This window comes from Phaeobacter sp. 11ANDIMAR09, assembly GCF_001294455.1.
Taxonomy (GTDB): Bacteria; Pseudomonadota; Alphaproteobacteria; order Rhodobacterales; family Rhodobacteraceae; genus Pseudophaeobacter.
On sequence record NZ_LIKT01000025.1, the window covers coordinates 1 to 57,671 of the forward strand.

At 59.8% G+C, this 57,671-nt stretch carries 43 protein-coding genes; 24 read left to right on the forward strand and 19 right to left on the reverse strand.

Annotated features, from left to right (window positions below; genetic code table 11):
- Nucleotides 1-218: hypothetical protein (locus tag AN476_RS23255; protein ID WP_054463135.1), on the forward strand; the 218-nt coding region annotated here is incomplete at its 5' end.
- 566 nt (nt 219-784) lie between these two features.
- Here AN476_RS23255 and AN476_RS17805 read toward each other — a convergent pair.
- A complete protein-coding gene (locus tag AN476_RS17805; protein ID WP_054463136.1) occupies nt 785-3,070 on the reverse strand; it encodes an adenosylcobalamin-dependent ribonucleoside-diphosphate reductase in 2,286 nt (761 codons plus the stop codon).
- A gap of 346 nt (nt 3,071-3,416) precedes the next feature.
- On the opposite strand from AN476_RS17805, the gene AN476_RS17810 reads away from it, so the two are divergent.
- Nucleotides 3,417-3,848: a DUF1489 family protein gene (locus AN476_RS17810; RefSeq protein WP_054463137.1), complete on the forward strand. Its 432-nt coding sequence runs from the start codon at nt 3,417-3,419 to the stop codon at nt 3,846-3,848.
- A gap of 273 nt (nt 3,849-4,121) precedes the next feature.
- Here the strand turns inward: AN476_RS17810 and hisG are convergent, their stop codons facing one another.
- From hisG to AN476_RS17830, 4 genes are all read right to left on the reverse strand, one after another.
- Nucleotides 4,122-4,820: an ATP phosphoribosyltransferase gene (hisG, locus tag AN476_RS17815; protein ID WP_054463138.1), complete on the reverse strand. Its 699-nt coding sequence runs from the start codon at nt 4,818-4,820 to the stop codon at nt 4,122-4,124.
- Nucleotides 4,817-5,905, reverse strand: a complete 1,089-nt coding sequence (locus tag AN476_RS17820; protein WP_054463139.1) for an ATP phosphoribosyltransferase regulatory subunit — start codon at nt 5,903-5,905, stop codon at nt 4,817-4,819. The genes hisG and AN476_RS17820 overlap by 4 nt, the downstream gene beginning before the upstream one ends.
- A gap of 2 nt (nt 5,906-5,907) precedes the next feature.
- Complete coding sequence (gene hisS / locus AN476_RS17825) at nt 5,908-7,407, reverse strand: histidine--tRNA ligase (RefSeq protein WP_054463140.1); 1,500 nt, start codon at nt 7,405-7,407, stop codon at nt 5,908-5,910.
- Nucleotides 7,408-7,611: 204 nt separating this feature from the next.
- Nucleotides 7,612-8,436 carry a crotonase/enoyl-CoA hydratase family protein gene (locus AN476_RS17830; RefSeq protein ID WP_172684849.1) on the reverse strand — a complete coding sequence of 275 codons (825 nt, stop codon included), beginning with the start codon at nt 8,434-8,436 and terminating at the stop codon, nt 7,612-7,614.
- A 129-nt stretch (nt 8,437-8,565) separates the two neighbouring features.
- Between AN476_RS17830 and AN476_RS17835 the strand changes: the two genes are divergently transcribed.
- Nucleotides 8,566-8,760 carry a SlyX family protein gene (locus AN476_RS17835; RefSeq protein ID WP_054463179.1) on the forward strand — a complete coding sequence of 65 codons (195 nt, stop codon included), beginning with the start codon at nt 8,566-8,568 and terminating at the stop codon, nt 8,758-8,760.
- A 126-nt stretch (nt 8,761-8,886) separates the two neighbouring features.
- The gene (locus AN476_RS17840) at nt 8,887-9,513 is read left to right on the forward strand and encodes a hypothetical protein (RefSeq protein ID WP_054463141.1); all 627 of its coding nucleotides are present in this window, start codon (nt 8,887-8,889) and stop codon (nt 9,511-9,513) included.
- Between the two features lie 142 nt (nt 9,514-9,655).
- Here the strand turns inward: AN476_RS17840 and dnaE are convergent, their stop codons facing one another.
- Complete coding sequence (gene dnaE, locus AN476_RS17845) at nt 9,656-13,168, reverse strand: DNA polymerase III subunit alpha (protein WP_054463180.1); 3,513 nt, start codon at nt 13,166-13,168, stop codon at nt 9,656-9,658.
- 436 nt (nt 13,169-13,604) lie between these two features.
- Between dnaE and xdhA the strand changes: the two genes are divergently transcribed.
- From xdhA to AN476_RS17880, 7 genes are all read left to right on the forward strand, one after another.
- Nucleotides 13,605-14,966, forward strand: a complete 1,362-nt coding sequence (xdhA, locus tag AN476_RS17850) for a xanthine dehydrogenase small subunit (RefSeq protein ID WP_054463142.1) — start codon at nt 13,605-13,607, stop codon at nt 14,964-14,966.
- Nucleotides 14,963-17,320 carry a xanthine dehydrogenase molybdopterin binding subunit gene (gene xdhB, locus AN476_RS17855; protein WP_054463143.1) on the forward strand — a complete coding sequence of 786 codons (2,358 nt, stop codon included), beginning with the start codon at nt 14,963-14,965 and terminating at the stop codon, nt 17,318-17,320. Before xdhA ends, xdhB begins: the two co-directional genes overlap by 4 nt.
- A complete protein-coding gene (xdhC, locus tag AN476_RS17860) occupies nt 17,310-18,254 on the forward strand; it encodes a xanthine dehydrogenase accessory protein XdhC (RefSeq protein ID WP_054463144.1) in 945 nt (314 codons plus the stop codon). Before xdhB ends, xdhC begins: the two co-directional genes overlap by 11 nt.
- Complete coding sequence (locus tag AN476_RS17865; protein ID WP_054463145.1) at nt 18,251-19,768, forward strand: ABC transporter ATP-binding protein; 1,518 nt, start codon at nt 18,251-18,253, stop codon at nt 19,766-19,768. Before xdhC ends, AN476_RS17865 begins: the two co-directional genes overlap by 4 nt.
- Before the next feature lie 66 nt (nt 19,769-19,834).
- Complete coding sequence (locus AN476_RS17870) at nt 19,835-20,914, forward strand: ABC transporter permease (RefSeq protein WP_054463146.1); 1,080 nt, start codon at nt 19,835-19,837, stop codon at nt 20,912-20,914.
- Nucleotides 20,914-21,834 carry an ABC transporter permease gene (locus AN476_RS17875; protein WP_054463147.1) on the forward strand — a complete coding sequence of 307 codons (921 nt, stop codon included), beginning with the start codon at nt 20,914-20,916 and terminating at the stop codon, nt 21,832-21,834. The genes AN476_RS17870 and AN476_RS17875 overlap by 1 nt, the downstream gene beginning before the upstream one ends.
- 78 nt (nt 21,835-21,912) lie before the next feature.
- Nucleotides 21,913-22,986 (forward strand): BMP family ABC transporter substrate-binding protein, encoded by a 1,074-nt coding sequence (locus AN476_RS17880; protein ID WP_054463148.1) that lies wholly within the window; start codon nt 21,913-21,915, stop codon nt 22,984-22,986.
- A gap of 96 nt (nt 22,987-23,082) precedes the next feature.
- Here the strand turns inward: AN476_RS17880 and AN476_RS17885 are convergent, their stop codons facing one another.
- Together AN476_RS17885 and AN476_RS17890 are read right to left on the reverse strand one after the other, a co-directional pair.
- Nucleotides 23,083-24,318, reverse strand: a complete 1,236-nt coding sequence (locus tag AN476_RS17885) for an HlyD family secretion protein (RefSeq protein WP_054463149.1) — start codon at nt 24,316-24,318, stop codon at nt 23,083-23,085.
- 3 nt (nt 24,319-24,321) lie between these two features.
- A complete protein-coding gene (locus AN476_RS17890) occupies nt 24,322-24,756 on the reverse strand; it encodes a hypothetical protein (protein ID WP_371257366.1) in 435 nt (144 codons plus the stop codon).
- Between the two features lie 165 nt (nt 24,757-24,921).
- Between AN476_RS17890 and AN476_RS17895 the strand changes: the two genes are divergently transcribed.
- The 4 genes from AN476_RS17895 to AN476_RS17910 all read left to right on the forward strand — a co-directional run bounded on the left by AN476_RS17895 (nt 24,922) and on the right by AN476_RS17910 (nt 28,043).
- Nucleotides 24,922-25,869 carry an aldo/keto reductase gene (locus AN476_RS17895; RefSeq protein ID WP_054463151.1) on the forward strand — a complete coding sequence of 316 codons (948 nt, stop codon included), beginning with the start codon at nt 24,922-24,924 and terminating at the stop codon, nt 25,867-25,869.
- Nucleotides 25,866-26,945, forward strand: a complete 1,080-nt coding sequence (locus AN476_RS17900) for an FAD-binding oxidoreductase (protein ID WP_054463152.1) — start codon at nt 25,866-25,868, stop codon at nt 26,943-26,945. The genes AN476_RS17895 and AN476_RS17900 overlap by 4 nt, the downstream gene beginning before the upstream one ends.
- On the forward strand, nt 26,945-27,598 hold the full coding sequence (locus AN476_RS17905) for a DUF938 domain-containing protein (protein ID WP_054463153.1): 654 nt from the start codon (nt 26,945-26,947) through the stop codon (nt 27,596-27,598). Before AN476_RS17900 ends, AN476_RS17905 begins: the two co-directional genes overlap by 1 nt.
- A gap of 106 nt (nt 27,599-27,704) precedes the next feature.
- On the forward strand, nt 27,705-28,043 hold the full coding sequence (locus AN476_RS17910) for a carboxymuconolactone decarboxylase family protein (protein ID WP_054463154.1): 339 nt from the start codon (nt 27,705-27,707) through the stop codon (nt 28,041-28,043).
- A gap of 128 nt (nt 28,044-28,171) precedes the next feature.
- Here AN476_RS17910 and AN476_RS17915 read toward each other — a convergent pair whose 3' ends face one another.
- The 5 genes from AN476_RS17915 to AN476_RS17935 all read right to left on the reverse strand — a co-directional run bounded on the left by AN476_RS17915 (nt 28,172) and on the right by AN476_RS17935 (nt 35,740).
- Nucleotides 28,172-30,682 carry an FAD-dependent oxidoreductase gene (locus AN476_RS17915; protein WP_054463155.1) on the reverse strand — a complete coding sequence of 837 codons (2,511 nt, stop codon included), beginning with the start codon at nt 30,680-30,682 and terminating at the stop codon, nt 28,172-28,174.
- A 183-nt stretch (nt 30,683-30,865) separates the two neighbouring features.
- Nucleotides 30,866-31,207: a hypothetical protein gene (locus tag AN476_RS17920; RefSeq protein ID WP_054463156.1), complete on the reverse strand. Its 342-nt coding sequence runs from the start codon at nt 31,205-31,207 to the stop codon at nt 30,866-30,868.
- A 112-nt stretch (nt 31,208-31,319) separates the two neighbouring features.
- Nucleotides 31,320-32,729: an FAD-binding oxidoreductase gene (locus tag AN476_RS17925; RefSeq protein WP_054463157.1), complete on the reverse strand. Its 1,410-nt coding sequence runs from the start codon at nt 32,727-32,729 to the stop codon at nt 31,320-31,322.
- 194 nt (nt 32,730-32,923) lie between these two features.
- A complete protein-coding gene (gene ggt, locus AN476_RS17930; protein ID WP_054463158.1) occupies nt 32,924-34,714 on the reverse strand; it encodes a gamma-glutamyltransferase in 1,791 nt (596 codons plus the stop codon).
- A 39-nt stretch (nt 34,715-34,753) separates the two neighbouring features.
- A complete protein-coding gene (locus AN476_RS17935; protein ID WP_054463181.1) occupies nt 34,754-35,740 on the reverse strand; it encodes a D-glycerate dehydrogenase in 987 nt (328 codons plus the stop codon).
- Between the two features lie 244 nt (nt 35,741-35,984).
- Between AN476_RS17935 and AN476_RS17940 the strand changes: the two genes are divergently transcribed.
- On the forward strand, nt 35,985-36,452 hold the full coding sequence (locus AN476_RS17940) for an SH3 domain-containing protein (protein WP_253279931.1): 468 nt from the start codon (nt 35,985-35,987) through the stop codon (nt 36,450-36,452).
- Between the two features lie 49 nt (nt 36,453-36,501).
- On the opposite strand, the gene AN476_RS17945 is transcribed toward AN476_RS17940, so the two are convergent.
- Nucleotides 36,502-39,117 carry an AAA family ATPase gene (locus AN476_RS17945; protein ID WP_054463160.1) on the reverse strand — a complete coding sequence of 872 codons (2,616 nt, stop codon included), beginning with the start codon at nt 39,115-39,117 and terminating at the stop codon, nt 36,502-36,504.
- A complete protein-coding gene (locus AN476_RS17950; protein ID WP_054463161.1) occupies nt 39,114-40,265 on the reverse strand; it encodes a DNA repair exonuclease in 1,152 nt (383 codons plus the stop codon). The genes AN476_RS17945 and AN476_RS17950 overlap by 4 nt, the downstream gene beginning before the upstream one ends.
- 214 nt (nt 40,266-40,479) lie before the next feature.
- On the opposite strand from AN476_RS17950, the gene AN476_RS17955 reads away from it, so the two are divergent.
- From AN476_RS17955 to AN476_RS17970, 4 genes are all read left to right on the forward strand, one after another.
- Nucleotides 40,480-41,100 carry an FCD domain-containing protein gene (locus tag AN476_RS17955; RefSeq protein WP_371257367.1) on the forward strand — a complete coding sequence of 207 codons (621 nt, stop codon included), beginning with the start codon at nt 40,480-40,482 and terminating at the stop codon, nt 41,098-41,100.
- Between the two features lie 43 nt (nt 41,101-41,143).
- Nucleotides 41,144-42,163, forward strand: coding sequence for an ABC transporter substrate-binding protein (locus AN476_RS17960; RefSeq protein WP_054463163.1), 1,020 nt, complete (start codon nt 41,144-41,146; stop codon nt 42,161-42,163).
- A gap of 96 nt (nt 42,164-42,259) precedes the next feature.
- Nucleotides 42,260-43,027 carry an ABC transporter ATP-binding protein gene (locus tag AN476_RS17965; protein ID WP_054463164.1) on the forward strand — a complete coding sequence of 256 codons (768 nt, stop codon included), beginning with the start codon at nt 42,260-42,262 and terminating at the stop codon, nt 43,025-43,027.
- Nucleotides 43,020-43,847, forward strand: a complete 828-nt coding sequence (locus AN476_RS17970) for an ABC transporter permease (protein ID WP_157063799.1) — start codon at nt 43,020-43,022, stop codon at nt 43,845-43,847. Before AN476_RS17965 ends, AN476_RS17970 begins: the two co-directional genes overlap by 8 nt.
- Before the next feature lie 47 nt (nt 43,848-43,894).
- Here AN476_RS17970 and AN476_RS17975 read toward each other — a convergent pair whose 3' ends face one another.
- Complete coding sequence (locus tag AN476_RS17975) at nt 43,895-45,175, reverse strand: glycosyltransferase (protein WP_371257368.1); 1,281 nt, start codon at nt 45,173-45,175, stop codon at nt 43,895-43,897.
- Between AN476_RS17975 and AN476_RS23595 the strand changes: the two genes are divergently transcribed.
- Together AN476_RS23595 and AN476_RS17980 are read left to right on the forward strand one after the other, a co-directional pair.
- Nucleotides 45,113-45,268 carry a hypothetical protein gene (locus AN476_RS23595; protein WP_371257369.1) on the forward strand — a complete coding sequence of 52 codons (156 nt, stop codon included), beginning with the start codon at nt 45,113-45,115 and terminating at the stop codon, nt 45,266-45,268. The two genes, AN476_RS17975 and AN476_RS23595, sit on opposite strands and share 63 nt — an antisense overlap.
- A 336-nt stretch (nt 45,269-45,604) precedes the next feature.
- A complete protein-coding gene (locus AN476_RS17980) occupies nt 45,605-47,818 on the forward strand; it encodes an NADP-dependent isocitrate dehydrogenase (protein WP_054463167.1) in 2,214 nt (737 codons plus the stop codon).
- A 155-nt stretch (nt 47,819-47,973) separates the two neighbouring features.
- On the opposite strand, the gene AN476_RS17985 is transcribed toward AN476_RS17980, so the two are convergent.
- Both AN476_RS17985 and AN476_RS17990 read right to left on the reverse strand, forming a co-directional pair.
- Nucleotides 47,974-49,887 carry a methyl-accepting chemotaxis protein gene (locus AN476_RS17985; protein WP_054463168.1) on the reverse strand — a complete coding sequence of 638 codons (1,914 nt, stop codon included), beginning with the start codon at nt 49,885-49,887 and terminating at the stop codon, nt 47,974-47,976.
- A gap of 230 nt (nt 49,888-50,117) precedes the next feature.
- Nucleotides 50,118-51,596 carry a PLP-dependent aminotransferase family protein gene (locus AN476_RS17990; protein WP_054463169.1) on the reverse strand — a complete coding sequence of 493 codons (1,479 nt, stop codon included), beginning with the start codon at nt 51,594-51,596 and terminating at the stop codon, nt 50,118-50,120.
- 638 nt (nt 51,597-52,234) lie between these two features.
- Between AN476_RS17990 and AN476_RS17995 the strand changes: the two genes are divergently transcribed.
- Both AN476_RS17995 and AN476_RS18000 read left to right on the forward strand, forming a co-directional pair.
- Entirely contained in the window at nt 52,235-53,536 is a 1,302-nt protein-coding gene (locus AN476_RS17995) for an alpha/beta fold hydrolase (protein ID WP_054463170.1), read from the forward strand.
- A 317-nt stretch (nt 53,537-53,853) separates the two neighbouring features.
- On the forward strand, nt 53,854-54,219 hold the full coding sequence (locus AN476_RS18000; protein ID WP_157063800.1) for a hypothetical protein: 366 nt from the start codon (nt 53,854-53,856) through the stop codon (nt 54,217-54,219).
- Between the two features lie 285 nt (nt 54,220-54,504).
- Here AN476_RS18000 and AN476_RS18005 read toward each other — a convergent pair whose 3' ends face one another.
- Nucleotides 54,505-57,408, reverse strand: a complete 2,904-nt coding sequence (locus AN476_RS18005) for a DUF2339 domain-containing protein (protein WP_054463172.1) — start codon at nt 57,406-57,408, stop codon at nt 54,505-54,507.
- Nucleotides 57,409-57,671 lie beyond the last annotated feature (263 nt).

Consider the following 57,671-nt stretch of genomic DNA (forward strand, 5'->3'; position numbering starts at 1 on the left):
CTATCGGGCCTGGTTGGTCCATAATTCTGGATCAGTTTCTGCGGAGCGTTGAGGCAGATCCAGAATTTGCAAAGTCGCCCCCAGGACACCTACAGATCTCTGACGTCAAAACCACTATGGCTGGCGAGATATCCATCGGCTGGCATTGGTATTTCGATTGGGTTGAGCCCTATGAAGAGCGGCTGGAGAACCTCTCTGCAATCACCTGCTGCCTCTGAGGGCACCAGGGAGACATTGTGCGACAAGGAAATCGTTCTGAGCCGCTGTGTGGCTTTTGTCAGATGCCGACTCGAAAAGCTTGATGGCCACGGTCAAAAAAACACCTACTAAACCCAGCTACCGAACTCTTCGGCATTTCGATGGGGGGGCCTCTAAGAAAGAGCCAAGCGGTAAATCTGCGCCAAATCTTCACGACCAACCTGCGATTGTGAACTGAGACGGTATAGCGCCACGCATCGCTCAGTAGAGTCGCCACCTTCTCGTGCGCCTACCAAAATTGACCGAAAGACCCTTCATAGCAGTCGCACTCAAAGACGGCACACCCAGACAATCCTTTTTGTGGCCTTCATGGGAGAGCCTTGCCCAAATTGTACAGGGTCTAGGCAAACCCCTATGGCACAGTGTAGAAAACGACGCCAATCCCAATTGGGCTGGCGTCGCCTATTTCCCTGTAAAACAAGGGCCTTTGAAACCTTGGGCGTCAATGCCTCTGTATTTGGGCCCAAAACCGGCTCAATTGGGCTTCAATTGCATGGTTTCACAACATGACCCTAAGAGCCCAAAGTCAGCCGCACTTAGAATGGCCGCAGCTTCGGCAGGTCATGCAGCCTTCGATCATCTGCATGTCGAACTGGCCACAGCTGGGGCAGGCCTTGCCGCGGGGCGCATTTAGGTTCACCACCTCGGCCTGTGGATCCGACTTCAACCCCATGCCTTCGCCTTCCAAGAAACCTGTCTTGACCATATGGGTCTCGATCACGCCACCAATGGCCGCCAGGATCGAGGGAATATACTTGCCCTGCACCCAGGCACCACCGCGTGGATCAAAGACAGCTTTCAACTCTTCCACCACAAAGGAGACATCCCCCCCGCGCCGGAACACAGCCGAGATCATTCGGGTCAGAGCCAGCGTCCAGGCATAGTGTTCCATATTCTTCGAGTTGATGAAGACTTCAAACGGACGGCGATGATCAGAAATGATGATGTCGTTGATGGTCAGGTAGATCGCATGCTCGGAATCAGGCCATTTCAGCTTGTAGGTATGGCCCTCAAGGCTTTGTGGCCGGTCCAGCGGTTCAGACATGTAGACCACTTCGGCACTATCGCTTTGATGTGGCGCATCCGCCGTCTCACCGGGCGCTTTCTCAGAGCTTTCCGACACCGACAAGACCGATCCGGTCACATCATTGGGGCGATAGGTGGTGCAGCCCTTACAACCTTGGTCCCAGGCCTGCATGTAGACATCCTTGAAATCGTCAAAGGAGATGTCCTCAGGGCAGTTGATGGTCTTGGAGATCGAGCTGTCGATCCATTTCTGCGCCGCCGCCTGCATTTTCACATGTGCAGCAGGTGGCAGAGTCTGGGCATTGACAAAGTAATCCGGCAGGGCGGCATCGGTGCCGAATTTCTCGCGGTACATCTGCACCGCATAGTCTACGACCTCTTCCTCCGTACGCGAACCATCCTTTTGCAGGACCTTACGAGTATAGGCATAGGCAAAGACCGGCTCAATCCCGGACGAAACATTGCCCGCATAGAGGCTGATTGTGCCGGTGGGGGCAATCGAGGTCAGCAGCGCATTGCGGATGCCATGTTCGCGGATAGCATCGCGCACATCCTCATCCATGTTCATCATATTGCCCGAGGCCAGATAGGCTTCGGCATCAAACAACGGGAAGGCGCCTTTTTCCTTGGCCAGATCCACCGAGGCCAGATAGGCGGCGCGGGCGATCGCGTGCAGCCAACGGTCGGTCTGACGCGCCGCTGCGTCCGAGCCATATTCGAGTCCCAGCATCAAAAGCGCATCCGCCAGACCAGTGACTCCTAGGCCAATCCGGCGTTTGGCCTGGGCCTCGCGCGCCTGGGCCTCCAGTGGGAATTTGGAGACATCCACCACATTGTCCATCATCCGCACCGCGGTGGCGACCAACTCCTGCATCGCCTCCTGGTTCAGCTCGGCCTCTTTCTCAAAGGGGTTGCTGACCAGCCGCGCCATGTTGATCGAGCCCAAGAGGCAAGCGCCATAGGGCGGCAACGGCTGCTCGCCGCAAGGATTGGTGGCGCAGATATTCTCGATATAGTTCAGGTTGTTAGCCTTATTGATGCGATCAATAAAGATCACACCCGGCTCGGCATAGTCATAGGTGGCCTGCATGATCTTGTTCCACAGATCACGCGCCTCAACGGTATGATAAACCTTGCCGTCAAACTGCAACTTCCAGGACCCATCTGCCTTTACGGCTTCCATGAACGCATCCGAGATCAGCACCGACATGTTGAACATGCGCAGCCGCGCGGAATCGGATTTGGCGGTGATGAACTGTTCGATGTCTGGGTGGTCACAGCGCATGGTGGCCATCATCGCCCCGCGGCGCGAGCCCGCCGACATGATGGTCCGGCACATGGCATCCCAAACATCCATAAAGGACAGCGGTCCTGAGGCATCCGCCGCAACGCCTTTGACATCGGCACCACGGGGACGAATGGTCGAGAAATCATAGCCAATACCGCCGCCCTGCTGCATGGTCAGCGCTGCTTCTTTCAGCATGTCAAAGATCCCCGACATGCTGTCGGGCACGGTGCCCATGACAAAGCAGTTGAACAGGGTGACCTGACGCGCTGTGCCCGCCCCCGCCGTGATCCGGCCGGCTGGCAGATATTTAAAATCTTCCAGCGCCGCATAGAATTTCTCTTCCCAGACGCCGGGCTTGTCCTCGGCGCGGGCCAGATCGCGGGCGATCCGACGCCAACTGTCCTCCACGGTCACATCGATGGGCGTGCCATCCGCTTCTTTAAAGCGGTACTTCATATCCCAGATTTGTGCGGCGATGGGGGCAGCAAAGCGGCTCATATAGTGATTCCCTATTGGTCGATGTTCGCAGATGAGTGGCGGCTTCGATACTACAGGCTTATGGAAACTCTCAACGGTGAAATCACAGATCATTGAGAAATAATTACCAACTGTACCACAATATCTTGCTCGCACCAAATCTCAAAGCACTATATAGAGCCTCACCTCTGGACGACTCTGTGGATATCTTGTGTAAAACACGCAGCTCGACAGAGCGGCACAAAGCGCGCGTCAAATCGGCCAAAGCCCGCCCCAGGAAACCGGGCAATGATTCCGGGAGCACGCTGGTGCCGCGCGTAAAACCACCATATAGTGAGAGCGTTCCAAAGGATCTCAGGGGAAAGCATTGGGAAACTATGTCAATTTGGTAAAGCTCTCCGTCGGCACCGAAAGCATCGAGGGCCTGCAGGCCTGGCAAGAGATGCGCCGCGCCGAGCTCCCCGAAGGCCTGCCCCGCCATGTCACCCGCATGTGGCCCAAACGCGAGGCCGAGATTCTGTCAGGGGGATCAATATTTTGGGTGATCAAGGGCCAGATCCAATGCCGCCAACGCATTCTGCGGATGGATGAGGTCATCGGCGCAGATGGTATTCGCCGATGCGCCATCATTCTCGACCCCAAACTGCACCGGACCCATACAGCCACCAAACGCCCGTTCCAAGGCTGGCGCTACCTAAAACCCGAAGATAGCCCGGCTGATCTGCCTCAGGGGCGCAAAGCTGAAGAGCCGCTGCCGCTGGAACTCTCCCAGGCCCTGGCCGAGATTGGTGTTCTCTAGCCCCCCCTCAAACACAGCCGCTACCAAGCGATCCGATGGTCGGGTCAAGGGCCGCCCCGCGGCCCTGCGCAGCAGGGTTTACCCTTGAGGCGGAGATTGGAGTGGTCACACTCGCCTAGGCGCCTTTGGGGCAGAGCTGCCCCAAAGCGCTTCTCAGCAGAAAAAAGCGCCGCGCGATAGCGCGGCGCCGGGCCCAACGGGGGAGGCTCAATCTTTGATTGACCCGAGACGGGCGGGAGCTCTCGCCCTGCGCCATTCTCAGGCATTTGCCCGTCAGGTCTCACCGTGAATCAATGCGCTCAGAGCCTTCAGGGCCTCGCGCTCGGCTTCCGAGTAGCTGGCCACACGGCTGCGCCACAGGGTGGCCTGGCTTTGCAGCACCAAACCATCCGACAGCAGTTTCAGGTGATTGGCCCGCAGGGTTTCCCCGGTGGAGGTGATATCGGCCACCATCTCGGCAGTCTCGTTTTTCACTGTGCCTTCCGTCGCACCCTGGCTGTCAACCAGCTGGTAATCCGCCACCCCGGCCTCGGTCAGGAACTCGCGCACCAGACGGTGGTATTTGGTGGCAATCCGCAACCGGTGGCCATGGGCCTTGCGAAACGAGGCGGCAACCGCGTCCAGGTCGTCCAAAGTTTCCACATCAATCCAGCACTGCGGCACCGCCAAGATCAGATCCGCATGACCAAAACCCAGAGGCTGCATCTCTTCCAGCTGCTGCTCCCAGAGCGGCAGTTTTTCCTGCACCAGATCGGTGCCTGTCACGCCGAGATGAATGCGCCCTGCCGCCAGCTCGCGCGGAATTTCCCCCGCCGAAAGCAGCACCAGCTCCATCCCCGCGACCCCCTCAATAGCGCCAGCATATTCGCGCTCCGATCCCGTCCGCGCCAGGGTCAGCCCCCGTTTGGCAAACCAGTCAAAGGTCTTTTCCATCAGCCGCCCCTTGGACGGCACACCCAGTTTCAGGCTCATGACTGACCCTCCTCGAGCATCAGCATCAGATCCGGGCGCAACACGCCCCCAACGGCAGGGATTTCTCCCTCCTGCCCCAATTGGCGCGTCAGAGCGTCATAGCGCCCGCCGCTGGCAATAGGCGGCAGATCGGGGCGGGATCCGGCGTAAAAGCCAAAGACGAAGCCATCGTAATACTCCATCGAGGTCCGCCCATATGAAGCCTCGAAATCAAGGGTATCAATGTCGATGCCACGCGCCTTCAGCGCCGCAACCCGCTTGTCCAAACGATCCAGCGCCGGGCTGATCGCTGGCAGATCGACCGCGATATCGCGCATCTGCTCTACCGCAAAGGGCACGGTTTCGCGCACCGCCATCAGCGCCTCCAGCGCTAAAAGCTCATTTTCAGCAATGGGCGGCGCGGCGGCGTCTTCGCGCAGCAAAGCCACCCGCTCTGCCACTTCTGCTTCGCTGCGCTTGCCCAGCACTGTGGCCGAGCCGGTCAATGGACCCTCTGACGACAGCAGTTTCAGCCGGCTGTCCGGCACCGGGCTACGGCCGGCGTAGCGGTCCAACAGCGAGCGAAACCGCCGGGGACGCCAAATATGACGCATCAGCGCGGCTTTGCGCATCTCGGTGGTGTTCAGCCCTTCGACCGCCGCCATCAGGATGCCAATATCGCCGGTCGCCGCCCGCAACGGCAATCCGCGCAGCTGCAAGGCAATCAGCGCAAAGACCTCGGCATCGGCGCCAGCAGGATCATCACGCTCAAAGATCTCGTAGCCAACCTGCAGATATTCATTTGAGCGATCCGGATCGTGCTCCTGACGCCGGAAAACCTCGCCGGAATAGGTATAGCGCGCAGGTTCTGCCCCGTCGCGCATATGCATCTGCACCACGGGCAGGGTGAAATCAGGGCGCAACATCTGCTCGCCGCGCACCGCATCCGAGGTCACATAGGCGCGGGCGCGGATATCTTCGCCATAGAGGTCCAGCAGCGTGCCGGCGGGCTGCAACAGCGGCGGCTCCACAACCTGCGCACCTGCGGCCTCAAAATTCATGCGCAGCCTCGCAGCCCGCGCCAGTGTTTGCGATCTTTCAGACATGATCAATCCTGACTTTCGAGGATTTCGCGCACCTTGGCGACCAGGTCACCGCGCGGCACCTCAAACTGGCTGGGGCGTTCCTTCCACTCTTCCAGAGTGGCGCTTTCGGCGATCTTGGCGCCCAGGATCAAGTCCTTGATCTGGATGACCCCAGCCGCCTTTTCGTCACCGCCTTCGATCACCGCAACGGGCGAATTGCGCCGATCTGCATATTTCAGCTGGTTGCCAAAGTTCTTGGGGTTGCCCAGATAAACCTCTGCCCGGATGCCGGCATTGCGCAGTTCCGCCACCATGGTCTGGTAATCCGCCATGCGTGCCTTATCCATCACCGTGACCACAACTGGCCCCTTGGGCGTGGCAGTCAGACGGCCCTTTTCACGCAGCGCCGCAAGCAGACGGTCAACGCCGATAGACAGGCCAGTGGCCGGTACTTCCTGACCGGTGAAACGTTTCACCAGATCATCATAGCGCCCACCGCCTGAGACCGAGCCAAACTGGCGCTTGCGGCCCTTGTCGTCAAAGATCTCAAAGGTCAGTTCGGCCTCGTAGACCGGGCCGGTGTAGTAGCCCAAGCCCCGCACGATGGAGGGGTCAATCTCGATCCGGTCAGATCCATAGCCCCCCGCAGCCATCAGATCGCCAATTTGCTCCAACTCGCCAATGCCCTCGGCCCCAACCTTTGACGCGCCAACGGCCATGCGCAGGTTCTCGAATGTCTTGGCAGCATTGTCGGCCTTGGAGGTCAGGAAAGCCAAAACCGGCTCGACCTGATCATCGCTGAGGCCAACCCCGTCGATATAGGCGCCAGAGGCATCCAGACGGCCCTTTGTGAGCAGCTCGCGCACGCCCGCCTCGCCGACCTTGTCGAATTTGTCGATGGTGCGCAGCACATTGTCCTTTGCCGCCTGATCATCGCCCAGGCCCATGACCTCGAGCACGCCATTCATTACCTTACGGTTATTGACCCGCACCAGATAGTCACCGCGCGGAATGCCCACGGTCTCCAGCGTGTCGCTCAGCATCATGCAGATCTCGGCATCTGCCGCCATGGAGGCGGTGCCCACGGTATCGGCATCGCATTGATAGAACTGGCGATAGCGGCCCGGGCCCGGCTTTTCATTGCGCCAGACCGGTCCCATTGCATAGCGGCGGTAGGGCGTGGGCAGGTCGTTGCGATGCTGGGCGTAGACCCGCGCCAAGGGCGCCGTCAGGTCATAGCGCAGGGCCATCCACTCGCCCTTGTTGCTGTCGGGGTCGTGTTCATCCACTTCCTGCCAGGCAAAAACACCGGCATTCGGGCGCTCCACATCAGGCAGGAATTTGCCCAGCGACTCGACGGTTTCCACAGCCGAGCTTTCCAGCGCCTCGAACCCGTAATGATGATAGACACCCGCGATGGCGCGCAGCATTTCAGAACGCTGTGTTACCTCTTCGCCGAAATAGTCACGAAATCCCTTGGGCGTTACCGCCTTGGGACGGGGCTGTTTCTTGATCTTGGCCATGAAAAGGCCTCCTCACGGGTGGGTTTTGGTCATTTACTCGCCGCGCGGTCTAGCCCAAGCCGTGCCTATGGGCAAGGCGACAGGTTCGCCGCTGCCCCTTCAACGGCAGCGCAGAGGCAGAGCAATTGGGGGCTGCCTAGATCTTATGCGTAACAGCTGAGTGACAGACCCTCACCCGTTTACAGCCCCGGTCCAGTCCCGCTGTCAGATCTGCGAAAAATCGCCCGACCGCCCCAGCCCCTCGGCAAAGCGCTGCGCCCCGGTACGGCCCTCTTGGACAAAAGCCTTGGCTGAGCGCCATTCGCGCCGCAGGGCCTCGGCCAGATGCTGCGAGGGCATCCGCGCCGACAGATGATCCGCCCGCATACAGGCCTGCGGGAAGCGGGTGAGATCCTGCGCCAGGGCCTGGGCCATATCCAGAGCTTCTCCGCTGGGGGCGAGACGATCCGCAAAACCAATGCGATGGGCTTCTTCTGCAGGAAGTTTGCGCCCCGTGAGGATCAGATCATTGGCGCGCCCCTGCCCCAAGATTTGCGGCAGACGCACCGTGCCGCCATCGATCAAGGGCACCCCCCAGCGGCGGCAATAAACGCCTGCAAAGGCATCTTCGGCCATGACCCGCATATCGCACCAGGCCGCCAGCTCCATGCCCCCTGCAACCGCGGGCCCCTCAATGGCGGCGATCACTGGCTTTGACAACATCAGGCGCGACGGCCCCATCGGACCGGGGCGCGGGTCAACCACCGGGTCGCGCCAGTCAGCTTCAAGATCCAATGAAGAGAGCCATTCATCCGAGGCGCCCTCGCCAGCGGATTTGAGATCAAACCCCGCGCAGAAATACCCCCCCTTGCCGGTCAGCACCGCCACATGCGCGGTTTCATCCGCTTCAAAGCGCAAAAAGGCTGCATAAAGTGCCCGCGCCGTATCTGGCCCCACCGCATTGCGCATCTCTGGGCGACACAAAGAGATTGTCATGACGCCATCGCGCTGACGGATCTCCACCGGCGGGTTCTGGTCTGCACTGGTCATTATTGTTCTCTCCCCGATTTGCTGCCCGCTTGTGGACGAGTCACGCGCTTTGCCACCGAGCCTGCGCCTCTTGCCCATGGACCGGCAAGAGGAAGAGGCATATGACGTTGCGCAGCTATGGAGATGAACATGCAAGCCTTGGAAGAACAAATCGCCCACCTGACCCGCACCGTAGAAGAGCTGAGCGATGTCGTCGCCAGTCAGCAAAGCGAAATTGATCGTCTGACCAAACGGGTGCGGATGCTGATGGAACGCGAGGCCGGGCGCGAGCAGGGCAGCGGCGGCGCCCATGTCTTTGGCGATGAGCGTCCGCCCCATTACTGATCCCTGCCAGTCGTGGTTTCCCCTTGTTTTACAGGACCTCAGACCGCAGGCTTGCACCTGTATTTCGCTGACCTACGGGGCAGCCTGAGTGTTTACAAGTGAAACTGTTTAAGGAAGGGTGGACCCATGGCGGAGGCCAAAGACCCAGTCAAGACCGTGGAGGAGGCCGTTGTGGCCCATCAGGAGCGGGTGCTGAAATTCTACAAAACCCTGTGGAAACGCATTAAATCCGCACTGGCACCGCTAAAGAAATTCATCAAAGACCTGCTTTCGGCGGCCAAAGAGATTGCCAAAACCGTCGGCAAGAGCCTGATCACTCAGCTGACCAGCAGCATGCGCGCCATTCTGGATCTGTTGACCCGGCTGGAGAAGATGCTGAAATCCGTCATCCTGCTGGGCAAGCGCATTCTGGCCACCCTGCGCAAGGCGACGGATCAGGTCAAAGCCATCCGCTTTCTGAAAACCGTTGTGCGCAAATACGTCGCATTCATCACGCAGATCTGGGCGATGATTGCAGATCTGGCAAAACAAATCGGCCTTCTGGACAGGGCCATAGCAGTGCTGAACACCTTTGGCACGGTGCTGAGTTTCCTGTTCAATTGGATCAGCGCTCTGATCAAAGGCATCACTATGATGTCGCGCAACATCTGGCGCCATCTGAAACAGGGCATCAAGGCCTTTGTCAAAGAACGCAAAGAGGCAATCCAGCTGGGTCGCTTTGTTGCCAAGATGCCGGTGCCAAAGCCGGGTTAGCCAAGAAGACTGCCACGGCGATTTCTGTGCCCGGTCGTCAGGCCGGGCAGCCCCCGAACGCCCCCATGGGCGGGGGCTTTGCCCCCACCCGCGGTCAGGAACTCCCCTTGAGATCTGTCGCCATGCTATTCTCTGAGACTCTCTAGATCTCTTCGACCTCCATCACTCCTTCCAGAGATTTCAGCGCACCTTTGATCTGCGGGTTGATGGGGAACATCTGGCCCAGGCTCATCTCCACATCTCCCGGCAGATCGGAATCCTGCAGGTAAAGGTAGATTTCGCCGGGGCTGGCGCTGCGGGCGGCCTGTTTGGCGTCTTCCAATACCGTCGCCACGGTACTGATCGCCGTTGCATCATCCAGATAGATCCGCAAGGAGGATCGACCGGCATCAGCCACTGCCGCATCCACCGGTCCGGCGGAGCGCATCAAGAGCTTGAGCTGGTCGCTTTCCATCGTGGCCTCGGCGGTGATCACCACCTTGGAGCCGGTATCCAGATATTCCCGCGCTTTCTCCAGCACATCCGAGAAGATCGTCACCTCATAGCCGCCGGTGGTGTCCGAGAGCTGCGCAAAGGCAAAGCGGTTGCCGCGCGCCGATTTACGCTCTTGGCGTCCGGCGACAACCCCCGCCATCTTGGCCAGAAACGGCCCGCGCTCGGCCTTGGCCATGACCTCATCCAGGGTCAGGACATCCTTGCGTTTCAGTGCGGGCATATAGTCATCCAATGGATGGCCCGACAGGTAGAACCCAATCGCCTTGAATTCCTCAGACAACCGTTCTGCCGGCAACCAATCCGGCGTATTGACCAGGCGCGGCTCTGGCAGGTCATCACCGGCCTCGCCAAACAGGGACACCTGGTTGGAGTTCTTCTGCTCATGAATGGCGTTGGAGTAGTTCACCAGGCCCTCAAGGCTGTCAAAGACCCGACGGCGGTTGCGGTCGAGCTGGTCAAAGGCGCCGGCACGCGCAAGCATTTCCAACGGGCGTTTGCCAATCTTTTTCAGATTCACCCGGCGGGCAAAGTCAAACAGATTGACAAAGGGGCGTTCATGGCCGTCTTCATTGCGCGCCTCGGCCACCAGCCGCATCACATCTGCACCAACGTTTTTAAGCGCGCCCAGCGCATAGACCAACTCGCCATTCACCACATTGAAGGTAGCCAGAGAACGGTTCACGCAGGGCGGCACATAGGGCAGACCGAGTCCCTTTTTGACCTCTTCAAAATAGACCGCCAGCTTATCCGTCAGATGGATATCGCAGTTCATCACGCCAGCCATGAATTCAACCGGGTGGTTCGCCTTAAGCCAGCCGGTCTGGTAAGACACCACCGCATAGGCCGCAGCGTGGGATTTGTTGAAACCGTAGTTGGCGAATTTCTCCAGAAGGTCAAAGACCTCGGATGCCTTTTTGGCCGGTACGCCATTCTCGCCCGCGCCTTTTTCAAACTTGGGGCGTTCGGCGTCCATCGCCTCCTTGATCTTTTTACCCATGGCCCGGCGCAGCAGGTCAGCGCCGCCAAGTGAATAGCCCGCCATCACCTGGGCAATCTGCATAACCTGTTCCTGATAAACGATAATACCTTGGGTTTCCTCAAGGATATGGTCGATCAGCGGATGCACGGATTCGATCTCTTTGAGACCGTTTTTCACCTCGCAATAGGTCGGGATGTTCTCCATCGGACCCGGACGATACAGCGCCACCAGGGCAACGATATCCTCGATACAGGTCGGCTTCATCCGCTTCAGCGCATCCATCATGCCGGTGGATTCCACCTGGAACACCGCCACCGTCTTGGCCGAGGAATAGAGATCATAGGTGGGTTTATCATCCAGCGGGATGGCGTTGATCTCGTTCACCGCACCTGTCGGCGGCTCGTAAAGTGTGACGCCATCCGCTGCCACATGCAGATCACGGCCAGACTGTTTGATCAGATCCACAGCGTTTTGAATGACTGTCAGGGTTTTCAGGCCCAGAAAGTCGAATTTGACCAGCCCGGCCTGCTCCACCCATTTCATGTTGAATTGGGTGGCCGGCATGTCAGATCGCGGATCGCGGTAGAGTGGCACCAGAGCATCCAGAGGCCGGTCGCCAATCACCACCCCCGCCGCGTGGGTACCGGCGGACCGCAGCAGGCCTTCGACCTGCATGCCGTATTTTAGCAAGCGGTCCACAACCGGCTCGTTCTTGGCCTCTTCGGCCAGGCGCGGCTCTTCCTTCAGACTGTCCACAATGGACATCGGCTTGACGCCTTCGACCGGGATCAGTTTCGACAGGCGGTCCACCTGGCCATAGGGCATCTGCAACACGCGCCCCATGTCACGCACCGCCGCCTTGGACAACAGCGCGCCAAAGGTGATGATCTGGCCCACCTTGTCGCGGCCATATTTCTCCTGCACATATTTGATCACCTCTTCGCGGCGATCCATACAGAAGTCGATGTCAAAGTCAGGCATCGAGACCCGTTCCGGGTTCAAGAACCGCTCGAACAGCAGCGAGTAACGCAGCGGATCCAGATCGGTAATGGTCAGCGCATAGGCCACCAAAGAGCCCGCACCCGAGCCCCGCCCCGGCCCCACCGGAATATCGTGGTCCTTGGCCCATTGGATGAAGTCGGCAACGATCAGAAAGTATCCGGGAAAGCCCATTCCCTCGATGATGCCCAGCTCAAAATCAAGCCGCTCTTGGTATTCTTCGACGCTCACGGCATGGGGGATCACGGCCAGACGGTTCTGCAGCCCCTCGTTGGCGATACGGCGCAGCTCGGCCACCTCGTCATCGGCAAACTTGGGCAGGATGGGATCACGCAAATAGGCCTTGAAGGCACAACGCTTGGCGATTTCCACCGTATTTTCAATAGCCTCAGGCAGGTCCGCAAAAAGCGCGACCATTTCTTCCTGACTTTTGAAGTAGTGCTGAGCCGTCAGACGGCGACGCGGTTCTGACTGATCCACATAGGCGCCTTCGGCGATGCAGATCATCGCGTCATGGGCCTCATACATTTCGGTATTGGGGAAATAGACGTCATTGGTAGCGACCAGAGGCAGCTCCATGGCATAGGCCATTTCTACATGTCCGCGTTCGCTCAGCTTCTCAGCCTCTGGCTGGCCATCCTCACCAGGATGGCGCTGCAGCTCGACATAGAGCCGGTCGGCAAAGATTGCTTTCAGCCGCTGCATCAACTCTTCGGCCGCCGGACGCTGTCCCTGGCGCAGCAGCCGCCCCACCGGTCCATCGGGCCCGCCGCTCAGGCAAATCACATCGCCCGAATGTGTGGCCAATTCCTCAAGCGTCACATAGGGCAACTCGCTGCCCTGACGCAGATAGAGGCAGGAGTTCAGCTTCATCAGATGCTCATAACCCGCTTCGCTCTGCGCCAGCAAAACCAGCGGCGCAGGCGCCTGCGGGCGTTCCCCAGGCGCAGGGTCGACATAGCGTAGATCCAGCTGGCAGCCGACAATAGGCTGCACCCCCGCCTTGCTGGCAGAAACCGAAAACTCCAGAGCAGAAAACAGATTGTTGCTATCCGTAACCGCAATTGCCGGCATCTCGTGTTTCTTACACAGATCCGGCAGCTTCTTCAGGCGCAAAGCGCCTTCCAACAGTGAATATTCCGTATGGCTACGCAGGTGAATGAATCGAGGAGCATTTGTCATGAGCACCAAGCTATCCCATCCCCCGCGCAAGGATAAGAGCCGATCTTGTGCCATCAACCAAACCCGGGCTTTCGCGCAGAGTTTTCAAACTGGCGTGGATTTGATCAGATCATCGCCCAGGCGCCGCCTATTGCATCGGAAAACCCGAGTAAAACCAATCGCATTATCAAACCATCTTTGAAAGTCCTTTGCGACAAGACCGAATTACCGGAGCGTTGGCCTTAGGATTTGCTTTAATAATAACAGCATGCCCCAGTATACGGTAATAATCTTGCGCGTTAAATGCTGCAGGGCAGAGTCGCTTTTTCTTGCCAGAACAAGACAGTGCTTCGTAGGTTATCTGCAGCAAGCATAAACAAAGGCCCGCTAGGTTTTCTACGTCGCATCGAAAGCATGGCATCAGGGGTGGTTCACGTAAGGCGACGGGTTTCACACGATGACAATCACCTTTCATCTGAACGGTGAAGAGGTTGTGCTCAAGGATCTGGATCCTTCGGCCACACTGCTTGATTTTCTGCGCGAAGACCGCGCCATGACGGGCACCAAGGAAGGCTGTAACGAGGGCGACTGCGGCGCCTGCACGGTCATGGTAACGGATAAGGCGGGCTCAAAGCCGCTGAATGCCTGCATTCTGTTCCTGCCCCAGCTCAACGGTAAATCCATTCGCACCGTAGAGGGCGCGGCCGATACCGATGGCACCCTGCATCCGGTGCAGGAGGCCATGATTACCCATCACGGCAGCCAATGCGGATTTTGCACGCCGGGCTTTGTTATGTCGATGGTCACCGCCCATAAGAACGGCGCGACGGATCATGATGTGCAATTGGCCGGGAACCTCTGTCGCTGCACCGGCTATGCGCCGATCGTTCGCGCTGCCGAAGCGGCGGCGGAGCAACCCGTGCCGCAGTGGATCCGCCACGAGCCCCTGCCGCAAGCGACCGAAACAGAAATGCTGCCGCGTTCTGGTGATGCGTTGGCAACACTCTATGCTGCCAAGCCCGAGGCCCGGCTGGTGGCAGGTGCAACCGATCTGGGGCTCTGGGTCACCAAAGGGCTGCGCGATCTGGGCGAAATGATCTTCCTGGATGGCTGCGAGGACCTGAAGCAAATCGAGATCAGCGACCGCGAGATCCGCTTTGGGGCCATGGTGGATATGAACCGCGTCCGCGAGACCCTCGCGCCGCTGCATCCGTCTTATGCCGAAATGATCCGCCGCTTTGCCAGCCAGCAGGTGCGCGCAGCCGCCACGATTGGCGGCAATATCGCCAATGGCTCTCCCATCGGGGACAATCCGCCTGCGCTGATCGCTTTGGGCGCGCGGTTACACCTGCGCCAGGGCGACCGCCGCCGTGACATCGCACTGGAAGATTTCTTCATCGACTATGGCAAACAGGACCGCCAACCCGGCGAATTTGTCGAGGCGGTGAGCATCCCACGCCAGCCCGACCGCCTGCGCGTCTACAAACTCTCCAAGCGGTTTGATCAGGATATCTCAGCTGTGCTGGGCGCCTTTACTATCACTCTGGCCGATGGCAGCGTCACTGAGGCCCGTGTGGCCTTTGGTGGATTGGCGGGCACGCCCAAACGCGCCACCCATGTTGAGCAGGCTCTTCTGGGCCAGCCCTGGTCTGAGGCGACGGTTGCTGCAGCGGCCGCTGAGATAAGCCAGGACTTCACCCCGATGACGGATATGCGGGCTTCGGCAGAGTATCGCCTCGAAACCGCCCGCAACATGCTGATGCGCTATTTCAGCGATCTCACTGGCGCCAGCCAGTCAGTTCTGGAGGTGCAGCTATGAGCGTTGCTAAGCCCCTGCCCCATGACGCGGCAAAACTGCATGTGACCGGTCAGGCGCGCTATGTGGATGACACACCTCTGCCGCGCGACACCCTGCATCTGGCCTTTGGCCTGTCCAGCATCGCAAAAGGGCGCATCACTGCGATGGATCTTGCGGCAGTCCAATCCAGCCCGGACGTGGTGGCCGTTTTGACGGCTCAGGATCTGCCCTTTGCCAATGATGTCTCGCCCTCCGCGCATGACGAGCCGCTGCTGTCGGATGGCACGGTGCATTATCTGGGTCAGCCGCTGTTTCTGGTTGTGGCGCGCAGCCACCGCGCTGCGCGGGTTGCCGCCCGCCGGGGAGAGATTTCCTATACCGAAGAAGACGCGCTGCTGACGCTGGATCAAGCCTTGGCTGCCAACAGTCGCTTCGAGGAAGGTCCGCGCATCTACCAAAAAGGCGACGCCGCCACAGCCATTGCCGCAGCCGCGCATCAGGTTGAAGGCAGCTTTGAACTCGGCGGACAGGAGCACTTCTACCTAGAGGGCCAGGCCGCCCTGGCGCTGCCACAGGAAGACGGGGCGATGTTGGTGAATTCCTCGACCCAGCATCCAACCGAAATCCAGCACAAGGTGGCTGAGGCCATCGGCCTGCCGATGCATGCGGTACGTGTCGAAGTCCGGCGCATGGGCGGCGGCTTTGGCGGCAAGGAAAGCCAGGGCAATGCCCTGGCCGTCGCCTGCGCCGTGGCCGCGCGCCAGACCGGCAAGCCCTGCAAGATGCGCTATGACCGCGATGATGACATGGTGATCACTGGCAAGCGCCATGCCTTTCGCATCTCCTACCGAGCTGGATTTGACGATGCAGGCCGTTTGCAGGGGGTCGATTTCACCCATCTGGTCAATTGCGGCTGGGCGCAGGACCTGTCGCTGCCGGTGGCCGATCGCGCCATGCTGCATTCCGACAATGCCTATGCTATTCCCGCGATCCGCATCGAAAGCCACAGGTTGAAAACCAACCTGCAAAGCGCCACCGCCTATCGCGGCTTTGGAGGGCCGCAGGGTATGGTTGGGATCGAACGGCTGATGGATCACATCGCCTATGAGCTGGGGCTGGATCCGGTGGAGCTGCGGCGACGCAATTACTATGACGCGCCTGATGAAGGCTCAGAGGGGGGCTCTGCCCCCCGGTCTGCGACCTCCCCCCGGAATATTTCGGGAAAGATGATACCCCGGGACAATACCACGCCCTATGGCATGGAGGTGCGGGATTTTGAACTGCATGCGCTGACCGATCAGCTGCTGAAAAGCGCCGACTATGCAGCCCGTAAAGCCGAAATTTCGAAATGGAACGCTGGGCAAAGTGATCTAAAACGCGGGCTGGCCTTTTCGCCGGTGAAGTTTGGCATCTCCTTCACGCTGACCCATCTCAATCAGGCCGGCGCTTTAGTGCATGTCTACCAGGATGGCTCGGTCCATTTGAACCATGGTGGCACCGAGATGGGCCAGGGGCTGTTTCAGAAGGTGGCACAGGTGGCGGCCAGTCGGTTTGGGATTTCGATGGCACAGGTGAAGATCACCGCCACCGATACCGCCAAGGTGCCCAATACTTCTGCCACTGCGGCCTCCTCGGGGACCGATTTGAATGGTATGGCTGTGAAAGCAGCCTGTGACACCATCCGCGACCGCATGGCCGAGTTTCTGGCCCAGCGACATCAAACAGATGTGGGCGCGATTGTTTTTGCCGATAACCAGGTGCGTATTGGCGCCACAGAGATCTCTTTTAACGAGGCGGCAAAACAGTGCTACGAGGGGCGGATCAGCCTGTCGGCCACCGGGTTTTACAAGACCCCAGATCTGAAATGGGACCGGATCAAGGGACAGGGCAGACCGTTTTTCTACTTTGCCTATGGCGCGTCGCTGACAGAGGTGGTTGTGGATCGCCGCTCGGGCGAAAACCGCATTTTGCGCTGCGACATCCTGCATGATGCAGGCGCCTCGCTGAACCCGGATCTGGATAAGGGACAGGTGGAGGGCGGCTATGTGCAGGGGGCAGGCTGGCTCACCACCGAGGAGTTGATCTGGGACCCGCAGGGGAACCTGCGCACCCATGCGCCCTCTACCTACAAGATCCCCGCCTGCTCTGATCGTCCCGATGTGTTCAATGTCGCGCTTTATCAGGGGGAAAACCGCGAGAACAGCATCTACCGCTCCAAGGCAGTGGGGGAACCCCCCTTTATGCTGGGGATCTCGGCCTGGCTGGCGCTGAGCGATGCAGTCGCCCAGTTTGGGGAGGGCTATCCAGCCCTGGATGCCCCGGCCACGGCCGAGGAAATCTGGCGCAAAGCCAGGAGGCTGAGCCATGGGGTTTGACCTGCAGGCCTTGCGCGCCGCCATCGCGACATATGGGCCGGTGACCCGGGTGGTGATTGCCGCCATACGCGGCTCTTCTCCGCGTGAGGTCGGCGCCGCCATGCTGGTCTGGGATCAGGGACAAAGCGGCACCATCGGCGGCGGAACGCTGGAATATGAGGCCGCCGCAGCCGCCCGCAGGCAAGGGCCCCAGGCCCGGCTCAGCACTCATGCTTTGGGGCCTGATCTGGGCCAGTGTTGCGGTGGATCCGTGACCCTGCTGAGCGAGCGCTATGACAGTGCCGATCTGGCAAATTTGGATCCGGACATGATTGTGCGCCCCGTCACAACCGAGGCCAGCCAAAGCCAGCCTTTGTCGGTAAAACGCCTGTTGGCGCAGCTCAGAGCTCAGGGGCAACGCCCCGAACCGCAGTTGCTTGACCAGTGGATGCTGGAGCCTGTGCACCAACCGCAGACAGATCTGTGGATCTGGGGGGCGGGCCATGTGGGGCGGGCTTTGGTCGATGTGCTGGCGCCGCTGCCGGATCTGGCCATCACCTGGGTGGATACCGCGCTGTCACGCTTTCCAGCGACAATTCCGGAAGGGGTCACCATGCTTCCGGGTCAGGATCCGACAGTTTTGCTGCGTCATGCGCCAGGAAAAGCACAACATCTGGTGTTGACCTATTCCCATGAGCTGGATCTGGCGCTATGCCACGGGCTGTTATTGCATGGGTTTTCTTTTGCGGGGCTGATTGGCTCGGCTACCAAATGGGCGCGGTTTCGCAGCCGGTTGGCAGCCTTGGGTCATGGCCCCGCCGAGATTGCCCGCATCACCTGCCCGATCGGCACCCCTGCCTTGGGCAAACACCCGCAGATGATTGCGGTCGGCGTCGCGGCGGAGCTGCTGGCACGGGCGGCAAGACAAGAGATGAAAGAGGAGCGGCGCGCGTGACTGAGGTACTCTTGAGCCTGAAGGGCCTGACCAAGGCCTACCCCGGCGTGGTGGCCAATGACAGCGTTTCCTTTGATATCGGCGCGGGCGAAGTCCATGCGCTGCTGGGTGAAAACGGCGCGGGCAAATCCACTCTGGTTAAAATGATCTACGGGTTGGTGAAACCGGACAGCGGCGAGATGTTGCTGCGCGGTGCGCCTTTTGCCCCCAACGAGCCCCGCCAGGCCCGCGCCGATGGCATTGCCATGGTGTTTCAGCATTTCTCGCTGTTTGACGCGCTCAATGTGGCAGAGAACATTGCTCTTGGGATGGAAAACCCACCCAAGATGGGCGATCTGGCCTCCCGTATCCGCGAGGTTTCCGAGGCATATGGGCTACCGCTGGATCCCTACCGCACGGTGGGCGACCTATCGGCGGGCGAACGTCAGCGGGTCGAGATTATCCGCTGCCTGTTGCAGGATCCCAAGCTGCTGATCATGGATGAGCCAACCAGTGTTTTGACCCCACAAGAGGTCGAAATCCTGTTCCAGACGCTGCAGAAATTGCGGGCCGAGGGCACCTCGATCCTCTATATCAGCCACAAGCTGGAAGAGATCCGCACCCTGTGTGACCACGCCACCATTCTGCGCCTGGGCAAAAACGTTGGGGAGTGTATCCCTGCCGAAACCTCGGCCAGTGAAATGGCGGAACTCATGGTCGGCGCAGCGCTTACGCCACCAATGCGCGGCAAGCGTGATCTTGGCGAAGTGGCAATGGATATTTCCGGCTTGTCGGTCCCAGCACCTTCGGCCTTTGGCACCGCACTGCGCAATGTACATCTGACCGTGCGCCGAGGCGAGATCCTCGGCATTGGCGGGGTTGCAGGCAATGGCCAGGATGAGCTGCTCTCGGTGCTGTCTGGCGAGGTTTTGACAGACAGTGATGCCGTCAAGCTGGGCCGCGCACCGATTGGCCATCTAGGGCCGGTTGCGCGGCGGCAGTTGGGAGTTCTGGCCGCGCCAGAGGAGCGGCTGGGACATGCCGCCGCCCCCGATATGAGCCTGACAGAAAATGCCATGCTGACCGGGGCTACCCGCGAAGGCCTGGTGAAGAACGGGTTCCTCAAATGGACCGCAGCCAAGGATTTTGCCGAGCGCATCATCAAGGATTTTGACGTGCGCACACCCGGGCCAGAAAACGCTGCCCGCTCGCTCTCTGGCGGCAACCTGCAAAAGTTTGTCATCGGGCGCGAGGTCTTGCAACGGCCCGAGGTTCTGGTGGTGAACCAGCCCACCTGGGGCGTTGATGCCTCGGCGGCAGCGGCCATTCGCCAGTCGTTGCTGGATCTGGCAGCCGGAGGAGCCGCGGTCATCTGTATCAGTCAGGATCTGGACGAGCTGATGGAGATTTCCGACACATTTGCGGCCCTCAACGAGGGGCGCCTGTCCTCCCCGCGCCCGGCAGAGGGGCTAACAGTGGAAGAGATCGGTCTGATGATGGGCGGCGCCCACGGCATGGAGGTGGCGCATGTTTGAGACCACGCGCAAGAGTTTCGCCTTCGGCGAGAATATTTGGGGAAAGATGATACAGGGGGTCGCGCAATGATCCGGCTAGAGAAACGACCACAGCCCTCCCGCGCCTGGTCCCTGGCCACGCCCGTTGTGGCGGTGCTGGCCACCATGGTGGCCGGTGGCATGCTCTTTGGGATCCTGGGCAAGGATCCGGTGGAGGCTATCCGGACTATTTTCTGGGAGCCGTTGTTTGGAGAATTTGCCTTTTACTACCGGCCGCAATTGTTGGTGAAAGGCGCGCCCCTAGTGCTGATCGCCATCGGCTTGTCGCTGGGGTTCAAGGCCGGAATATGGAACATCGGCGCTGAGGGGCAATATATCATCGGTGCCCTGGTGGGTGCCGGCATTGGTCTCGCCTTTTATCCGCTGGAGGCCTGGTTTGTCTTTCCGCTCATGGTGATTGGTGGTGCCTTTGGCGGCTGGCTCTGGGCGATGATCCCGGCCTATCTGAAGACCCGTTTTGGCACCAATGAGATTCTGGTGTCCTTGATGCTGGTCTATGTGGCCGAGCAGTTCCTGGCCTCTATGTCCCTAGGGTTGCTGCGAAATCCCGAAGGGCACGGCTTTCCCGGCTCGCGTAATTTCAACAGCTATGAGGGCGCAAGCAGCTGGATCAATGAAAATGCTGGTATGCATTGGGGCGTGGTCGCGGCGCTGATTGCGGTGATCTTTGCCTATGTGCTGCTCAATCGCCATATGGTGGGCTATCACATCCGCCTCACTGGTGAAGCGCCCCGCGCCGCCCGCTTTGCCGGGGTGAAGCCTGCACGGCTGATCCTATTCTGTCTTGGCACCTCGGGCATGCTGGCCGGGCTGGCCGGATTGTTCGAGGTCTCGGGCCCGTCGGGACAGGTCTCGATTGATTTCAACGTCGGCTATGGCTTTACCGCCATTATCGTTGCCTTTCTGGGGCGTCTGCATCCGGTGGGCATCCTGCTGGCAGGTGGTTTGATGGCGCTGACTTATATTGGCGGCGATATTGCCCAGTCGAACCTGCAACTGCCCTCGGCGGCGATTCAGGTGTTCCAGGGGATGCTCTTGTTCTTCCTCTTGGCCTTTGACCTTCTGACCAATTTCCGCATCTCGCTTGGCAAACCGGAGGTCGCATAATGGATCTGTCTGCAATTAATCCCGTCCTGCTCATTGCCTCGCTCATGGTGGCGGCGACGCCGCTGTTGTTTGCCGCCATTGGTGAACTTGTGGTGGAGAAATCCGGGGTGCTGAACCTGGGCGTCGAGGGCATGATGATCATCGGCGCGGTGGCTGGCTTTGCCACCGCCGTCGAGAGCGGCTCGCCTCTGTTGGGCTTTGTCGCAGCCGCCGGGGCGGGCGCGGCGCTCTCGATCCTCTTTGCCATTCTGACGCAATATGCGCAGGCCAATCAGGTGGCTTCGGGCCTGTCGCTGACGCTGTTTGGTCTGGGGCTCTCAGCCCTGATGGGGCAGAGCTATGTCGGTATCAAACCACCACAGATGCAAAAGCTGGATATTCCATTGCTCAGCGATCTGCCAGTCATTGGCCCGATCCTGTTTGGCCATGATCTGATGCTCTATGTCGCGCTGATGCTCATCGCTGCCGTCTGGGCGGTGATCAAGTTCACCCGTATCGGTCTGGTGCTGCGCGCGGTGGGTGAAAACCACGATGCTGCCCATGCCCTGGGGTATAAGGTGGTGCGCATTCGCATCATAGCGATCCTGTTTGGCGGTGCCTGTGCTGGGCTTGGCGGCGCCTACATCAGCCTGATCCGTGTGCCACAATGGACCGAGGGCATGACCGCTGGAATCGGTTGGATTGCCCTGGCACTGGTGGTCTTTGCCAGCTGGAAACCCTGGCGGGTACTGCTGGGTGCCTATCTTTTTGGCGGCGTGACCGTTGTTCAGCTTAATCTTCAAGCTGCCGGCGTTGCCATCCCGGTGGAGTATCTGGCAATGTCGCCCTATCTGATCACCATTCTGGTGCTCGTCATTCTATCGGCTGATAAAAGCAGCGCACCTGCTGCTTTGGGTCGCAATTTTCACGCTGCCCGCTGAGCCTATAAGGCTGGCAGCAAACGACTTGTCCGGGGGCGACCTCGGGCACAATTAAAACCAACACGGGGGATCCCTTTGATGAAACTGACAAAACTCATGACCAGCGCCGCAGTGGCCTTTGGTCTTGCAACCTCTGCTCTAGCGGACGACCCAACCAAGGTCGGCTTTGTTTACGTAGGCCCCGTCGGCGACGGCGGCTGGACCTATGAGCACGATCAGGGCCGCAAGGCGGTGGTTGAAGAGTTCGGCGACAAGGTCGAAACCGTCTATGTTGAAAACGTCGCCGAAGGCCCAGATGCTGAGCGCGTGATCACCCAGATGGCTCTGCAGGGTGCCGATCTGATCTTCACCACATCCTTTGGCTACATGGATCCCACCATCAACGTGGCGGCAAAATTCCCCAATGTCCGCTTTGAGCACGCAACCGGCTACAAGCAGGCCGAAAACGTCGCCACCTATTCAGCGCGTTTCTACGAGGGCCGCGCGGTGCAGGGCACCATCGCGGGCAATATGACCAAGAGCAATATCGTCGGCTACATCGGCTCCTACCCGATCCCCGAAGTTATCCGCGGCATCAACTCTGCCTATATCCACGCCAAGAAAGTGAACCCCGACGTAGAGTTCAAGATCGTCTGGGCTTTCACCTGGTTTGACCCCGCCAAGGAAGCCGACGCCGCCAAGGTTCTGATCGAACAGGGCGCCGACGTGATTCTGCAGCACACCGACTCCACCGCGCCACAGGCTGCCGCTCAGGCCGCTGGCAACGTCATCACCTTTGGTCAGGCCTCCGATATGGCCGAGTATGGCCCACTGCCACGGGTGTCCTCGATCATCGATGACTGGGCACCTTACTATATCGCCCGCACCCAGGCCGTCATGGATGGCACCTGGACCAGCGGCAACACCTGGGATGGCATCGGCGCCGGCATGGTTGGCATCGGTGAAATCTCCGACGCAGTTCCAGCTGACGTGAAAGAAGCCGCACTGGCGATGAAAGCCGCCCTGGCGGATGGCTCCTACCACGCCTTTACCGGCCCCATCAACAAACAGGACGGCTCTGCCTGGTTGGCGGATGGTGAAGTTGCAGATGACGGCACCCTGGCGGGCATGAACTTCTTTGTTGAAGGTATCGAAGGCGACATCCCGCAATAAGCTGCTGCAAACAAAATTGACCTAAAGGCCCGCCAATTGGCGGGCCTTTTTCCTGTGCGGGTCACCAAAGGTATCGACCGGTCCCCCAATAAGTGCCTAGTGGCCCGAGAACACCAGGGTCTGGACTGGCAGCAGCAACATCTGCAAGCGAAGCAAAAGGGCATGAACGATGCCAACGGTATCAACCATATGCAAGAAGGCCCATTCCCCCAGCCCCAAGGCCGGGTCCGACAGTTGGTCATGGTTGTAGGTATAGGCATTGGCCAAACAGGTGCTGCCGGGCGGGATATCATCAGCCTGCCCAGCATAGAGCGGCTCGAGATAGACAGTCACCGTACCCGGGCGCGGGTTGTCCTGCGGATCCCGCAGCTGGTCAGAGGGCCGAACCTGCCCCGAGGGAATAACGTCCTGGATTTCAACGACCACCATTGGGATAACCGTGAAGGGCTTGCTGAGACAGCCCATCTCGGCAAACATTCCTGGCTTGATCACATTGGCAGTCAACTGGCCAAATCCGGCCACAAAGCGATCCCGCTCTACATGTTCCTGGGGCACCAGAATGCCCGCTGGGCGCAGCAGGGGACTGACAAAATCACCAGCCTGCAGGGCAAATTGCTCCACCCGTCCCGACACACCCGCGACCACCGTCATCTTGGCCAGTTCGACCTCTGCCTGCTCTAAGGCTGCCACTGCACTGCTGCGCTGCGCCGGGATCAGAACCGTTATATTCTCCTGGACCGAAGCCTGTCTGGCGCGGGCGGCTTCTAGCTCGCCCTCCCGTTGGGCCACCTGATTTTGCAACCGCTCGATTTCTGCCTCACGCACCGCAGCTGATCCCCGCTCCCGCAGAGTCAAGTTGCGCGCCAGATCCTCTTTGGCTTGCCGCAAGACCGCCTCCACCTGAGACACCCCGGCGCTGGTGGCTGCAAGATCGGTTGCGGCAACCGCGAGGCTTGCCTCGATTTCGGCGATCTTGGCTTTTGCGGTCTCGACCGCAGCCTCCTGTCTGCTGGCATCCAGCTGAAACAGAACCTCGCCAGCCTGAACAAATTGGTTATTCACAACATTTACTCCCGACACACGCCCGCCCGCCTCGGGCAGGATCGTGACCGTGCGGAAATAGGAGGCCACCCGCGTGGTTGCCGGGTGGTAATAGAAAATCGTGGTGATCAAGGCGACTGTCAGCACGAAACAGGCGGTGATGCCAAAGCGGAGCTCATACCAGACTGAGAAGAAATTGATTTCATGGCCGATCCGTTTGCCCTGTCGGTAGCGTCGAAAAAGATAGTCAGGCAGCACGGTCAAAAGAGAGCAGATCAACAGTTCTAGCATTGGTTAGCCCTCCTCTGTTTGCGCTGAGACGGGGCTGTGGCTCGCCACTGCGTCGGGTACGGCAGGCGCAGGCATCTCCGCTGGTCCGATTGTGCCGGGTTCCAAGCGCTTCAAAGATTTGGCGATTGATTGGATGGGGGTCAAAAAGTCAGGCATCCGGAAGGCGGCAATCACAATGGCGGCAACCCAAAACAGGTTGTTATGGGTGAACAGGGCCATCACCGACAGAATGCCAATCAGCTGAAACTGCATGTGATTGTCGGTGTGGGCCATCTTTTCTGGCAGGGCGTGCAGCGTGAAATACAAGGCGCCAATGCCCATAATCAGCACAATGGTGAAAACCGCCATGACCGTAAACAGGGGATCACTGCCATCGGCCCCAGGCAGGTAGCCCGGCACATGACCATGCGCCATGTGATGTAAATCGGGGTTGTTCAAAATAGGCCCTCCAACACGAAAAATGGTACTGATCAACTCTGGCACAGGCTTGTGAGTTCGCAGAGCGCTCTTCTGCGCTTCAACCTATACAAAAGTGGTAAAACAATTCCTTCCACCTCTTAAAATGTCCTTTTACCCGGGCCGCTCTCATGCAAAGTTTCGCCCATGACCAGCAAGCTCACCAGCCCCGATGGAACCCCCGCCAGCCGCTTTGCCTTTGGCACCATGCAGTTTGGTGGCCGTGCGGATGCGGCACAATCCGCCGAAATCTATGCCGCCTGCCGGGCGGCGGGCATCACCCATTTTGACACCGCCTGGGTCTATACAGATGGCCGCAGCGAAGAGATCCTGGGTAACCTCATCAAAGGTGAGCGGGACAAGCTAATCATTGCCAGCAAGGTTGGCTATACGGGCGGCGCCGGGGCTGAGAACATGCAGGCGCAGTTTGACACCAGCCGCAAGCGGCTTGGGCTGGACTTCATAGATATTCTTTATCTGCATCGCTTTGATGACCAAACCGATCTGCGTGAAACCCTCACGTGGTTTGGCTCCCGCAAAGAGGCCGGGGATATTCGCTACATCGGCCTGTCAAACTTTGCCGCCTGGCAGGTGATGAAGGCGCAGATGCTGGGAGCTGATCTCGGGTTTGCGACGGATATCCTGCAGCCGATGTATTCACTGGTGAAACGTCAGGCCGAGGTCGAGATCCTGCCGATGTGCACCGATCAAAATATCGCCATTGCCCCCTATTCTCCCCTTGGCGGCGGATTGCTGACCGGAAAATACGCCGTCGGCGGTCAGGGGCGGCTCAGCGAGGATGCCCGCTACAACAGCCGCTATGGCCAGACCTGGATGCATGACACCGCCACGGGGCTCAGCTCCCTGGCGCGCCGCCTGGATGTATCTCCTGCGACACTTGCGGTGGCCTGGGCGGCAGCGCATCCCAGTGCCCCGATGCCAATCATATCGGGACGTACCGTGGAACAGATCGCCCCCTCATTGGCGGCGCTGGAGTTTCGCATGGATGCGGCGCTTTATGACGAGATCGCAGCCCTCAGCCCCCGCCCTGCCCCCGCAACAGACCGGTTGGAAGAACAGGAGCTCGGCGCATGAAATGTGATTTTCTGATCATTGGCGGCGGCATCGCCGGGGCCAGCGCCGCCGCTCGCCTGTCAGAGCTGGGACACGTGGTGCTATTGGAGATGGAAGAAGCGCTTGGCTATCATGCTTCGGGACGCTCGGCGGCCATGTTTGAGGAAAACTACGGCTCGCCTGCCGTGGTCGCCCTGAACAAAGCCAGTGCCGAGTATCACCATAGTGCAAATGGCGGCTATCTGACGCCGCGCGGGCTGATGTTGATCTCGGGCCCTGATCAGGAGGCGCAGTTTCGCGATGACCTCAAAGAGTTGGGCCTGGCGGAAATCAGCTCTGCTGAGGCGCAGGCACTGGTGCCAATCCTGAACCCCAAGACTGTCACCCTGGCCGGGCTGCATCAGGCAGCGCAGGATTTGGACACCGATCGCATGGTTCAGGATTTTGCCAAGGTTGCCCGCAGCAATGGCGGTCAGGTCATCACCCGCGCAAAGGTGACGGCGATCCACCACGATGCCAAGGGCTGGCAGGTCGAGGCAGGCGGCGAGACCTACGCTGCCAAACAATTGGTCAATGCTGCCGGGGCCTGGGTGGATGAAATCGCGGCACTGGCCGGTGTTGCCCCCATTGGTATCCAGCCCAAACGCCGCTCCATGGCACGGCTGCCCGCGCCCGGCGGGCATGACGTCACCAAATGGCCGATGCTGATGGGAGTCGGTGAGAGCTGGTACGCCAAACCCGATGCCGGCAAGCTGCTGGTCTCCCCCGCAGATGCAGATCTGGTTGCCCCCCATGACGCCTATGCCGACGACATGGTCCTGGCCGAAGGACTGGCGCGTTATGAAGAGATGGTCACCACCCCAGTCACCCGGGTAGAGAGCAACTGGGCCGGGCTACGCAGCTTCTCGCCGGATGGCGCGCTCGTCCTGGGACCGGACCCAGATCAGCCCGATTTCATCTGGTGTGCGGCGCAGGGGGGCTATGGATTTCAGACAGCCCCAGCCGCCTCGCGCCTGTTGGCGGATATTCTGGGCGGGCACAGCTCCGAGCTGGATGCCGACAGCCGGGCCGCCCTGTCACCAGAAAGGCTGCGCTGATGCCCCTCCGCTCCGTTCCTGGCACCGCCTCGATTGCCAACCCTGAGGGAGGCAAGCTTTTTGCGCCTTCGGCCGCGCGCAACCTTGATGTCCTATGTGATCTGCTGGAGCAGATTGCCCCGTCGGCAGGCCGCCATGCGCTGGAACTGGCCAGTGGCACCGGCCAGCATGTGGTGGGCTATGCCAACCGCCTGCCCCAGTACAATTGGCAACCTACTGAGGCCGCAGAGGACCGGTTGCACAGCATCAATGCCTACATGGAAGAGGCGGCGCTGCCAAATGTGCAACCCGCCAAGCTGCTGGATGCCACAGCCCCAGGCTGGGGCGCGCAGGTGGCCCCGCAGGATCTGATCGTGCTGTCGAACCTGCTGCACCTGATCAGCACAGCCGAAGCGCAGTGCCTGATCCAGGAGGCCGCTCAGGCGCTGGCCCCCGGCGGGCGGTTGTTGATCTATGGCCCCTTCATGCGCGGCGGCGAGCTCACCAGCCCCGGAGATCAAAGCTTTCACGCCTCGCTGCAGGCACATGACCCAGAGATCGGCTACAAGGATGACTTTGATGTTCTGGATTGGGCCGAGCAAGCCTGGCTCAGCCCTGTAGAGGTCATAGAGACGCCCGCCAACAATCTGGCCCTGGTCCTGTCCAAAGGCTAGCAAAGAGCGCTGCGTCACCTTCAGAATGGCATGACCTAGATCAAGGCTTTGGCAGATTGGCCACCATACACCTTCGGCAAATTGAATATTTATCGAAGGACATCCAATGGACTGGTCAAGCAAACTGGACATCACCCGTCAGGGGCTGCGCAACCTGAACAAAACCATTCCCGATACAGCCAAGGCCTTTGGCGCGCTTGGGAAAACCGTAAGAGAAAATGGCGTCCTCGACTTTAAGCAAAAGGAGTTCGTGGCTCTGGGCATCGCGGTTGCCATGCGCTGCGACGATTGCATCGGTTTGCATATCGAAGCCTTGATCAAGGCCGAAGCCACCCGCGAAGAAGTCTCTGACGTGCTGGCAATGTCCATCCAAATGGGGGGTGGTCCCTCAATGATGTATGCGGCAAGAGCGCTGACCTGCTATGATGAGTTGACTGGCGGCTGACGCATCTGCCTGTTGACCTGCGTCGTAGGGGGCGCGGGTTGGGATCCTGCCCGCAGCGTTCCCCTCCCCAAAATGACAAAAGCCCCGGTCTTACGACCGGGGCTTTATTGTCTCTGTTTCAGGCCAACTTAGCCGTTTTGACGAATGGTTTCATTCTTGGGGTCATAGGGGCTGTCGCAGGTCACAACCGCATCCCAGAGCTTGTCCTGCATCTTGACCTTCACCTTGGTGCCTTCCACGGCTTGCTCTGGCTTCAGATACCCCATGCCAATCGATTTCTCGAAGGCAACCGAGTACCCACCCGAGGTCAAGCGGCCCAGACGGGTTGTGCCATCCTCGGCGTAGATCGCTTCGCGTCCCCATGGATCTGCATCCTCAGGACCATCGATCAGCAGGGTGCAGCATTTGAACCGGACACCCGTTTCAACCATGGCCTCTTTGCCGTGGAAGTCTTTTTCCAGGTCGATAAAGCGTGGCAGATCGGCTTCGGCTGGGGTCGCGTCGCGGCCCAGCTCGGTGCCAAAGGCACGGTAGGATTTCTCCATCCGCAGCCAGTTTTGCGCCCGGGCGCCGACCAGCTTCATGCCGTGCTTTTCACCCGCTTTTTCCAGCAGATCAAACAGGTAGTTCTGCATTTCGATCGGGTGATGCAGCTCCCAGCCCAGCTCACCGGTATAGGCCACACGAATTGCATTCACCGGGCACATGCCCAGTTCGATCTGACGGGCCGAGAGCCAGGGGAAACGCTTGTTGGATAGTGCGGTTTCCGGATCGGCGTCGTTGATCACCTCTTTCAGCACATCACGAGACTTTGGCCCGGCGATGGCAAAGACCCCCCACTGCGTGGTGACATCCTGGATCTCGATGTAGCCGAACTCTTCCATCTTGTCTTCGGCAGCCTTGCGCAGGAAATCCGCGTCATACTCGGTCCAGGCCCCGGCCGAGACCAGATAGTAGTTGTTTTCACCGTTGCGCACGATGGTGTATTCGGTGCGGGTGGTGCCCGCCGAGGTCAGCGCATAGGTCAGGTTGATGCGGCCAATCTTTGGCAGTTTGTTGCAGGTGAACCAGTCGAGGAACTGCGTGGCACCGGGCCCCTTGACCACATGTTTGGTAAAGGCGGTTGCGTCCACCAGGCCAACACCTTCGCGGATCGCCTTGGCTTCATCCACGGCATATTGCCACCAGCCGCCACGGCGGAAGGAGCGGGCGTCGTGGTCAAAGTTCTCTGGCGCATCTTTGGGGCCAAAGTAGTTGGGGCGTTCCCAGCCATTGACCCAGCCAAATTGCGCGCCGCGCTCTTTCTGACGATCAAAGGCGGGCGAGCAGCGCAGCGGACGCGCGGCGGGGCGCTCTTCGTCCGGGTGGTGCAGAATATAGACGTGCTCGTAGCACTCTTCGTTCTTGCGGGCCGCGAACTCGGTGGTCATCCAGTTAGAGGAATACCGCTTGGGGTCGAGGCTTGCCATGTCGATCTCGGCTTCGCCGTCCACCATCATCTGCGCCAGGTAGTAGCCGGTACCGCCTGCGGCGGTGATGCCAAAGGAGAAGCCCTCTGCCAGCCACATGTTGCGCAGACCCGGTGCCGGACCAACCAGCGGGTTGCCATCAGGCGTATAGCAGATTGGGCCGTTGAAGTCGTCCTTGAGGCCGCTTTCGGCGCAGGAGGGCACACGCTCAGCCATCGCCATATACTGTTCCGCGATCCGGTCCAGATCCAGCGGGAACAGATCCGCGCGGAAGCTGTCAGGAACACCATGTGCAAACTGCGCAGGGGCGCCGCGCTCATAGATGCCCAGGATCCAGCCGCCACGCTCTTCGCGCGCATAAGACTCGTTGTCAGCGTCGCGCACAACGGGGTGCTCAGGGTTGCCTGCTTCCCGCCATTTGACCAGCTCAGGATCTTTGTCCATGACAATGAAGGTATGCTCGACCGGGATCGCTGGCATCTTGATGCCCAGCATCTTGGCGGTGCGCTGCGCGTGATTGCCAGAGGCGGTCACGACATGTTCAGCGGTGATCACAACCTGCTCGTCAGACGGAATGAGGTTGCCACCCTTTTCGATCATCTTGGTGCAGGTGACTTCCCAATGGGTGCCGGTCCAATGGAAGGCATCCGCCTGCATTTTGCGGTGGATTTCAACGCCACGCTGACGGGCGCCCTTGGCCATGGCCTGGGTCACATCGGCGGGGTTAATATAGCCATCCTCAGTGTGGTAGATGGCGCCTTTCAGGTCGCCAGTTTCAATCAGTGGCCAGCGCTCTTTGATCTGATCCGGGGTCAGCCATTCATAGTCGACGTCGCAGGTTTCTGCTGTCGAAGCATAGAGCATATATTCGTCCATACGCTCTTTTGTCTGCGCCATGCGCAGGTTACCCACCACAGCAAAACCCGCATTGAGACCGGTCTCTTCTTCCAACTGCTTGTAGAAATCGACCGAGTATTTGTGGATATGGGTTGTCGCAAAGGACATGTTGAACAGGGGCAGCAGGCCCGCTGCGTGCCAGGTGGAGCCGGAGGTCAGCTCGTCACGCTCGATCAGCATGACATCGTCCCAGCCCGCTTTGGCAAGGTGATAGGCAATCGAGGTGCCAACGGCGCCGCCGCCGACGACCAGTGCTTTGACTTGGGTTTTCATGAGGCCGTTCTCCGGAACAAGTGACTCGGTTTCTGCATCGGTTATGCCCAAAGCCCGGGAAACCGGGCTAAATCCATCCGACGCAAATATAGTCAAAACCGACCTTTTGGCGCGAAGCGGCCCTGCTTGCGACCTTGAGATGCCGCCAGGTCACCAGGCTCTCATGCGCCTGTTCCAATCCGGTTACTGGCAGTCCAGCGCAGTCCCGCGGCGAATACAGACCGTGGCGGGTGCCTCTTGCGGGGCTTGACCCGCTGCTTCGGCCAGATCCTCCCCCCCCGAGAGACCAGCCCCCTCTTGGCCTCCAAGCTCGGTGACTCGTTGCCAAAGCACACTCTCCTGAAGAGCCTCCGCGACTTGGCTAGCCGGTTTTGGGTCATAGCGTTTTTGCACGAGGGCCATATAGTCCTTCATGCTCAGCTCGCCCGGCCCCAGCCCGGCTTTCTGACTTTGCATATTGTAGTCGACGGCAATCACCGCCTGGGTGCTAAGCACCATAATTCCCAAGGCTTTTCGCACAAACATTTGCCCAACCCCAAAACTGCTCCAGCATTTGATGGCAAAGCTATCAGGCAATTGGGGGCAAATTGTGACCCCGCGCCGGACCTGAACAAGCCAGAAGCGGGGAGATCAGGCCTCAACCTCGATCGCTGAGGATCTTGCCAGGGTTGAGGATGTCATCCGGATCAAGGGCGGCCTTGATCGCCGCCATATAGCGAGTGGCGGCCCCCAATTCTTTTTGCAGGTAGGGGCGCTTGCCCTGCCCGATACCGTGCTCGCCCGTGCAGGTCCCCTCCAAGGAGATCGCCAGATCATTGAGCCAGCTGACAAATTCATCTGCTTTCCGGCGCTCTTCAGCGCTGTCCATATCGACCAGAACCAGCGAGTGGAAATTCCCATCCCCCACATGGCCCACCACTGGTGCAATCAGCCCCAGCTCTTCGGCCTTTGCTTGAGTGGCGCCAACGCATTCCGCCAGTTTCGAGATCGGCACGCAGACATCGGTTGAAATTCCCTTGGTTCCGGGGCGGATCTGCATGCAGGCCCAATACATGTCATGGCGCGCCTGCCACAGCTTGTTGCGCTCCTCCGCCGAGGAGGTCGCCTCAATGTCAAACCCCCCAAATTCATCCGCAATGGCGGCAAAGGTCTCGCTCTGCTCCAACACGCCAGCATCCGAGCCGTGGAACTCCAGCAGCAGCAACGGCGTTTCGGGCAGTGACAAATTGGAATAGCTGTTGGCCGCCTTGACGCTCATCTCGTCCAGCAGCTCCATGCGGGCGACGGGAATACCATATTGAATGGTCATCATCACTGCGCGGCAGGCATCATCAACGCTGCGGAAGGAACAGCGCGCTGAGCGGATCGCCTCGGGGATCCCCTGCAGACGCAGGGTGATTTCTGTCATCAGACCCAGCGTGCCCTCCGAGCCCACCATCAATCGGGTAAGGTCATAGCCAGCCGAGGATTTTTTGGCGCGCTGCGCGGTGCGGATCACTTCGCCATCGGCCATCACCACCTCCAGTGCCAGCACATTGTCCTTCATGGTGCCATAGCGCACCGCATTGGTGCCTGAGGCCCGCGTCGCGGCCATCCCCCCCAACGAGGCATTGGCACCGGGATCAATCGGAAAGAACAGGCCCTGATCGCGCAGGAAAGTGTTGAGCTGTTCACGGGTCACACCGGGCTGCACCACCACATCCAGATCCTCGGCGTTGACCTTCAGGATCTGATCCATCCGCATCATGTCGACACAGATCCCACCAGCGGGCGCATTGACATGGCCCTCCAGCGAAGTGCCGGTGCCAAAGGGAATAACCGGCACGCCATATTTGGCGCAGGTCTTGACGATACTCGCCACCTCTTCGGTCGAGGTCGGGAAAACCACGGCATCTGGCGCCTGGGTATTGATCCAGGTGGTGGTATGGCCATGTTGCTCGCGGATCGCCTGCCCAGTCTGCAGCTGATCGCCAAACCGCTGCTTCAGCACCCCAATAGCAGCTTCAATTCCGGCCTCATTTCGCGGCAATGCGGTTGCTTGCACCATGTCTTGTTCCTCTTGTTTTCCCGACGCCACCCGGCGCCGTCGCTCCCCTCGTGTTGTCATGACAACACGCAGTTCTTATTGCGCAAAAAAGGGGCGCAGGCAAGCTCCGCCTCCGCCCCGCTCTTTTCACCCTCCGGACTGCTCCCAGGGTTTAGCCCCCGACGTCCGGAGGTCCCCCAAGCCGCCCTGGCGGTTCACTCCCCCAGCGCGATGCCCTCACGACGCGGGTCGGCTCCGCCCTTGAGCGTTGCACCAATTTCAATGGCATGCAGACCCGAGTTCAGATCACGGATATTAACCTCATACCCGCTTTCGGTCAGGGCGGCCTCCATCTCTGCTGCGGCAGTTCCAGCCTCCAGATCATAGGTGCCAAAGCGGTTCACCGCATGGGGCAGCGACAGAGCCTGCTGCACATTCAGTCCCCAGTCGGCCCAGGCAATGATGGCGGTTGCCACATAGCCAATGATACGGCTGCCGCCCGGAGAGCCGATGGCCAGCACCGGCTTACCCTCCTGCAACACAATTGTGGGAGCCATCGAAGACCGGGGGCGTTTGCCCGGCTCTAGCCGATTGGCAATCGGCACCCCGTCGCGGTGGCTGCGGAAAGAGAAATCGGTCAGCTCATTGTTGAGCAGGAAACCGTTGCTCATCAATCGCGAACCAAAGCCGTTTTCGATGGTCGTGGTCATCGACAGGACATTGCCATATTGATCGACAATCGAGATATGCGAGGTCGAGGGAAATTCGATCGAGTCATCCTCGGCCCAACGCGGCGACAGCCCTGCGTGATCAAACTCCGGCTTACCGGGCGCCACTTCAGCCAACGCGCCATCGCCGGCCAGCAGCGCTCCCCGTTCAGCCAGATAGCCGGGATCAACCAGCCCCTTGGCTGGCACCGGCACAAAATCGCTGTCGGCCATGTAGCGTCCCCGGTCGGCAAAGGCGAGCCGCGAGGCATCCCCGATCAGCCGCCAGGCCTCAGGGTTATCGGCCCCCAGCGCGGCCAGATCATAGCCGCCCAACATGCCCAGGATCTGTCCCACGGTCAGCGCCCCCGAAGAGGGCGGACCCATGCCGCAGACCTCAAAAGAGCGATAGCTGGCGCAGCTCGCCCGGCGTTCCTTGACCTCGTAGAGCGCCAAGTCAATTGCTGAAAGCACACCGGGATTGCCCGCAGCAGTCTGCACCGTGCGCACAATATCCGCCGCGATTGGCCCAGTGTAGAACCCCTCGCCCCCCTTCTCGGCCAGGGTGCGCAGCACCTCGGCATAGTCCGTGTTTGTCAGCAGATCTCCTGCGGCCAAGGGCGAGCCGCCAGGCAGGAAGTAGTCCGCCGTGGCCGCAAAGCGCCCCAGTCGATCAGCATCGCGCGCAATCGCGCCCGCCATGCGCGGCGAAACCTCAAAGCCCTCTTCCGCCAGGGCGATCCCTGCGTCAAACAGCGAGGCCCAGTTCGCCTGCCCCCATTTGCGATGCGCCGCCTCTAGCAAGGCCGGGGTTCCAGGTGTCCCCACCGAGCGGCCGCCAACCACCGCGTCAAAGAATTTCAAAGGCGCGCCTGTCTCGTCCTGAAACAGCCGTGGCGTTGCCGCCAAAGGCGCGGTTTCACGCGCGTCCAGCGTGGTGACTTCGCCGGTTTTAGCATCAAACCAAACCAAAAACGCCCCGCCGCCCAGACCAGAGGACTGCGGCTCGACCAGCCCCAGAACGGTCTGCACCGCCACCATGGCATCCGCAGCGGTGCCGCCCTGGCGCAGGATCCCAGCCCCGGCCTCAACCGCATAGGGATTGGCAGCTGCAATCATCCAGTTCTCGGCCTCAACCACCTGCCCGGCGTCGCGGGCGGCAAAAGACGTGGCAACCGCCTCAGAGATGGCAGTGATCCCGGCAGCGCTCTGCCCCTCAGGGGCTACAGCATCCGCAGCTTCCTGCGCCGTGGCAGCGGATGCCGAAAGCGCCAGGCAGGTCAGTAGAACAGATCTCATGAAATCTCCAAACACAGCTAAAAGTTGCAGTTCAGATCCTTACAACATGGCGAGAACCACCTGATCAGGAGGCCGGTGACCATCCTCGAAAGTCTTGATATTCAACAAGACTTTTTCGCCCATCTCGATCCGCCCCTCCAGGGTTGCAGAACCCATATGGGGTAGCAGTACCACATTTGGCAACTCGCGCAAACGTGGATTGATATCGGTGCCGTTTTCATAGACATCCAACCCAGCGCCAGCGACTTCATTGTTGCGCAGCATCCGGGTAAGCGCATGTTCATCAATCACCTCCCCGCGCGAGGTATTCACCACCACTGCCGAGGGTTTCATCAGCTTCAACCGACGTGCATTTAGCAAATGAAAGGTCGAAGGCGTCGAGGGGCAATTGACCGAGATCACATCCATGCGTGCCACCATTTGGTCGAGGCTTTCCCAATAGGTAGCCTCCAGCTCAGATTCAACTTCGGGGCGTAGGCGGCGGCGATTGTTATAGTGGATCTGCATGCCAAAAGCGCGCGCACGCCGGGCCACCGCCTGACCAATCTGCCCCATACCTAGGATACCCAGGCGGCGTCCAGCCAGTCGCCCCCCCAGCATGGCGGTAGGAGCCCAGCCCTGCCAGTCGCCCTTTTGCATCACGGCCAACCCTTCGGGAATGCGACGCACTACGGCCATGATCAACGCCATGGCCATATCGGCGGTATCATCAGTCAGCACGCCTGGCGTATTGGACACCAGAATGCCCCGCTGACGGGCGGTGGCAACGTCAATATGATCCACCCCGGCACCATAGTTGGCGATCAGCTTTAGCTTTTCTCCTGCCTGCCCCAACAGCGCAGCATCAATACTGTCGGTCACCGTTGGCACCAGCACATCTGCCTCTTTCATGGCAGCCGCCAGTTCCTGGCGGCTCATCGGCGTATCATCGCTGCGCAGCGTCACATCGAACAGCTCGCTCAGCCGTGTCTCTACCGGCTCTGGCAACCGTCGCGTAACAACAACACTCAGACGTTCTCTTGCCACTTTTGCTCTCCCCTGGCTTTTCATCTCTTCTTCCTTGGTGGCATGGTGGCGCAGGACGGAACCGGGCACAAGAACCGATCCGCCAGAACCGAAGCAAGAGACGCGGCTTTTTGCCCTTATGGGGAAAGAACCGGCCAGGATTTCGGGTAAAGATTTGGCAGGCTGAACCACGAGCAGAAGTGAGCAGGCAGTGATAAAAAGATTCTTCCAACAGCGTGGCGCTCGGCTGGCGCTTTGTGCGGTGGTGAGCTGTGGCCCTTTGGCTTCCTTTGCTGCGGCCTCGGAGCGCGGCCCCGTGACCAATCTGCCCCTGCCCCGCTATGTTTCGATGAAAGCCGCCGAGGGCAATGTCCGCCGTGGCCCATCGCTGTCACATCGCATCGATTGGGTGTTCAAACGCCGGGGCATGCCGCTGGAGATTACTGCGGAATTCGGCCACTGGCGCCGGGTGCGCGATCAGGACGGCGCAGGTGGCTGGGTGCATTATGCACTGCTCTCTGGGGCCCGAACGGTGCTGATCCAGGAAGATATGCTGACCCTGCACGCCCAGGCCAGCGAACAGTCACCGGTGACGGCCGCCCTGGAGTATGGCGTTGTGGCGCGTCTGGGCGAATGCGCCCCCACCTGGTGTGAAGTCACGGTTGGTGGCTATAGCGGCTGGGCGCCCAAGGGCAAACTTTGGGGGGTAATGCCGGAAGAGATCCGCGACTGAACCTGATCGTATTTTCAATAACCTGCCGACGAGTAGAGCCGTTTCCAGATCAGCCCGCAGCTGCGATAGGACGAATGCTGAGCTGGGTTCCGCCAAGGGCCCGAAAGCTCTTTTGCCGACAGGTGAAGACCAGGATCTGCATCTCATCAGCCTGCAGGGTCAAGGCATCAAAAATCTTCTCAATGCGAGCATCATCCGTATAGACAATTGCATCATCCAGAATGATCGGCGCCGATTGCCCGCCCCGCGCCAAAAGCCGCGCAAAGGCCAGACGCACCAGCAGGGCGATCTGTTCCTGTGTGCCACCGGACAGGCTGTCAAAACTCTCCTCCTGCCCGGCCCGCATCAGCTGATCCGGCAGCACCTGACCAGCATCCAACCCCAGACGGGCCTCTGGCCAAAGCAGCCGTAGCAACGGTTGCAGCTCTTGTAGGACCGGGCCGATATAGGCCTCCTGAGCGGCACTGCGCGCCTGTTCCAGCGCCTGATCCAACCGCTGCAGAACCGAGACTTCAAACTCCACAGCCGTCAGACGCTTTTGCGCAGCAATCACCTGATCGCGCACCTCCGCCAGCTCTTCCTCGACGGCCATTCCAGCGGTCGTGGCAATCCGGCTGTCCAGCACCGCCAAATCACGCTGATGGGTCTGAATGGCGGCGCGGGTTGCCGCCTGTTCCGATTTGGCCCGCACGGCCCTGGCCCGCGCCATGTCAAGATCCGGAGCCTCCTGCTGCAGGGCGAGATACCCGGCCTTGTGCGCAGCCAGATCCTGGCGCAACGCCTCTTGGCGCTGCTGAAATTCCGTTTGCTTCTCGGTGGTATCCCCCTGACCCGCCAGGGCAGCCTCGGCCCGTTCCAGGCGCTGAAGAGCCGCCTGATGGCTGACCCGGGCGCCTTCCAGTTCCAGCCGATGGTGCGCTTCGTTTGCGCGCGCCTGCTCCACTGCCGCCGCAGCCAGATCCATTTCAGCGCGCCGCGCAAAGACCGCCGCTTCAAGCTGTTCCAGGGTATCCTCCACGGGCAGACCTTTGGGGTCGGCTTCTTCGGCTGGCAAAGCATCAAGACGTTGCATCAAAGCCAGCACGCCTTCGGGGGCCAGCTGCCGCAACTGCGTTTCCGCCTCTTCCCGACGGATGCGCGCTTCCTGGCCGGACTGATAGCGTCGCCGCGCCTCATCAACGCTGGAGCATTTCGCCACTTCCAGCGCGAGGTTCAGGTCCTGCTGCGCCTGATCCAGCTGCGCGCTTCCCGCTCCGGCACCGGGGCTTAGTTCAATACGCCCCAAGCCCGGCGCAACAAGACTGCCCCCCTGAGGCAAGGGAACCCGCGTCTCCCCCGCCAAGGGGACGCCATCCAAGGTCAATTCTCCCTCGCGGCCCGGTTCATAACGCACCGTCAAAGAAAAGGCGCTCAGCTGCTGCGCCTGACTTGCCAGCGCCAGTGCCTCGCGGGCGGTCTCGAGCTGTTCCAACTCAGCCCTATCGGGCCCCTGTTCTGCCTGCTCCTTTAATCCCGCGATCTGCTGCATGTGGTCGCGCGCCTGTTGCAGGGTCTTTTGCAAAGACTTCCGCTGGCCAGCGGCCCGGACCAGACGCTCGGCCCGCTGCAGCTGAGCCAACCGCGCCTCTGCCGTCTGAGTGGCAGATTTGGCCTCGGCCAGGCCCCGCTCCGCCGCCGTCAACTGGGCCTGGGCAGGCAGATGTGCCTTGCCGCACTGGTCGAGTCCCGCCGCGGCCTCATCTCGGGCCTGCGCTGCCTCGCGGTGATCTGTGCACCGGGCCAGAAACCCGGCCAGGGCCGCATCGTGATTGTCCAATAGCAAGGTAGCGTTTTGCAAGGCCTGCTCGGCCGCATTTAGCTTTTCCTGATAGGTTTCAGCAGCCTGGAGCTCTTGCAGGGTCTGGCGTAGCCGCTGCTCCAGCGCCTGCTGGGCTTCGGGTTCCTGCAGATCCGCCAGAGCCCGTCGCAGATTCTGGCGCTGATCCAGCTGCCCACGCAACTCCCGCACCTTGACGGCAAGCTCCTCTTCGCGCGCCGTCAGCTCCGCCAGCTCGGTCATCGCCTGTTCCAATGGACCCCCTTTTTTGGCACCACGCAGGGTCACCAAGCGGTCAAGGGATTGGCGCACATCTCGCCGGATCGCATCCATACGCTGGCCACCTGTGATGCTATCCACCTCCCCCGCCACCGAAGACATCAAATCCTGTCGCGCCGCCAGGGTCTCTTTGGCATCGGCAAAGTTGGTCAACCCCTGACGCACCCAAAGAAGCCCTGCCGGACCGCCCGCCTTTGGGGATTTGATCAGGGATAGAAGCCAAGCCTCTGCCGCATCCGATTGCAAATAAAGACTGTCGCCCTGCCAAATCCGCAGTTCTCCCTTGCCCGAGGCTTTCTGGAACTGCTTGGCCAGGCGATAGGGCCGCCCCTCCAGTTCGATCTCCACCTCGACGCGCGGTTCGCCACCGGCGCGGGGGGCCAAAGCGCGGATATCCTTGTCCCAGGATTTAGCATCCTTGAAAAAAGCTGCGTGCAGAGCGTCAAATATCGTGGATTTCCCCTGCTCATTTGGGGCGGCCAGGACGTTGAGCCCTGAACCAATGCCGGTGATTTCGACCGGGTCCGCAAAGCGGCGGACGTTTTCCAGACGGATGGCGCAGATCTTCATGCGCGCCCCTCCGCGGCCCCTGCGCTGTCCTGCGCATAGGCAAACAACCGGTTCAGGGCCGCCGAGGCAATATCGCGCGTGCTCTGAGCCTGTCGATCATCTTCGCAGGCCTGCATCAGTTCTTCGGCAGCAACCCGCAGGGCGCCATTGGTGGCGATGAGGTCCAGATCTGAAAGCTGGTATTCGCCGCGCAGCCCCGCAGTCTCTAAAATGAAATGACAGAACTCTGGCGCCACCCGCGCCACCGCCTCTTCCAGCGCCAGGCGTTGCGGCGCGGTGACCCAGCCCTCGGCCCGCAGCCGCATCAGATGTTGATGCCACTGCGCCCGATCCGCAGGCAAAACCGCCAGCAAATCGCTGGCAGCATCGCTGGCCGGGGTGAGCTGCAGAGCCTGTTCCTGCCAATGATAGGCGCCGATTTCAAGTGGCGTGACCTCTGGCGGCTGACCCGGCGCGGTCAGCTCGACCAACAGGCATTGGCCACGCCCAGCATGTTTGAACCGATCGGCCTCGGGGGTGCCGCTGTACCGGCTGCGCGCATTCAGCGTAAAGGTCCCGTGCCAGTCCCCCAGCGCCAGATAGTCCAGCCCGGCCGCGCTGGCCCGATTGGGAGAGATTACCTCGCCCCCGGCCTCATCGCTGCCAAAATCGAGCACCCCGCCATGGGCCAAGCCAATGCGCAGGTCTCCAGCCGGGGTCGCGCAACCATCCATCCAAGCCGTCAGATCCTGCCCGGCAAATCGGTGACGGCAGGGCGCCGGTAACAGATGCACGCCCGATGCCATTTCCACCGGATCGGGATGCATCAAAAGATGGGTATTTTCAGCCGCATGACCCGCCAAATTGCTCCAAAGGGTCTCTGCTGCGGCACTGTCGTGATTGCCGGGAATGATCCACCATTGCTGCTCGGCAGCCGCCCCCATCGCTGTCAGCGCCTGGCGTTGCACCCGGTCGGAAGGCGTTTCAGTGTCAAACATATCGCCCGCGATCAACAGATGCTGGACCCCGTGTTCCTGAGCGGCCTGTGCCAGCCGCGCAATCACCTGGCTGCGCGCCTGCTGCAAATCCGCCCTCACCTCTTCCGGCATCTGGCCAAAGCGTTTGCCCAGATGAAGATCCGAGCTGTGAAGAAAGCGAAAGGGGGTCATCTCGGCTCCGCTGGTGTCAGGCTAGTCCCGCCATGAGTGGCAGAGCCAAAGCCAGGGGTCAACGCGACTGCGGCCAAAGGCCCGCAGAAAGGCAGAGAGGAAAACATGCAATTGACTCGCTGTGCCTCTTGGGTCAAAAATATCCAACATTTTTAAAAATCGGGTTCAAATGCTCTTTGGTTCAAAGCAAAATGAGGATGAAACAGTCGTGGCCATGCTCGCTTCTGTTTTGCGCCGCGATATTTCCTTTGGCCTGCTCAAACCCGATGAAAAGCTGAAACTGAACGCTCTGCGTCAACGCTATGGCGGTTCCAATCACTCCATGCGCGAAACCCTGCGCCTGCTCAGCGCCGAGGGTCTGGTAGCGGCCACCGCCCAGCGCGGCTTCCGCGTCACCTCTGCGACTGAGGCGGACCTGCAGGATATCCTGTTCATGCGTCTACAGGTCGAAAAGATGGCATTGGAAAAAGCACTCACGTTGGGCGATGTCGCTTGGGAGGGCCGAGTTCTGGCCGCGCATCATGCCATGCGCCATTGCGAAACCACTGTGCAGAATGATCTCAGCGATCTGGCGGCACTCGAGTGGGACAATGCCTGCCGCGCCTTCTCCTATAGTCTATGTGAGGCCTCTGGCTCGCCGCGATTACTGGACACGCAGCAGAAATTCTACGACCAGTCCCGCCGGTTCCGGCTGGCGCTGCTGCGCGAAGGGAGGCTGGATTTTCAAGACCGCGCCCAGCAACATCAGGCCCTGCTCACGGCGGTTTTGGACCGCAACACTGATGCGGCGCTCGCCGGGCTGGCGCGATTGATAACAACGGAATTGAAAGCCTGAAACATAAGGATCAGGCCAGATTAATCACCAGGGAGGAACGATCATGACCACATTTACCCGCCGCAAGGCCTTGGCCCTATTGGGCGGCAGCGCTACCGCTGCCGGACTGGCGAGCCCAGCCCTGGCCTCAAACCGCAAAATCACTGTGGGTGCGCTGCGTTTCACCAGCCACTCCGGCAGCTTCATCGGCTTTGAGCGCGGTTACTTTGCCGAAGCGGGCATGGATGTAGAATTCAAATTCTTCCAGGCCGCCACCCCGATGGCCGTGGCCATTGCCTCGGGCGATGTGGACTATGCCGTCACCGCCATGTCTGGCGGGTTGGTTTCCCTGGCCGACAAAGGCGCGGTCAAGGTGATCGGTGGCGCCCTGTCCGAAGAAAAAGGCATCGACGGGCAGAAATTCCTGGTGTCAGACGCGGCCTATCAGGCTGGTGTGACCACCCCGGCACTGCTGGGAGGAAAGAGCTACGGCATCACCTCTGCGGGCTCATCTTTCCACTACATGGGCTCCAAGATGGCGGAGGCCGAAGGAATCGAGCTGAAGTTCAAGCCCCTGCAAAAGGTCGGCGCCATCATCGGTGCGCTGAAGTCCGGCCAGATCGACGCCTGGTCCATCGTACCGCATCTCGCCAAACCCCTGGCCGGATCGGGCAAGGTACATATCATCGGCAATGTCTCGGACTATCTGGCTGACTATCAGGTCACCACGGTCTTTACCTCAGCCAAGAATGCCAGTGACGAACAGCAGATGACCCGTGATTTCCTGGCAGGCTACTCCAAAGGCGTGAGCGATTATAACAGCACCATGATCGACAAGGCCCAGGGGGATGAAGGCGTTCAGGAGCTGGTCGATCTGATCCACAAATATGTCTATGCGGATCGCCCACGCGAGAAGGCGGCCAAATCCATCATCAATGGCACCATGCGTCTGAATGAGGGCGCGGCGATGAACACCGCCTCGCTGCAGGATCAGCTGAGCTGGTTCCAGGCTGAAGGTCTGGTCGATCAGAGCATCAGCCTGGAAACCGTGATCGACCCAAGCTACGTGCAGACACTGGGTTAACGCCCCGCCACCGACGGGGGCATCCTTTACCCGGGGCGGGCGCTAGTCTCGCCCCGGACATCACATTCTACTCTTACAGTTTCGGAGCCCAGCTGCATGGATATTCGCCTTTCCGGTGTCAGCCATTCCTATGATGATTTTGAGGTGCTCCGCGACATCTCTCTAGACATTCCTTCGGGCAAGATTGTCTGCATTGTCGGCCCCTCGGGCTGCGGAAAATCCACCCTGCTGCGCTTTATCGGCGGGCTGGAGAAACCAACCCGGGGTGAGGTGCTACAAATCGGCAGCCCGCCTGCGGATTGTCTGAATCCGCTCACCTATATCTTTCAGGATTTTGCCCTGCTGCCCTGGCGCTCGGTGCGGGGCAATATCTCATTGGTGCTGGAGGACCAGGGCATTCGCGGACCACGCGCCGAGGCGATCATTGCCGATGTTCTGACCCGCACCAAACTCAGCGAGTTTCACAAGGCCCTGCCAAAGCAGCTGTCGGGAGGGATGAAGCAACGAGTGGCCATTGCCCGAGCTCTGGCGGTGAACCCCGCCGTGATGCTGATGGACGAGCCGCTTTCGGCGCTGGACAGTCAGACCCGGGAATTGCTGATGGATGATCTGGTCAGCCTCTGGAGCCGAACCCCCTTTACCGCGGTCTATGTCACCCACAATCTGGCCGAGGCCGTCCGCCTGGGCCATTCCATCGTAGTGATGTCGCGCCGCCCCGGAGAGATCCGCGAAGTGGTGCATCTGGAAACCCCATTGGACCAACGTCACTATGGCGACAGCGCCTTGGAAGAGAAACAGAAATACCTATGGCACTTGATGCGCGAAGAAGCGCGGGCTGCAGATGCGGAGCTGGTTCATGTCTGACCTGTCGTCAAAGCCCGCCAATACACCCCAGCCCCAGGCCCGTCAGGTCACCTTTCGTGGAGGTGGCTTTGCCCCGGCCAGCCATCGCTGGATCGGTGTTGTGGTCTTTGCCCTGCTGTTGACGCTGGCCGAGCTTGGCACCCGTCAGGGCTGGATCTCGCCACTGACCCTGCCGCTGCCCAGTGATGTGCTCAAAACCTTTGGCGAACTCTATGCTTCAGGACTGCTCTGGGCGCATCTGAGCGTCTCTCTGACCCGGTTGTTTGTGGGCGCTCTGATAGGCGCCAGCCTAGGCGTGGCAACCGGGGTTTTGATCGGGTTGTTTTCCTATGTGCGCGCCGGACTAGTACCGCTGACTGCAGCGCTTTTTCCAATCCCCAAAATCGCGCTCTTGCCGCTATTTGTAATCTGGTTCGGGATTGATGAGGGTTCAAAATATGCCCTGATCGCCTTTGGCACCTTTACCCCAACAGTGGTCGCCACCTATGGCGCGGTGGACAATGTTGACCGCAGCCTGATCCGTATGGGGCAGAGTTTCAACCTGTCGTGGATCTCGATTGTGCGCAAAATTGTTTTGCCTGGTGCCATGCCCGGCATCCTGTCGGGCCTGCGCATCAGCCTGGCAATTGCCATCATCCTGCTGGTTGCCGCTGAGATGCTGGGGGCGGAATACGGCATTGGCGCCTATATTCTGGAGGCCGGATCGCTCTATGATCTGGAACGCCTGTTTGCCGGGGTTGCTATCCTGTCCATGCTAGGGGTTACCCTAAGCGCTACAATCGGACTGATCGAGCGGCGCGTGCTGAACTGGCGCCAATAATATCCCACCTCAAAGCCGGACGGGGGCGAATGCCCCCGCTGCGCAACTCAGTTTCTAGCGGCATCCCACCCGGGCCGCAAAAGGGGCTGAGACCGCTTTCCTTGCTGCGATGGGCCAACCGGCAAGTGGCGCGCAATCAGCCCGGCGCGATGCGCAAAGACCTGGGCGTCGCTAAAGGGCAACCCGTCAGCACGGGCCTTTACGATGGTTTTGGCCAGCCTGCTGCGGTTTGCGTTCAGCTCGGAAATCTCATGCGCCAGGGCCTCGGTATCGCCACGTGGCACCAGAACCCCACCGCCCTGACCCGAAATCAGATCCCGCGCAAAGGCCCCCTCATAGCCCAGAATTGGCGTCCCGCTGGTCAGGGCCTCAATCAGACAGCGCGGCGACTCGGGCGTCTTGTGGCAAAACAAGAAGAGATCGGCCTGTCGCAACGCGTGCAGCACCGCCGCGTGATCCTCAACAAAACCGGCAAAATGGACCTTCTCGGACAATCCCGCCCGTTTGATACGCGCCTGCATCTGCGGCAGCGCCTCCCCTGCGCCCAGCCAGCTGGCCTCAAACTCGACGCCCAGCACATTCAGCCGCTCTAGCACCGTGGTCCAGTCGATCGGCCCCTTCATCGCCTCGGCCCGGCCCGTGTAGATCAGCCGCAGAGGCCGATTGCCGCCAACATCAGCGACTTTGTCCGCCAGAGCCTGGTCACTGATATGATCCTCTTCGGCAATGTGGATGTCATGCACCAGCTGTGGGTTGCGACACATCCCATGATAGGCCTGAAAGGTCTCGGCCCCGTGGAAGAGCCCCAACGCCGCCCGTTCGATCACCACCTGTTCCAGCCAGGCCATGGGACGGTGATACAGCTTCCCCCGCAGACGGCTGCGCCAGGTTGTCTGGTCCAGCGCTTTGTCGCGGGGGCGTTCTTGTGACTGACGCATGACTTCGGATTCGACTCGATCCGTCCAGACCGCATAGGGGCGCTGCATCTGATGCGCCGCAAGGCAGGACACCGCGCCCCAGTCCCCAAACAACCCGCCAATTGCAAAGCTCAGATAATCGGCCTGGGAAATCAGCGCGCGGATCCGCTTTAGGGTCTGTGGCAAGGCCCGCAGAAACTGATCCGGCCGGTAGGCCATGGGCAGCGGTTCAATGTGAACCCGTAGCAAATCTTGCTGGTGCTCGATCAATGGCACCCAGCCCGCCGCTGGCGCTGTCGCACTGACGGGCATCATCACTGTGACCTGATCAAAATGGCGCGCCCAAAGATGCAGCCCGTTTACCGCCTGGCGTTCAATATAGAGCGCCCCCTCAAAAAGATGCAGCGGCACCGGAGCATAGATCAAAAGGTTAGATTTTGGCGCGATCCCTGTCATAAAATGACTCCCTGGCAGCGGAGGTCTCACTGCCTCCTGTCCAACTAGGATAGTTAAAATTTTCCTAAAATTGCGAGCACCCCTTCGCGCAGTTTCGCAACGCAAAAGAGGTAGGTCATGCCGCGCAAAAGGATTGGGCCAGGCACCAAAAGGAGCAACAAGACGCGCACAAGTGCATAAATTTGCGTCACCGCGTCAATCTGCCGAAGCAAAATTCGCATCCTAATGATTGCACCATCCGCGCTCCTGCTCTACATGAGGGCCTAAATGGCCCCTGCCCGGACTCTAAACTCGGCGCCTGGTCCGTTCCGTCTCTTACATGAGATGTAGTGCAGCTACATTACAGTCACCAAAGCTTCCGTTATCGCTGAAAGGTTGAGAAACATGACAGAAAAATCAAACCCCGACATTCTGTATACCATCGTAGACGAAGCCCCCGAGCTGGCCTCGGCGTCCTTTCTGCCGATCATCCGCAAGTTCGCTGCTGCTGCCGATGTCAGCGTTGGAACCAAGGATATTTCCCTGGCCGGTCGCATCATTGCCGCCTTCCCTGAAAAGCTGAACGAAGACCAGCGCCAGACAGACGATCTCGCTGAACTGGGCAAACTGGTCAAAACCCCAGATGCCAATGTCATCAAGCTGCCCAATATCTCGGCTTCGGTGCCCCAGCTGGTGGCCGCCATCGAAGAGCTGCAGGCCCAGGGCTATGACATCCCGTCCTATCCCGAAGAGCCCGCAACGGAGGCGGAAAAAGACGCCCGTGCGCGGTATGACGGTTTGAAAGGCTCTGCGGTAAACCCCGTTCTGCGCGAAGGCAACTCGGATCGCCGTGCTGCCCGTGCGGTCAAGAACTACGCCCAGAACAACCCGCACTCGATGGGCGCTTGGGTGGCTGACAGCAAGACCAAAGTCTCGTCGATGCCCGGCAATGACTTCTATGCCAATGAAGTCTCCGCAACTATCGCGCCGGCCCAGGCGGGCAATGCCAAGATCGAATTCGTCGGCAAAGATGGTTCGGTTTCCGTGCTGAAAGACGGCTGGCCTTTGGAGGCTGGCACCGTTGCGGATGCAACCTTCATGTCCGCCAAAGCTCTGGGTGCCTTCCTGGCCGAAGCTATCGAGGACACCAAATCCGACGGCACCATGTTCTCGCTGCATATGAAGGCCACCATGATGAAGGTCTCCGACCCGATCATCTTTGGCCATGCGGTCAAAGCCTGGCTGGCCCCTGTGTTCGACAAGTTCGGCGCTGAGATGGACGCGCTGGGTGTCAATGCAAACTCCGGCATGGGCGATCTGCTGGACCGCGTGGCTGGCAATGCCGATATCATGGCAGCGATCGAGGCCGTCACCGCCGAGCGTCCCGCCATGTATATGGTGGACAGTGACAAGGGCATCACCAACCTGCACGTGCCTTCTGATGTGATCATCGACGCCTCGATGCCGGCCGTGATCCGCGCCGGCGGCAAAGGCTGGGATGCAGCAGGCAACAAGGGCGACACCAACTGCGTCATCCCTGATCGCTGCTATGCCACCATCTATGATGAGACCATCAACTTCTTCAAAGCCAATGGCGCGCTGGACGTGACCACTGCGGGTTCCGTTGCCAACGTCGGTCTGATGGCACAGAAGGCCGAAGAATACGGCAGCCACCCGACCACCTTTGAAGCCCCTGCAGATGGCACCATCCGCGTGGTTCTGGCCAATGGTGAAACCCTGCACAGCCATGAGGTAGAGGCAGGCGACATCTGGCGTTCTTGCACCGCCAAACAAGCTCCCATCGAGAACTGGATCGAACTGGCCTTGGACCGTCAGCGTCTGACCGGCTCGGAAGCAATCTTCTGGCTGGACGCAAACCGCGCCCATGACGCCGAGCTGATCAAATATGTTCAGCCCGCGCTGGAGGCGGCTGGCAAAGCCGATCTGTTCCAGATCATGGCCCCACGCGAAGCCACCGCGCAATCGCTGAAGACCATCACCGCAGGTCAGGACAGCATCGCCATCACCGGCAACGTGCTGCGTGACTATCTGACCGATCTGTTCCCGATCCTCGAGCTGGGCACCTCGGCCAAGATGTTGTCGATCGTGAAACTGATGAAAGGCGGCGGTTTGTTTGAAACTGGTGCTGGTGGCTCGGCACCCAAACACGTGCAGCAGCTGGTTGAGCAAAACCACCTGCGCTGGGATTCAATGGGTGAGTTCTGCGCCCTGGGGGAAAGCCTGAACTTCCTGGCCGACAGCAAAGGCAACGCCAAGGCTGGCGTGCTGGGCGCGGCTGCCGAAGTGGCAACCCAAGGCATTCTGGACCAGAACAAATCGCCTTCGCGCAAGGTGGGCGAGCCCGACAACCGTGACAGCCACTACTGGTTTGCCCGTTTCTGGGCCGAAGCCTTGGCAGCACAAGCCGATGATGCCGATCTGGCGGCGGAGTTCGCGCCTGTCGCCAAAGCGCTGGTCGAGGGTGAAGAAGCCATCCTGGCCGAGCTGGCAGCGGCCCAGGGTCCTGCTGCCGATATCGGCGGCTATTTCCGCCCAAGCGTGGCGCTGAAAGCCAAAGTGATGCGCCCCTCTGCGACCTTGAACGCCATTATCGGCTAAGGTCTCGCGACTAAAAGGAAACAAAAAGCGCCCGGCAGGTCTGCCGGGCGCTTTTTTCGTTCTTGGTCTTCTTTTGGCTCACGGAGGGGGCGCTGCCCCCGCCTTCCCTAGAGGGAGACTCCCCCGGAAAATTTTCAGAAAGATGAAGCCCGGGTCTAGAAATCCTGCCACAAATCCTTGGCGGCATTCCCCTCTGTGCTGGCGCTGACCGGGGCGGAAGCTGGCGCCGCAGCTGGGGCGGGCGCTTCAAGATCCCAATCGTCATCCCCATGGGCCGAAGGCACGGAAGGGGTCGCAAAAACGGCATTGCTTGGCATCTGGGGCGCCGGGGCGCTGCCGTCAACCCTGAAGACCGCAACCAGCTCGGCCAGTTTGGACGAGTCAGTTTTAAGCAGATGTCCGGCAGCGGTTGCCTGTTCCACCATGGCAGCGTTTTGCTGGGTCACCTGGTCCAACTGCGTCACTCCGGTGTTGATTTCTCCCAGGCCAGTCGACTGCTCCACAGCCCCTTCGGCAATGCCCGAAACCAGTTTGGAGATATGGCTCACCTGACCCACGATACTGTCCAGAGCTTCGCCCGCCTTGCCAACCAGGTCCACACCACGGGCAACCTGTTTAGAACTGTCGCCGATCAATGTCTTGATCTCCATCGCAGCATCCGAGGAGCGCTGCGCCAAGGCGCGCACTTCCGAGGCCACAACCGCAAAGCCTTTGCCAGCCTCACCGGCACGGGCCGCTTCCACCCCAGCGTTTAGAGCGAGCAGATTGGTCTGGAACGCGATATCATCAATCACCGAGATAATTTGACCGATATGGTTCGAACTCTCTTCGATTTCGGTCATCGCCGAGACCGCGCTCTGCACCACTTCGCCGCTGACTTCGGCTTCCTGTTTGGCGGCCTCCATAGTGGCCTCAACGCTTCGGGCACCATCCGCAGCCGATTTTACACTTGCGGTCAGCTCATCCAGGGCGGCTGCGGTCTCTTCCAGCGTGGCCGCCTGGCTTTCGGTACGATGCGACAGATCATCCGAGGCCTGACTGATTTCAGCCGCCCCATTGCGAATGGAGTTGGTGGCTTCGACCATGCGGGACATGGTGCCGCTGAGGGTTTCGACTGTCTGGTTGAAGTCCTGACGCAACTGGCCATAGTCGGCGGGGAATTCGCTGCCGATTTTGACAGTCAGATCCCCCTGCGACAGGGACGACAGGCTGTTACCCAGAGTTTTCACCACTTCGGCCTGCTCTTTTTCACGTATCTTCTGCTCGCTTTCCAGCTCCTTTTGGCGGCTCAGAGACTGACGGAAAATGTCCAGCGTACGGGCCATATCCCCGATTTCGCTTTTGTTGCCGGTGGCTGGGATCGCGGTATCCGTATCGCCATCTGCCATGGTGTGCATCCGGTGCTTCAGCGCATTGACAGGTTTGGTCACGCTGCGGGTGATCACGGTTGCCCCAATGGCAAGAACCGCAAGGCTGATCACCAGAGAGACCAAAGCCGTCATCCGCATGATGGACAGCTCCGCCTCAATATCTTCGACATAGGCACCGGTCCCGATGATCCAGCCCCAGGGCGCAAAGGCTTTGACATAGCCCATCTTGGCCTGCTGAATGTCCGAGTCCGGCTTGTTGAAATGATAGATGACCGAACCGGCCCCTGCAGCTTTGATGACCTTGTTGAATTCTTCAAAGACGCGCACACCGTTGACGTCCTCAAAGTCAGTCTGCACATTGCCGATCAAGCTCTTGGCGACGGCATGGGCGCGCATGACATTGTTTTCATCAAAAGCAAAGAAGTACCCTGCAGTTCCAAACCGCAGCATCTCGATTTGAATCTTACCTTGCTCTTGGGCTTCTTCGAGGGTGAGCGTGCCGGCCTGTACTTGCTGGTCCAGATCTGAAAGCGCACTGATCATGACGTCAGCGACACTGTTGAGTTCCTTTTCCCGCATCTCATAGGCGTTCTCTACCGAGCGCGACAACAAGACAAAGGTCAAAAGCGCGGCGAGTCCCACCGCAAGCCCTGCTAGGGCATAAATTCTTACTGGCAATCGGAACAACACTTGGGGCATAGGGGATCGTCCTTTAACGCTAATCTTGCCCCAGGCTAGATATGGCCCCCTAATATTCAGTTATTTCTACCTGTCCGCGCCTCAACCTGCCGGGAAAAACGTCAGAAAACCGACAGGGAATACCGAATTTTCGCCTCAAAAGGAAAGTGGGAAAATTCGAAAGCAACTTTGGGTATAATTAACCCTCACTTCCCCTTGTTGCCCTAAGGGAAGGAGAATCGCTGCAATACTTAGGCGCGGATCTGCTCCAGAACCCGCCCCAAAAGGCCAAGCCCCTGACGCAGCTCGACCTCGCTGTAGCCGCAGAACCCAAGGACCAAACCATTATAGAGCCCGTCCGTGAGATCAGGGGACTGCACAAATCCCGAAAGTGCCTCAACCGAAAGCCCCAGTTCTGAGGCGCGGCTACAGATCTCAGCGTCTTGCAGCCCACAGGTCAGATGGAAAACGACCTGCATGCCGGCCTGATGGTCCACACAATAGCCGTAGGCACCAAACTCCTGGGCCAGCTGCTCCAATAGAAACCGGCGGCGTTCGGCATAGATCCTGCGCACCCGGCGCAGGTGCCGATAGAACTCTCCGCTCTGGATAAACTCCGCAAGCGGCTGTTGTGGCATGCTGCTGGCCCTGGGGGCAAAGCGGCAAATGCTAACGGTAAAATGCTCTGTCAGCGGCTCTGGCAGGATCAGGTAGCCAAGGCGCAGCGCGTTTGAAAAGATCTTGGAGAAACTGCCCACGTAGAGCGTGCGCTGCAGATGGTCAAACCCCGCCATGGCTGGGATTGGGCGTCCTGCATAGCGAAACTCGCTGTCGTAATCGTCTTCAATAATCCAGGCCTCGGATTTGGTGGCCCAGCGCAAAAACTCCATGCGTCTGGCCGGGGACATGGCACCGCCCAGCGGAAACTGATGGGACGGGGTCAAAATCGCCAAGCGCGGGCTGGCCGATCCATCAGGCAGGACGGCCCCGTTTTCATCAACCTGCAGATGGTGCGGGATTAACCCTTGAGCGGTGATGAAATGTTGCAAAGGCTTATAACCGGGATTCTCCAGTGCGACACTGTCGCCCCTCTGGGCCAAGGCATGCAGACATAGCTCCAGCGCATCCGTGGCCCCGGCCGTGACAATGACCTGCGCAGGTTCAGCTGAGATGCCCCGCCATTCCGCTACATGGTCGCAGATGGACTGCCGCAGGGCCAGCGAGCCAAATCCGCGCGCACCGGTGAACATGGCCTGCGGGTCAGAGCGGCAAATCCGGGCTACGGTCTTCGCCCATTGCCGATAGGGAAACAGCCGCATGTCCGGGGTGCCGGCGCGAAAGGGGGTAACGCCCTGCCCCTCAGCCGTGCCCTTCGCAGCGCCGCGGCTCTGTCTTGTCTGCGTGGTTGGTTCGGCAGCTCCTTTGCGAGCTTTGGTCCGTTGCGGTGTGGGCTGAGAAGTCAGCTCTACCTCGCCCGAGGCGCAGAGCCGATAGCCCGAGCCCTGCTGGCTGCTGAGATAGCCCTCGGCCACCAATTGTTCGTAGGCGGTAACGATGGTCGAGCGCGACACCCCCAGTTCGGTGGCAAAGACACGGGTCGGCGGCAGTTTACGGCCAAGGGCAAGCTGCCCGGACGCAGCCCGCAAACGAATGGCGGCGCAGATTTGCTCGAACACGGGCGTGTCGGCGGCACGATCAATGGAAAAGCCCAACCACGGCGTCTGTGTCATTTGAGGTCTCGCAGAATTGGTATGTTCATAATTGCCAATAATGGACACTAACGAACATCCAAAAACAGGGCAATCTGCGCGGAACATCTATCGGAGATCTTTTACTCTTCTCTGCCGCAGACACTGTGGCTTTTTCGCTGGCCTATTTTGTCGAGAATTGACCTGTCTTTTGCTAGTCGGCCGGATCCTGGTTGAACCCGGTGGCAACAGCCCAGTCTGATGGGGTGGCAATGTTGGCTCCACCCCGATGAGCCAAGGCAGCTTTTGGCGGGCTTGCGGCCAGGATGCGCAACCTTAAAAAGAACGCTGCGTTATAGCCTCCCGCCCTTGGGAGAGGCTTGACCCAGCCCCCTGCCCGTTGATCATCTGTGGCAAGGGGGAGCGCGATCTTTGAGAGCAACGACCAAGACCATTCAAAGGTTCAGGCCATTGGGCCTAACCAAACACCGTCGTCGCCTCTCGGTATAGCTCCTGTCGAGGGAGATTAAGGGAATTCTATTCGGCCCAGCCTCTCTTACTGCCAGATTGAGCCTGGGCTGAACCGCATTGTTACATTGCCCCCTTAAGGCTGGCGCCATCCCTGAACACAGGCCCGCTGCAATCCTGCGGCATTCAGTTGGAAAAATTGGGAGAGAGACATGTCAAAGAAAACCTATGCCGCCGGCCTGGGGCTTGCCCTGACCGCAGCAGCGCTGCCTCTGGCAAGTTCTGCTGAGAACCGCATCGATCGCATCCGGCCGGACGCGCCCGAGCTTGCTGCCTTTGGCCCCTATCCCATCGGGGTGCAGACGCTAGAGTTCATCAATCCGGGCCAGAATGACATCCTTAACACCAGCACCGAGGCGCAGCCGCTCTATGATCGCGCCCTCACAGTAGAGGTCTGGTATCCGGCCGCCACAGGAACCGAACCCGGCGGCAGCTACCGCGCCATGCTGCGCGATGGCAAAACAGAGGTGACTCTGCATGGCCGGGCCGCCCGTGACGCAGCTCCTGCCAACGGCACACGCTTTCCGCTGGTGGTGATTTCCCATGGCTACCCTGGCAACCGTTATCTGATGTCCCATCTCGGTGAAAATCTGGCGACCAAGGGCTATGTCACCGTCTCGATTGACCATCGCGACAGCACCTATTCTGATCAGGCCGCCTTTGGCTCAACTCTGCTGAACCGACCGATTGATCAGCGTTTTGTCATTGATCAAATGGAGGCGCTGGATGGTCCTTTGGGAGCAATTGTCAACGCCGAGCAGACAGGGGTGATCGGCTATTCCATGGGCGGTTACGGCGCTTTGATCTTTGCCGGAGCCGGGGTAACCGAGGCTTCGACCCAATATAGCTGGGGCACCCCTGCGGGGCTGTTGGCCCGACACCAGGCCGGATCTGATAGCCATGCCGCCCTGAATGACGCCCGGGTCAAAGCGGTGATTGCCATTGGCCCCTGGGGGATGAACACCGGCTTCTGGGATGCAACTGGCCTGGCCGGGATCAACAAACCGCTGATGATGATGGCCGGTAGCGCTGATGATGTCTCGATCTATCCGGCAATGCGCAAGATCTTTGAGGGCGCCGTCAATACCACCCGCCACCTGTTGACTTTTGAAGCCGCCAACCACAATGCAGCCGCACCGATGCCCGCCCCGATCGAGAGCTGGGAGCCGGTCGACAATCTCGACTTCATTCCCTTTGAGCACTACGCGGATGCGGTTTGGGACACCAACCGGATGAACAATATCACCCAGCATTTTGCCGCCGCCTTTATGGGACTGCATCTCAAGGGAGAAACCCAGAATACCTCCTATCTGGAGCTGGAACCAAATGCAGCTGATGGTGTCATCTCCAAGGATGATGCAGGAAAGGAATTGCCAGACCACACCCATTGGAAGGGTTTTGCACCACGCACTGCTCTGGGACTGCGCTTTGAGACCCTGACAGCCACTCCCTAGCCGCGGCTCTCAAACCAGACTCTCTCCTCCCCCATGCAGGTCGACTAGGGCCGCCGTCCGTTGGGAGGGGGGAGGATTTTCAAAACAGAATAATGAGCTGCATACATTTCGGCATTGAATGGCAGTCCCCTTTCGGACCTGCGGCGGCAGAGGAGTTCAATACTAGGCTGCCCCATTCTCCCCCTTAAACTATTTGACATTTGAGCACAGAATTCGCGAAGACTGGTGCAGTGCAACTCTGAGTAAGCCCAGTGTATCGATTCAGCCCTGTCCTTCGAAGCTTGACTGCTGCCCTTGCAATTATTGTGGTGACGCCCGTGCTCAGCAAAACCGTGCCAAGCGTTGTTTTACAGTGTGATGTTCAAACGCACCCGCAGATCTGCTCAGCATTGGCAGAGGCGCTACAGCAAAAGCTGCCCGACCAATCCCTCGTGATTGTCGATCCGGCCGATGCGCTCGAGCCGCCTGCCCCGGCTTTGACCATTCGCTATAGGGAACAAAACCGAACCCAAGATTGGCTCGTCGGCCAGCTGATCTGGCAGGTTCAGCAGGAGCCGCCAGTGACTGGCCCCGCCCTGGAACTTTCCGTGATGGACAAAAATTTACAGGGCATTGATCTCGCCTCCTTTGCTGAGGCCCTGATACAGATCTCAGGGCTTCGGATTTCGAACCCCACAGATTAAGCCGCGCATTCGCCAATACATCCCTTGCCGGTAGATCATCAGGCATGCTCGATACCTACGTGCACTGGCGCGTGAAATGTTAGTCTATCGGATCTCGAGACCCGCTGGGCAGGGACCGCCAGCACAAAGATGGCCGGCATGATGCTTTGCTGGGGGGCGACCAGTGATCCGCGAGGACGTCCTCGTTCAAACACACTGCAGCATGCAATCAGAGGCCCCATGTAAGTGGTACAAGAAAGGCCCGCCGAAGCGGCGGGCCTTTCTTGTACCCAACGCTGTTCCTCGTCAGGGATCTTCGGAAGGGTCCTGGATCCGCCCCTTTTCCCATTGGGCATTCATGATACGGTTGAGCCAAGCAAGCCCGACCAGGGCCAAGCCCAGGCCCATGAAGGAAAACACCCGCGTCAGCCCGGACAATCCGCTCATATCCACCAAGAAGACCTTGGCAATTGTCAGGACAACGCCTGCCATGGCGAGGCGTCGCAACAGATCCGAGCGGCGCCAGAAGGCCAGCATCAAACCCGCAGCCGAGGCAATCAGCAAGGCCAGGGTGTAGGAATAGAGCTCGGCATCAATGACCCCCGGCAGGCTCAGATCATCGCCGCGCCAGAAACGACGGATTTCCAGCGCGATATAGAAAGCCCCCAACAGGCTACCAGCACCGATGCTTGCAATGCGGATCCAGCGCCGCAGCTGGCCCAGCCAGAGCGCAGCACAGGCAAAAACCACTGCCAAGGGCAGATAGGCCGCCGCCAAACTATCAAAGAGGATCGGACCCTTTACCGCTTCGCTACTGGAGAGCAGCGGATTGGCAAAGACCATCAGCCCGACAATGCTGCCCAAAGCTGCCAGCCCGTAGCCAAGAACCAACAGCCCTCGCAGCGCCGTAGAGAGCCTGCCGCTTAGGGTCATCCGATAGAGTTGGTTGACAAGCGAGGCGGTCCAGACGGTTGCCATCAGCCCCATGCCGGCATGGCTGTAGCGCATCTCTTCGGGCAACAGACGCAGGATCAGCACCGACAGGAACACCGCACCGATCAAGGCGCTGGCGCTTTCCAGCACCAACCGGGTCTTGTCGCGTTTTTGGCGCGCCACAAACCAACCCAGCCCCAGCAAAGCCAGGCTCCCGAGATAGCCAAGGAAGATCTGCCTCAAAGGGGTGCTATAGTGCCAGCTGCCCTCGGCGAAATCCCGGTCCAGCGCCCAGTCGACACCGGGGTCCAAAACCAGCCGATAGGTAATCACTGCCACACCAATCTGCACAAACAACGCCAGTGCGGGCAGGTCATATTTCTGATCAATCAAGACCACCAACAACACCATCACCGCCAAAGCCAGGGTCAGCGCCGTCTGGGCCAGAACCAGAAACAGAGCAAAGGCAATCAAGGTCAGTGCCGAGATGGCAAACAGCGCGACCCGCAGATCTTTGTCAGCGCCCCTGGGCGCGTTACGGGCGCAGCGTTCAGTCAAAAAGGTCATGCAGGCCGCAGTCGCCAGCACCACCAGCGCCCAGGTGTAAACACCATGCACTTGGGCCGGGCTCCAGGTGAACTCCAGGATCAACAACATCATTGGCGCAAAGCTCGCCGCGCCAATGGTCCAGAACAGCGCAGGCCCCGCCTCTGTCGGGCGCGCGGCCAAGCACCAGCGTTGGCGCAGATAGCCCAGGGCTGAGCCCAGAAGGCCAATCGCCACCAGTGCCCAGATCGTCTGCGGCGCGGCGGTTTCAGGCGGCCGGTCGACGGCGATCTGGTAGGCGCGAAACAGCGGGCCCGCGCTGAGTCCTTCGATCAGGACCACCGCCAGGATCGCGCAGCCCGGCACCAATGCGTGATCAAACAAGGCCGGGGCCTGCCGCATCCAGATCAGACAGGCCAAGAACAGCGCCACCAAGGCCATAAGCGCAAAGCTAACTGTGGCCGCCTGCTCGGCGTGCAAGGCCACAAAGACCCCAGCAGCACCAACCGCACAGATGGCGGTCGCAGAAATCCGGGTGGGGAACTCGGGATAGCTCCGCTTGCCCTGTGGGATTTGGAACAGCGAAAATACAGCGGGGCCATCATGGTCCGGCCAAAGACGGCGCTGCGGCAGCACCACCGCCGCCAGGGCAATCAGCAAAAGCGAGGTCAAGAAATGCACCTCGCCTGCTCCCGAAAGATAGAGCAACAGACAGGCCGTGAGTGGCGCTGCCAGAGCGAGCCCAGAGATCCAGGCCCAGCGCTTGACGGTGTCAACGCCCAACCCGACGGCGGCAACCAGGGCAAAATAGTAATACAGCATCCAAGTATCCTGCGATTGCCCGCCCACCAAAAAAGGAACTGCACTGGCGCCCAACAGCCCCAAAGCTGTGAGGAAGGCCCCATAAAACCAGCCCAGCACCAGGGCCAGCAGCGACACCAGACAAAGCGCCGCAAAGCTGGGACCCGGATCTATCAGCTGATACATAAGTCGCGCCGACAAGAGCCCGGAAAACAGCGTGATCAGCCCTGCCCCGGCCAGGGCCGATGGCAGATACTGCGCCGCCCCATCCGTGGCGTCGCCCACACGGCGGCGGATGGTTTCGGCACCCGCAATAAGGGCCAGGCCAAAGCCCAGCGCCGCTATGATACGCCAAAATGGCGTCAACAGGCCGTTTTCAACACCGTATTGCACCATGAACAACCCGGCCAGCGCCAGCGATACAGATCCCGCGGCCAACACCCAATTCTCGCGCAGCCAGAGGCTCAGCGCAGCAAGAGTATCACCGCGCAACACATAGGCGCGTGGGGGCTGCGCTTGTGCAGCGGTCGGCTGGGCTGCCAGGCCTGAGATCGGGGGCCTGCCCGTCGCGCCCCCCTCTTTCGCCTGGCTGCGTCCGTCCTCTGCCAGGTCAGCTCGCGCGGCCAATGTTTCATCCGCGGTCGGGGCCTCTTGCGCAGTTGACGCCGCTTCTGCGTCTCCACCCGCTGCAAGCCCCCAGGGGCCAGAGGCCTGCTTTGGCGCAGCGACCTCTGGCGGCTGTTGCACCGCGCGTTTTGGTGAAGCTGTCGCAGCCTCATCGGTGAACACTGCGCTTTCAAGGGAGCGTATTTGGGCTTCCAAATCGCGCACCTGCGATTTCAACCGGCTGTGCGACACCAGCAGGTAAGGAACACCTAACAGAAAAACGACGCCAAGGAGCCCCAGCAGGAGCAGACTAAAATCTAACATAAAGGGATCATTTCAAAGCAACCAAATTTGCTCCGAAGCTAAGCAAGAATTGCACAAGTGACAAGCGAAGCTCAGCAAGGGCAAAGCTGGGCCGCCCCGCCCTGTCCCAACTCTCCGCAGGCGCGATCCGGACTGCGCCGGGGGGCTACATCTTTGCCGCGACTTAGCTCCCGTGTAGTGCCGATGACATCGCAGGCGGTCGCAGCGCTCTGCTTGCACCTGGGAAAATCATGCAAAAACTCGATATATTGCCGAGGTATCTG

Bases quoted from the DNA above. Each gene is read 5' to 3' on its own strand.
- AN476_RS17900 (WP_054463152.1), top strand. From the start codon at position 25,866: ATGAAATGTGATTTTCTGATCATTGGCGGCGGCATCGCCGGGGCCAGC.
- AN476_RS17870 (WP_054463146.1), top strand. From the start codon at position 19,835: ATGATCCGGCTAGAGAAACGACCACAGCCCTCCCGCGCCTGGTCCCTG.
- AN476_RS17895 (WP_054463151.1), top strand. From the start codon at position 24,922: ATGACCAGCAAGCTCACCAGCCCCGATGGAACCCCCGCCAGCCGCTTT.
- AN476_RS17970 (WP_157063799.1), top strand. From the start codon at position 43,020: ATGTCTGACCTGTCGTCAAAGCCCGCCAATACACCCCAGCCCCAGGCC.
- AN476_RS17840 (WP_054463141.1), top strand. From the start codon at position 8,887: ATGGCGGAGGCCAAAGACCCAGTCAAGACCGTGGAGGAGGCCGTTGTG.
- AN476_RS18005 (WP_054463172.1), bottom strand. From the start codon at position 57,408: ATGTTAGATTTTAGTCTGCTCCTGCTGGGGCTCCTTGGCGTCGTTTTT.
- AN476_RS17960 (WP_054463163.1), top strand. From the start codon at position 41,144: ATGACCACATTTACCCGCCGCAAGGCCTTGGCCCTATTGGGCGGCAGC.
- AN476_RS17945 (WP_054463160.1), bottom strand. From the start codon at position 39,117: ATGAAGATCTGCGCCATCCGTCTGGAAAACGTCCGCCGCTTTGCGGAC.
- dnaE (WP_054463180.1), bottom strand. From the start codon at position 13,168: ATGACAAATGCTCCTCGATTCATTCACCTGCGTAGCCATACGGAATAT.
- xdhA (WP_054463142.1), top strand. From the start codon at position 13,605: ATGACAATCACCTTTCATCTGAACGGTGAAGAGGTTGTGCTCAAGGAT.
- AN476_RS17805 (WP_054463136.1), bottom strand. From the start codon at position 3,070: ATGAGCCGCTTTGCTGCCCCCATCGCCGCACAAATCTGGGATATGAAG.
- AN476_RS17910 (WP_054463154.1), top strand. From the start codon at position 27,705: ATGGACTGGTCAAGCAAACTGGACATCACCCGTCAGGGGCTGCGCAAC.
- xdhC (WP_054463144.1), top strand. From the start codon at position 17,310: ATGGGGTTTGACCTGCAGGCCTTGCGCGCCGCCATCGCGACATATGGG.
- AN476_RS17880 (WP_054463148.1), top strand. From the start codon at position 21,913: ATGAAACTGACAAAACTCATGACCAGCGCCGCAGTGGCCTTTGGTCTT.
- AN476_RS17995 (WP_054463170.1), top strand. From the start codon at position 52,235: ATGTCAAAGAAAACCTATGCCGCCGGCCTGGGGCTTGCCCTGACCGCA.
- AN476_RS17905 (WP_054463153.1), top strand. From the start codon at position 26,945: ATGCCCCTCCGCTCCGTTCCTGGCACCGCCTCGATTGCCAACCCTGAG.
- AN476_RS17965 (WP_054463164.1), top strand. From the start codon at position 42,260: ATGGATATTCGCCTTTCCGGTGTCAGCCATTCCTATGATGATTTTGAG.
- AN476_RS17920 (WP_054463156.1), bottom strand. From the start codon at position 31,207: ATGTTTGTGCGAAAAGCCTTGGGAATTATGGTGCTTAGCACCCAGGCG.
- AN476_RS17990 (WP_054463169.1), bottom strand. From the start codon at position 51,596: ATGACACAGACGCCGTGGTTGGGCTTTTCCATTGATCGTGCCGCCGAC.
- AN476_RS17820 (WP_054463139.1), bottom strand. From the start codon at position 5,905: ATGTCTGAAAGATCGCAAACACTGGCGCGGGCTGCGAGGCTGCGCATG.
- AN476_RS23595 (WP_371257369.1), top strand. From the start codon at position 45,113: ATGCAGCCCGTTTACCGCCTGGCGTTCAATATAGAGCGCCCCCTCAAA.
- AN476_RS17915 (WP_054463155.1), bottom strand. From the start codon at position 30,682: ATGAAAACCCAAGTCAAAGCACTGGTCGTCGGCGGCGGCGCCGTTGGC.
- AN476_RS17830 (WP_172684849.1), bottom strand. From the start codon at position 8,436: ATGACCAGTGCAGACCAGAACCCGCCGGTGGAGATCCGTCAGCGCGAT.
- AN476_RS17950 (WP_054463161.1), bottom strand. From the start codon at position 40,265: ATGACCCCCTTTCGCTTTCTTCACAGCTCGGATCTTCATCTGGGCAAA.
- AN476_RS17835 (WP_054463179.1), top strand. From the start codon at position 8,566: ATGCAAGCCTTGGAAGAACAAATCGCCCACCTGACCCGCACCGTAGAA.
- AN476_RS17925 (WP_054463157.1), bottom strand. From the start codon at position 32,729: ATGGTGCAAGCAACCGCATTGCCGCGAAATGAGGCCGGAATTGAAGCT.
- ggt (WP_054463158.1), bottom strand. From the start codon at position 34,714: ATGAGATCTGTTCTACTGACCTGCCTGGCGCTTTCGGCATCCGCTGCC.
- AN476_RS17980 (WP_054463167.1), top strand. From the start codon at position 45,605: ATGACAGAAAAATCAAACCCCGACATTCTGTATACCATCGTAGACGAA.
- hisS (WP_054463140.1), bottom strand. From the start codon at position 7,407: ATGGCCAAGATCAAGAAACAGCCCCGTCCCAAGGCGGTAACGCCCAAG.
- xdhB (WP_054463143.1), top strand. From the start codon at position 14,963: ATGAGCGTTGCTAAGCCCCTGCCCCATGACGCGGCAAAACTGCATGTG.
- AN476_RS17955 (WP_371257367.1), top strand. From the start codon at position 40,480: ATGCTCGCTTCTGTTTTGCGCCGCGATATTTCCTTTGGCCTGCTCAAA.
- AN476_RS17985 (WP_054463168.1), bottom strand. From the start codon at position 49,887: ATGCCCCAAGTGTTGTTCCGATTGCCAGTAAGAATTTATGCCCTAGCA.
- AN476_RS17885 (WP_054463149.1), bottom strand. From the start codon at position 24,318: ATGCTAGAACTGTTGATCTGCTCTCTTTTGACCGTGCTGCCTGACTAT.
- hisG (WP_054463138.1), bottom strand. From the start codon at position 4,820: ATGAGCCTGAAACTGGGTGTGCCGTCCAAGGGGCGGCTGATGGAAAAG.
- AN476_RS17875 (WP_054463147.1), top strand. From the start codon at position 20,914: ATGGATCTGTCTGCAATTAATCCCGTCCTGCTCATTGCCTCGCTCATG.